The 56,786-nt window shown below is 63.1% G+C and carries 52 protein-coding genes and 1 pseudogene (2 of these 53 only partly in view); 28 read left to right on the top strand and 25 right to left on the bottom strand.

The window, feature by feature from the left end; translation table 11 throughout:
• Nucleotides 1-669, bottom strand: partial view of a class I SAM-dependent methyltransferase gene (locus AB7290_RS28060; RefSeq protein ID WP_085404168.1) — the 5' portion only. 168 nt of this gene lie to the left of the window's left edge; the window shows 669 of its 837 coding nt (coding positions 1-669); the start codon lies at nt 667-669; its stop codon lies off the left edge, out of view.
• 373 nt (nt 670-1,042) lie between these two features.
• On the opposite strand from AB7290_RS28060, the gene AB7290_RS28055 reads away from it, so the two are divergent.
• From AB7290_RS28055 to AB7290_RS28035, 5 genes are all read left to right on the top strand, one after another.
• Complete coding sequence (locus AB7290_RS28055; protein WP_085404167.1) at nt 1,043-2,482, top strand: FAD-dependent oxidoreductase; 1,440 nt, start codon at nt 1,043-1,045, stop codon at nt 2,480-2,482.
• A gap of 297 nt (nt 2,483-2,779) precedes the next feature.
• The gene (locus AB7290_RS28050; RefSeq protein ID WP_085404214.1) at nt 2,780-3,706 is read left to right on the top strand and encodes a TauD/TfdA dioxygenase family protein; all 927 of its coding nucleotides are present in this window, start codon (nt 2,780-2,782) and stop codon (nt 3,704-3,706) included.
• 22 nt (nt 3,707-3,728) lie between these two features.
• Complete coding sequence (locus AB7290_RS28045; RefSeq protein ID WP_193560908.1) at nt 3,729-4,787, top strand: ABC transporter substrate-binding protein; 1,059 nt, start codon at nt 3,729-3,731, stop codon at nt 4,785-4,787.
• Nucleotides 4,784-5,641 (top strand): ABC transporter ATP-binding protein, encoded by an 858-nt coding sequence (locus AB7290_RS28040; RefSeq protein ID WP_085404166.1) that lies wholly within the window; start codon nt 4,784-4,786, stop codon nt 5,639-5,641. Before AB7290_RS28045 ends, AB7290_RS28040 begins: the two co-directional genes overlap by 4 nt.
• Nucleotides 5,634-6,500, top strand: a complete 867-nt coding sequence (locus tag AB7290_RS28035; RefSeq protein WP_085404165.1) for an ABC transporter permease — start codon at nt 5,634-5,636, stop codon at nt 6,498-6,500. The genes AB7290_RS28040 and AB7290_RS28035 overlap by 8 nt, the downstream gene beginning before the upstream one ends.
• Here AB7290_RS28035 and epsC read toward each other — a convergent pair.
• From epsC to AB7290_RS28005, 6 genes are read right to left on the bottom strand one after another with little or no spacing between them, the layout of a single operon-like run.
• Entirely contained in the window at nt 6,497-7,414 is a 918-nt protein-coding gene (epsC, locus tag AB7290_RS28030; RefSeq protein WP_085404164.1) for a serine O-acetyltransferase EpsC, read from the bottom strand. The genes AB7290_RS28035 and epsC overlap by 4 nt on opposite strands.
• On the bottom strand, nt 7,404-7,976 hold the full coding sequence (locus AB7290_RS28025) for a flavin reductase family protein (RefSeq protein WP_085404163.1): 573 nt from the start codon (nt 7,974-7,976) through the stop codon (nt 7,404-7,406). Before AB7290_RS28025 ends, epsC begins: the two co-directional genes overlap by 11 nt.
• Nucleotides 7,977-8,020: 44 nt before the next feature.
• Nucleotides 8,021-9,253: an acyl-CoA dehydrogenase family protein gene (locus AB7290_RS28020; RefSeq protein ID WP_085404162.1), complete on the bottom strand. Its 1,233-nt coding sequence runs from the start codon at nt 9,251-9,253 to the stop codon at nt 8,021-8,023.
• 24 nt (nt 9,254-9,277) lie between these two features.
• On the bottom strand, nt 9,278-10,282 hold the full coding sequence (locus AB7290_RS28015; protein WP_085404161.1) for an NrtA/SsuA/CpmA family ABC transporter substrate-binding protein: 1,005 nt from the start codon (nt 10,280-10,282) through the stop codon (nt 9,278-9,280).
• A gap of 18 nt (nt 10,283-10,300) precedes the next feature.
• The gene (locus tag AB7290_RS28010; protein ID WP_085404160.1) at nt 10,301-11,029 is read right to left on the bottom strand and encodes an ABC transporter ATP-binding protein; all 729 of its coding nucleotides are present in this window, start codon (nt 11,027-11,029) and stop codon (nt 10,301-10,303) included.
• The gene (locus tag AB7290_RS28005) at nt 11,026-11,823 is read right to left on the bottom strand and encodes an ABC transporter permease subunit (RefSeq protein WP_085404212.1); all 798 of its coding nucleotides are present in this window, start codon (nt 11,821-11,823) and stop codon (nt 11,026-11,028) included. Before AB7290_RS28005 ends, AB7290_RS28010 begins: the two co-directional genes overlap by 4 nt.
• A gap of 297 nt (nt 11,824-12,120) precedes the next feature.
• Here AB7290_RS28005 and AB7290_RS28000 point away from each other — a divergent pair, with 297 nt between their 5' ends.
• Nucleotides 12,121-13,212 (top strand): LLM class flavin-dependent oxidoreductase, encoded by a 1,092-nt coding sequence (locus AB7290_RS28000; protein ID WP_085404159.1) that lies wholly within the window; start codon nt 12,121-12,123, stop codon nt 13,210-13,212.
• 13 nt (nt 13,213-13,225) lie between these two features.
• Here AB7290_RS28000 and AB7290_RS27995 read toward each other — a convergent pair whose 3' ends face one another.
• Nucleotides 13,226-14,566 (bottom strand): LLM class flavin-dependent oxidoreductase, encoded by a 1,341-nt coding sequence (locus AB7290_RS27995; protein WP_085404158.1) that lies wholly within the window; start codon nt 14,564-14,566, stop codon nt 13,226-13,228.
• A 322-nt stretch (nt 14,567-14,888) separates the two neighbouring features.
• On the opposite strand from AB7290_RS27995, the gene AB7290_RS27990 reads away from it, so the two are divergent.
• The 4 genes from AB7290_RS27990 to nikE are packed head-to-tail and all read left to right on the top strand — an operon-like array spanning nt 14,889 to nt 20,034.
• Nucleotides 14,889-16,499, top strand: a complete 1,611-nt coding sequence (locus AB7290_RS27990; protein ID WP_193560907.1) for an ABC transporter substrate-binding protein — start codon at nt 14,889-14,891, stop codon at nt 16,497-16,499.
• 3 nt (nt 16,500-16,502) lie between these two features.
• The gene (locus AB7290_RS27985) at nt 16,503-17,420 is read left to right on the top strand and encodes an ABC transporter permease (protein ID WP_094184390.1); all 918 of its coding nucleotides are present in this window, start codon (nt 16,503-16,505) and stop codon (nt 17,418-17,420) included.
• Nucleotides 17,417-18,328, top strand: coding sequence for an ABC transporter permease (locus tag AB7290_RS27980; RefSeq protein ID WP_094184389.1), 912 nt, complete (start codon nt 17,417-17,419; stop codon nt 18,326-18,328). The genes AB7290_RS27985 and AB7290_RS27980 overlap by 4 nt, the downstream gene beginning before the upstream one ends.
• Nucleotides 18,325-20,034, top strand: a complete 1,710-nt coding sequence (gene nikE / locus AB7290_RS27975) for a nickel ABC transporter ATP-binding protein NikE (protein ID WP_085404157.1) — start codon at nt 18,325-18,327, stop codon at nt 20,032-20,034. The genes AB7290_RS27980 and nikE overlap by 4 nt, the downstream gene beginning before the upstream one ends.
• Nucleotides 20,035-20,042: 8 nt before the next feature.
• Here the strand turns inward: nikE and AB7290_RS27970 are convergent, their stop codons facing one another.
• Both AB7290_RS27970 and AB7290_RS27965 read right to left on the bottom strand, forming a co-directional pair.
• Nucleotides 20,043-21,008 carry an aliphatic sulfonate ABC transporter substrate-binding protein gene (locus AB7290_RS27970; protein WP_193560906.1) on the bottom strand — a complete coding sequence of 322 codons (966 nt, stop codon included), beginning with the start codon at nt 21,006-21,008 and terminating at the stop codon, nt 20,043-20,045.
• Between the two features lie 159 nt (nt 21,009-21,167).
• A complete protein-coding gene (locus tag AB7290_RS27965; RefSeq protein ID WP_201266246.1) occupies nt 21,168-22,841 on the bottom strand; it encodes an MFS transporter in 1,674 nt (557 codons plus the stop codon).
• Nucleotides 22,842-22,971: 130 nt separating this feature from the next.
• Here AB7290_RS27965 and AB7290_RS27960 point away from each other — a divergent pair, with 130 nt between their 5' ends.
• Nucleotides 22,972-23,826 carry a LysR family transcriptional regulator gene (locus AB7290_RS27960; protein ID WP_085404155.1) on the top strand — a complete coding sequence of 285 codons (855 nt, stop codon included), beginning with the start codon at nt 22,972-22,974 and terminating at the stop codon, nt 23,824-23,826.
• 12 nt (nt 23,827-23,838) lie between these two features.
• On the opposite strand, the gene AB7290_RS27955 is transcribed toward AB7290_RS27960, so the two are convergent.
• On the bottom strand, nt 23,839-25,245 hold the full coding sequence (locus AB7290_RS27955) for an LLM class flavin-dependent oxidoreductase (protein WP_085404154.1): 1,407 nt from the start codon (nt 25,243-25,245) through the stop codon (nt 23,839-23,841).
• 250 nt (nt 25,246-25,495) lie between these two features.
• Here AB7290_RS27955 and AB7290_RS27950 point away from each other — a divergent pair, with 250 nt between their 5' ends.
• The 7 genes and pseudogenes from AB7290_RS27950 to AB7290_RS27920 all read left to right on the top strand — a co-directional run.
• Nucleotides 25,496-26,815 (top strand): O-acetylhomoserine aminocarboxypropyltransferase/cysteine synthase family protein, encoded by a 1,320-nt coding sequence (locus tag AB7290_RS27950; RefSeq protein WP_085404153.1) that lies wholly within the window; start codon nt 25,496-25,498, stop codon nt 26,813-26,815.
• Nucleotides 26,816-26,850: 35 nt separating this feature from the next.
• Entirely contained in the window at nt 26,851-27,648 is a 798-nt protein-coding gene (locus AB7290_RS27945) for a MetQ/NlpA family ABC transporter substrate-binding protein (RefSeq protein ID WP_085404210.1), read from the top strand.
• A 29-nt stretch (nt 27,649-27,677) separates the two neighbouring features.
• Nucleotides 27,678-27,923, top strand: coding sequence for a hypothetical protein (locus AB7290_RS27940; protein WP_085404152.1), 246 nt, complete (start codon nt 27,678-27,680; stop codon nt 27,921-27,923).
• Between the two features lie 41 nt (nt 27,924-27,964).
• Nucleotides 27,965-28,747 carry a MetQ/NlpA family ABC transporter substrate-binding protein gene (locus AB7290_RS27935; protein WP_085404151.1) on the top strand — a complete coding sequence of 261 codons (783 nt, stop codon included), beginning with the start codon at nt 27,965-27,967 and terminating at the stop codon, nt 28,745-28,747.
• A 24-nt stretch (nt 28,748-28,771) separates the two neighbouring features.
• The gene (locus AB7290_RS27930; RefSeq protein WP_135215576.1) at nt 28,772-30,400 is read left to right on the top strand and encodes an FAD-dependent oxidoreductase; all 1,629 of its coding nucleotides are present in this window, start codon (nt 28,772-28,774) and stop codon (nt 30,398-30,400) included.
• A complete protein-coding gene (locus AB7290_RS27925) occupies nt 30,397-30,717 on the top strand; it encodes a 4Fe-4S dicluster domain-containing protein (protein WP_071915201.1) in 321 nt (106 codons plus the stop codon). The genes AB7290_RS27930 and AB7290_RS27925 overlap by 4 nt, the downstream gene beginning before the upstream one ends.
• A gap of 28 nt (nt 30,718-30,745) precedes the next feature.
• Nucleotides 30,746-30,895: pseudogene (locus AB7290_RS27920) on the top strand (DUF3088 family protein); the annotation flags it as partial.
• Nucleotides 30,896-31,147: 252 nt separating this feature from the next.
• Here AB7290_RS27920 and AB7290_RS27915 read toward each other — a convergent pair.
• The 8 genes from AB7290_RS27915 to AB7290_RS27880 form a co-directional block, all read right to left on the bottom strand.
• Nucleotides 31,148-31,588, bottom strand: coding sequence for a hypothetical protein (locus tag AB7290_RS27915; protein ID WP_081369286.1), 441 nt, complete (start codon nt 31,586-31,588; stop codon nt 31,148-31,150).
• A gap of 155 nt (nt 31,589-31,743) precedes the next feature.
• A complete protein-coding gene (locus tag AB7290_RS27910; protein WP_085404149.1) occupies nt 31,744-31,944 on the bottom strand; it encodes a hypothetical protein in 201 nt (66 codons plus the stop codon).
• A gap of 129 nt (nt 31,945-32,073) precedes the next feature.
• On the bottom strand, nt 32,074-32,838 hold the full coding sequence (locus AB7290_RS27905; protein ID WP_161495917.1) for an outer membrane protein: 765 nt from the start codon (nt 32,836-32,838) through the stop codon (nt 32,074-32,076).
• A 292-nt stretch (nt 32,839-33,130) separates the two neighbouring features.
• Entirely contained in the window at nt 33,131-33,253 is a 123-nt protein-coding gene (locus tag AB7290_RS27900; protein WP_256376419.1) for a hypothetical protein, read from the bottom strand.
• Between the two features lie 135 nt (nt 33,254-33,388).
• Nucleotides 33,389-33,616 carry a hypothetical protein gene (locus AB7290_RS27895; RefSeq protein WP_144030837.1) on the bottom strand — a complete coding sequence of 76 codons (228 nt, stop codon included), beginning with the start codon at nt 33,614-33,616 and terminating at the stop codon, nt 33,389-33,391.
• Nucleotides 33,616-34,341: a response regulator gene (locus tag AB7290_RS27890; RefSeq protein ID WP_085404147.1), complete on the bottom strand. Its 726-nt coding sequence runs from the start codon at nt 34,339-34,341 to the stop codon at nt 33,616-33,618. Before AB7290_RS27890 ends, AB7290_RS27895 begins: the two co-directional genes overlap by 1 nt.
• Nucleotides 34,334-35,935 (bottom strand): sensor histidine kinase, encoded by a 1,602-nt coding sequence (locus tag AB7290_RS27885; RefSeq protein ID WP_439037279.1) that lies wholly within the window; start codon nt 35,933-35,935, stop codon nt 34,334-34,336. The genes AB7290_RS27890 and AB7290_RS27885 overlap by 8 nt, the downstream gene beginning before the upstream one ends.
• Before the next feature lie 437 nt (nt 35,936-36,372).
• Complete coding sequence (locus tag AB7290_RS27880; protein ID WP_085404145.1) at nt 36,373-36,948, bottom strand: hypothetical protein; 576 nt, start codon at nt 36,946-36,948, stop codon at nt 36,373-36,375.
• Between the two features lie 442 nt (nt 36,949-37,390).
• Between AB7290_RS27880 and AB7290_RS27875 the strand changes: the two genes are divergently transcribed.
• The 8 genes from AB7290_RS27875 to corA all read left to right on the top strand — a co-directional run bounded on the left by AB7290_RS27875 (nt 37,391) and on the right by corA (nt 49,167).
• The gene (locus AB7290_RS27875; protein WP_085404209.1) at nt 37,391-39,013 is read left to right on the top strand and encodes an outer membrane beta-barrel protein; all 1,623 of its coding nucleotides are present in this window, start codon (nt 37,391-37,393) and stop codon (nt 39,011-39,013) included.
• 65 nt (nt 39,014-39,078) lie between these two features.
• Nucleotides 39,079-39,804 (top strand): outer membrane protein, encoded by a 726-nt coding sequence (locus AB7290_RS27870; protein ID WP_071915194.1) that lies wholly within the window; start codon nt 39,079-39,081, stop codon nt 39,802-39,804.
• A 518-nt stretch (nt 39,805-40,322) separates the two neighbouring features.
• On the top strand, nt 40,323-41,552 hold the full coding sequence (locus AB7290_RS27865) for an efflux RND transporter periplasmic adaptor subunit (RefSeq protein WP_085404144.1): 1,230 nt from the start codon (nt 40,323-40,325) through the stop codon (nt 41,550-41,552).
• Between the two features lie 20 nt (nt 41,553-41,572).
• Complete coding sequence (locus AB7290_RS27860) at nt 41,573-44,731, top strand: efflux RND transporter permease subunit (RefSeq protein ID WP_085404143.1); 3,159 nt, start codon at nt 41,573-41,575, stop codon at nt 44,729-44,731.
• 83 nt (nt 44,732-44,814) lie between these two features.
• Nucleotides 44,815-46,149 carry a TolC family outer membrane protein gene (locus AB7290_RS27855; protein WP_094184388.1) on the top strand — a complete coding sequence of 445 codons (1,335 nt, stop codon included), beginning with the start codon at nt 44,815-44,817 and terminating at the stop codon, nt 46,147-46,149.
• A gap of 26 nt (nt 46,150-46,175) precedes the next feature.
• Nucleotides 46,176-46,433, top strand: a complete 258-nt coding sequence (locus AB7290_RS27850) for a hypothetical protein (protein ID WP_085404141.1) — start codon at nt 46,176-46,178, stop codon at nt 46,431-46,433.
• 805 nt (nt 46,434-47,238) lie between these two features.
• Entirely contained in the window at nt 47,239-48,099 is an 861-nt protein-coding gene (locus AB7290_RS27845) for a DUF4118 domain-containing protein (RefSeq protein ID WP_245344232.1), read from the top strand.
• Nucleotides 48,100-48,201: 102 nt separating this feature from the next.
• Complete coding sequence (corA, locus tag AB7290_RS27840) at nt 48,202-49,167, top strand: magnesium/cobalt transporter CorA (RefSeq protein WP_085404139.1); 966 nt, start codon at nt 48,202-48,204, stop codon at nt 49,165-49,167.
• Between the two features lie 691 nt (nt 49,168-49,858).
• Here corA and AB7290_RS27835 read toward each other — a convergent pair.
• The 6 genes from AB7290_RS27835 to AB7290_RS27810 are packed head-to-tail and all read right to left on the bottom strand — an operon-like array spanning nt 49,859 to nt 55,420.
• Nucleotides 49,859-51,163: an LLM class flavin-dependent oxidoreductase gene (locus AB7290_RS27835; RefSeq protein ID WP_085404138.1), complete on the bottom strand. Its 1,305-nt coding sequence runs from the start codon at nt 51,161-51,163 to the stop codon at nt 49,859-49,861.
• Nucleotides 51,164-51,167: 4 nt separating this feature from the next.
• A complete protein-coding gene (locus AB7290_RS27830) occupies nt 51,168-51,926 on the bottom strand; it encodes an ABC transporter permease (RefSeq protein WP_063984127.1) in 759 nt (252 codons plus the stop codon).
• A complete protein-coding gene (locus tag AB7290_RS27825) occupies nt 51,923-52,738 on the bottom strand; it encodes an ABC transporter permease (protein ID WP_063984126.1) in 816 nt (271 codons plus the stop codon). The genes AB7290_RS27830 and AB7290_RS27825 overlap by 4 nt, the downstream gene beginning before the upstream one ends.
• Nucleotides 52,735-53,751 carry an ABC transporter substrate-binding protein gene (locus tag AB7290_RS27820; RefSeq protein WP_063986486.1) on the bottom strand — a complete coding sequence of 339 codons (1,017 nt, stop codon included), beginning with the start codon at nt 53,749-53,751 and terminating at the stop codon, nt 52,735-52,737. Before AB7290_RS27820 ends, AB7290_RS27825 begins: the two co-directional genes overlap by 4 nt.
• A gap of 23 nt (nt 53,752-53,774) precedes the next feature.
• Complete coding sequence (locus AB7290_RS27815) at nt 53,775-54,560, bottom strand: class II aldolase/adducin family protein (protein ID WP_084795200.1); 786 nt, start codon at nt 54,558-54,560, stop codon at nt 53,775-53,777.
• Nucleotides 54,557-55,420 (bottom strand): ABC transporter ATP-binding protein, encoded by an 864-nt coding sequence (locus tag AB7290_RS27810; RefSeq protein WP_085404137.1) that lies wholly within the window; start codon nt 55,418-55,420, stop codon nt 54,557-54,559. The genes AB7290_RS27815 and AB7290_RS27810 overlap by 4 nt, the downstream gene beginning before the upstream one ends.
• 228 nt (nt 55,421-55,648) lie before the next feature.
• Between AB7290_RS27810 and AB7290_RS27805 the strand changes: the two genes are divergently transcribed.
• Both AB7290_RS27805 and AB7290_RS27800 read left to right on the top strand, forming a co-directional pair.
• Nucleotides 55,649-56,362, top strand: coding sequence for a GntR family transcriptional regulator (locus tag AB7290_RS27805; RefSeq protein ID WP_063984125.1), 714 nt, complete (start codon nt 55,649-55,651; stop codon nt 56,360-56,362).
• 68 nt (nt 56,363-56,430) lie between these two features.
• On the top strand, nt 56,431-56,786 hold the 5' end (the start) of the coding sequence (locus AB7290_RS27800) for an SDR family oxidoreductase (RefSeq protein ID WP_085404136.1). The gene runs 424 nt beyond the window's last position; only the first 356 of its 780 coding nucleotides appear in the window; its start codon is at nt 56,431-56,433; the stop codon falls past the right edge of the window.

Below are 56,786 nucleotides of genomic sequence, written 5' to 3'. Positions count from 1 at the left end.
GAATGCGCTGGCTTCGGACCATCCGAGCACCGAGTCCACGTCGTCGTGGAGATCGATGAGCGAGCGCAGATCGCTTCGGTAATCGACGAAGCCCGCCTCGGCAAACAGAGCCTTTAGCTCGTCCTCAGTCGATCCGAGCACGCGATGCGACTCGCTGCTTCTCTCGCCGAAGCCGGCCTGTTCGATCGCCTGGCGGAGCAGGGTTCGCGACTCGTGAGGTTTGGTCGGATCCTGAACGTTCAGCCCGATCCGGCCGCCCGGCCTGAGGACGCGTTCGATCTCGCGCAGCGCCTGCCGCTTGTCCGCGATCCAGTGGAAGACGCTGTTGAGGTAGACGGCGTCGAATTCCGCGGGTCCAAAGCGCGAAAGGTCCTCGGCACGGCCGACATCGAAGGTCAGCGTCCCCGAGGCGCGCAGACGCGCGATGGCGACCCGGTTCTCCAGGGGATCGATGCCGATCACGCGCCCGGTCGGGCCGACAAGTCCCGCGACGAATTCGCTCAGGCGGCCGGTGCCGGCACCGATATCGAGCACGCGATCCCCTGACTTCAAAGCCAGCGGTCCAATGAGAAATTTGCCATGGTGAAACTGGAGGATGCCGGCTTGCTCGTAGGTCCGTGCAAGCTCGAGCGTGTCCTGTTCGAGGCTGATGACGCCGTGGGTCGACATCGTGCTGTCCAAAATCTCCAACAGCCGTCGAGATGGCTTGATCGGGACGAACTCTATGTTGCCAGGCTAAGAAAAGTCGATGAAATGGATTTGCGTTGTTCGGTGCGACGCGAGCATGAATCTAGCGGCGGGAACGAATTATGTAGATGATGTCACGAACCGATCGCTTCAACTGAAAGCCGACGTGCGAGCGAATGTCCCGTCGCCCTTCCTGGCTTGCTCCGCGCTGTCGGCGCAAATCTTTCAACACGCTGTGCCCTCGCGGTGGGTTCGTTGTTCGGGCCGCCAAACAAAACCGATTCCATTTCATTGACTGAGTGTCGTTGGCTTCTACGATTTGGTCGCATCTGATGCAGACAAATCCGGGTGCAACATGTTTCAGTCTGATGTCGACGAGGCGGCTCGCGAGACCTTGCGTCTGATTGGTCCAGATCCGCAGAACTGGGTTCCGGATCGTCATGGGGGCGACCACAACGTCGCCATCATCGGGGGCGGGCAATCCGGAAGCGCTTTCGCCTTTGCATTGCGCCGTGCCGGCATCGGCAGGGTCACGGTGATCGATGCATCACATGACGCGGCGTCGTCCGGTCCATGGCTGAGCAGCGCGCGCATGCACAAGCTGCGCACGCCGAAGGGGCTGCCCGGACCGGAGCTTGGTCTGCCGGGGCTGAGTTTTCAGGCTTGGTATGAAGCCCGCCATGGCGCGGTCGCATATGAAGCGATCGATCGTATTGCTCGCGTGGATTGGGCCGCCTACCTCGACTGGTATCGCAACACGCTCGGCATCGAGGTGCGCTATCGTACCAAGCTTGTTCGTATCGAACCGGCGCAGGACCACCTGCGGCTTCATCTCGATATAGCGGGCGAAGCGAAGACGGAAACGGCCCGCAAGATCATCCTTGCCAGCGGTTTCCCAAGCAACGGCGGTCCGTCCGTCCCCGACGTGCTCTCCCGCAATCTGTCAAAGGAGCTTTACGCGCATACGTTGGAGGCGATCGATTTCGCCAAGCTGCGAAACAAGTCGGTTGCGGTGCTGGGCAGTGCGGCCTCTGCGTTCGATGCCGCGGCAGTTGCGCTCGAAGCAGGGGCGAGGGAGGTGCATCTCTTTGCGCGACGCGGCAGGGTGGCCTCGGAGCCTGTGATCAGGACGCGTGGATATCCGGGCGCATACGACAATTACGGGGTGCTCCCGGACGCGGTGCGCTGGCATCAGGCCATTCGCTTCCGTCGCGCGGGATCGACGCCGCCGCCCGATGCAATCGCGCGTGCGGTCAAGTTTCCCAACTTCCACCTTCATCTGGCAGCGTCGTGGACGTCAGCCAAGCCGTTCGGACGGCGGCTGCTCGCGACCACGACGGAGGGCGACATCGCATTCGATTTCGTCATCGCCGGTACGGGCTACCAGGTCGATCTAGCGAAGCGGCCTGAGCTCGTCGCCTTTTCCGACGAGATCCTGCTATGGCGCGACCGCTATTCTCCGGCCGCGGACGAGCAGGACGAGGCCCTGGGCGCACACCCTTATCTCGGTGCGGGCCATGAATTCCTGGAGAAGGAGCCCGGCCGCGCGCCTTACTTGCGGAACATCCACGTGTTCAACCCCGCGGCATTCGTCAGCTTCGGCCTGCCGATTGGGGACGTGCCGAGCTTCAAGCGCGATATTCCGGGCGTCGTGGCGCGGATCAGCAGGGATCTGTTCCTTGACGACCTTCCGGCGCACGAGGCGCGGATCAACGGGCCGATCGCCGACGACTTCGAGCCGGCCCTTTACGCGTCGGCCGTCTGGCGGTCGCCGAATATCGTCGCGGCAGAATAGAGCAGAGTGCAAGTAGCAACTGGACACGCCATGATCGTGGATGCGTCTGTTTCTTAACGGCCTCGAACTTTGGAAGCTATTTCCGAAGTCCTTGAGTTAGCATCCTGTGACTGAACAAGGGGCTGCATCGATGCAGCCCCTGGGGAAGATCCCGCCAGACGCGATTGTTGCCAGAGCAGACGGCGGTCTCGCAAGAGGATCGATCGCAACATCACTGCCTTTCACTCCGCCATCGCAGCAGCGATCGGCGAACGGCGGAGCCTTGTCCAAATGGATCGCGGTCTCGGGGAAGATGACATGACAGACGGAATCACCATCGACAACGTCATTCCGCGTTCGGATATCGTCAAGCGATCGGCCCGTATCGGCGCCGAAATCAGGAACATCAAGCTTTCGGGCGATCTTCCGGATCGCACGATTGCGGCGATCAACCAGGTGCTGCTCGAGCACAAAGTCATCTTCTTCCGTGACCAGAATCATCTCGACGATGCCGAGCAGGAGCGTTTTGCCCATCGGCTCGGCAAGCTGGTGCCACATCCCACGGTCGGCGCCACCACGGGAACGGCCTCGATCCTCGAACTTGACTCCGCGCGCGGAGGCGGGCGCGCCGACCAGTGGCACACCGACGTCACATTCGTCGACGCTTATCCGAAGATCTCAGTCTTGCGCGGCGTCGTGATCCCCGAGTTCGGCGGCGACACGATCTGGTCGAACACGGCGGCGTCCTATCTGGATCTGCCGGCTCCGCTGCGCAAGCTCGCGGACGAGCTGTGGGCGGTGCACAGCAATGCCTACGACTACGCAGTCAAGACCCGTGCGAGCGAGGCTGACCGGAAGCAATTCGAGGAGGTCTTCACGGCGACCGTCTACGAGACCGAGCATCCCGTCGTTCGCGTCCATCCCGAAACCGGGGAACGGACGCTGGTGCTCGGCAATTTCGTCCAGCGCTTTGTCGGCCTTTCGAATTACGACAGCCAGAAACTGTTCGACCTGTTCCAGTCGCACATCACCGCACCCGAGAACACCGTGCGCTGGAGCTGGCGGCAAGGTGACGTGGTGATCTGGGACAATCGCGCGACCCAGCACTACGCGGTCAACGATTATGGCGACCAGCACCGCGTGGTCCGGCGTGCCACCATCGATGGCGAGGTGCCGGTCAGCATCGACGGCCGCAGCAGCGTGACCCGCGTCAAGGCGGCGAAGCCCCAGGCGAAGGCCGCCTGAACCGAGCAATGGAGTGAACACAATGAAGATCGCTATCTCTGCGTTGCGTCGTCTGGTTGCCGGCCTGCGGGCAAGAGGGCGGCAACTAGGTCTGGCCGGCCTCGGCCTGACGGCTCTCGCCAGCAGTGCCATGGCCGAGGCGCAGCTCGAAAAGACCGAGATTCGTTACCAGGGCTGGGCCGGGCAGGTGACGTTCATCGAACTGGCCGACGATCTCGGCTATCTCGCGCCGCTCAAGCTCAAATGGGTCGGCAACACCATCAGCGGTCCGCAGGACATCCAGACCGTCGTCACCGGCGACATCGATATCGGCGGCGCGTTCTATGGCGCGATCATCAAGCTGATCGCAGCCAGGGCGCCGATCAAGGCTGTTGTCGGCTATTACGGCTCGGACGACAACACCTACAACGGCTACTACGTGAAGGAGGACAGTCCGATCAAGTCCGCGCGCGACCTGATCGGCAAGAAGGTCGCGGTGAACACGCTGGGGGCGCATCTCGAATTCGTGCTGCGCGAGTATCTGGCCCGCAATGGCCTGACGCCGGCGGAGGCGAAGCAAGTGGCGCTGGTTGCGATCCCGCCGGTCACCGGTGAGCAGGCTCTGCGGCAGGGGCAGGTCGAGGTCAGCACGCTGAACGGCGTGCTGCGCGACAAGGCGCTGGAGCGCGGCGGCATCCGCAGGCTGTTCGCGGACTCTGACATCTTCGGAAACTTCACTGGCGGCTCCTATGTCTTGCGAGACAAGTTCATCAAGGACAATCCCAACGCGTCCCGCAAGCTGATCGAGGGCGTGTCCCGTGCCATCGCCTGGGCGCAGACAACGCCGCCCGAGGAGGTCCGCGCCCGCTTCGAACGCATCATTGCCGATCGCAAGCGCAACGAGGACGCAACACCCATCAAATACTGGAAGAGCACGGGTGTCGCGACCAGGGGCGGGGTGATCGGCGATGCTGAGCTCCAGGTGTGGATCGACTGGCTGGTCAAGGACGGTCTGTTGAAGCAGGACCAGCTCAAGCCATCGGACATCTATACCAACGAGTTCAACCATTTCCGCCCCGGCAAGACCGCGGAGGCCAAATGACCATGGCCAAGATCCGCTTCGAGCACGTCCGCAAGGAGTTCCTGGTCCGCGGCAAGGATGGCGGGCCGGCGCAGAGCTTCACCGCGCTCGATGATATCACGCTGGATGTTCGTGCCGGCGAATTCCTGGCGCTGGTCGGGCCGAGCGGCTGCGGCAAGTCGACCTTGCTGGATCTGCTCGGCGGACTGACGGCGCCGAGCAGCGGACGCATCCTGCTCGATGGCAAGGTCATCGAGGGCCCGGCGCGCGACCGCGGCATTGTGTTCCAGCAGTACGCGCTGTTCCCCTGGCGTACAGCCGCGCAGAACGTCGAGTTCGGGCTCGATATTGCGGGTCTCAAAGCCAGGGAGCGGCGCGAGCGGGCTCTGCATTATCTCGATTTAGTCGGACTGTCCGGCTTTGCCGATCGCTATCCGCACGAACTCTCCGGCGGTATGAAGCAGCGCGTCGCGATCGCGCGAAGCCTTGCCTACGATCCGGAGGTGCTGCTGATGGACGAGCCCTTTGCCGCGCTCGACGCACAGACGCGTGAGACGCTGCAAGGCGAGCTGCTGCGGATCTGGCGCAGGACCGGGAAAACCATCCTGTTCATCACGCACGGCATCGACGAGGCCGTCGTGCTCGGCCAGCGCGTGGCCGTGATGACCTCGCGCCCCGGCCGGATCAAGCAGATTGTCGATATTCCCGCCGAGCTGCACAGCGAGACCGAGGACGTCCGCTCGCTGCCCCAGTTCGGGCAGGTCAGGCACGAGGTGTGGTCCTTGCTGCGCGACGAAGTGTTGAAGGCGCGGGGCTCCCAGGTGCCCGCGCCGGACGGCGAGCGTGCAGGAAAGAAGGAGTTGGCCCATGTCTAATCTGGAGATCCTGACGCTGCTGGAACTCGCCGAGGGGAGTCCGAAGGATCGGGCCAGACCACGCGCCGGCGCGGTTGCCGCCGCGACGGGCAGCCTGGTGCGATGGTTCGGCATCATCGGGCAACGATCCCTGCTGCTGCTGGTGTTCCTGGCTGTCTGGGAGACGACGCCGCGCCTCGGGTTGATCGACGTGACGTTCCTGCCGCCGTTCTCCGAGGTGATCGCCGCGGGCTGGCAGCTCGCGCAGAGCGGTGAACTCTATGACGACGTCGGTGCAAGCCTGCTGCGAGCCCTGAGCGGCTTCCTGATCGCCATTGTCCTGTTCGTGCCGTTGGGTGTGCTGACGGGATGGTACGCCCGGCTGGGCGACTTCCTGAACCAGATCATCGAGATCGCCCGTAACACGGCGCCGCTGGCTCTGCTGCCGGTGTTTATCCTGCTCCTCGGGATCGGAGAGCTCTCGAAGGTCACCATGGTGGTTTATAGCTGCGCCTGGCCGCTGCTGCTCAATACGATCGCGGCCGTACGCCAGGTCGATCCGCTGCTGGTCAAGTCAGCGCGGACGATGGGCGCGACACCGAGCCAGTTGTTCCGGAAGGTGATCCTGCCGGCATCATTGCCGACAATCTTCGTCGGCATCCGTCTAGCGAGCGCATCCGCGATGCTGGTCCTGGTGGCGTCAGAAATGGTCGGCGCGAAATCGGGGCTCGGCTATCTCATCATCAACAGCCAATACAGCTTCCTGATCCCCCAGATGTATTTTGGCATCCTGGGCATTACCGTGATCGGCCTCGTCTTCAACGCGATCCTCGAGACGCTGGAGCGCCGCCTGATGCGCTGGAAGGCGCCGGCCGCCTAACCCTGCTTGTTGCGGGCGGTGGCCTGCGTCACGATGCTGTTCGGCGGCACGTCCTGGGTGACCCAGACGTTGCCGCCGATCGTCGCGCCCCGGCCGATCGTGATCCGACCGAAGATGGTTGCGCCGGCATAAATCACGACGTCGTCCTCGACGATCGGATGCCGTGCATCGCCCTTGATCAAATGGCCATCGTCGTCGGTTGGAAAATGGCGCGCGCCGAGCGTCACGGCCTGATAGATCCGGACATTGTCGCCGATGATTGCGGTCTCCCCGATGACCACACCGGTCCCGTGATCAATGAAGAAGCCGGATCCGATGCTGGCGCCGGGGTGAATGTCGATCCCGGTTCTCGTATGAGCGATCTCCGCGACAAGTCGGGCGATCAAGCGCGCATTGAGCCCATCAAGGATATGTGCCAGCCGGTGATGGATGATCGCCGTCATGCCCGGATATCCGATCAGGATCTCCGGAAAGTTCCTGGCTGCGGGATCGCCGACGAAGGCGGCTCTCAGATCGGAGATCAGGAGTCCACGCACCACCGGCAGGCGCTCGCCGAACTGCCGCGTCAGCTCGACCGCGTCCTCACGCCGGTAGCCCGGGATCAGCTCGTCGCCGACGAATCGTGCGCCGCGGTGGATCTGGTCGCAAAGGCCGTCGAGGGCGATGCTCAGGCGATTGCCGACGAAATAGTCGATATTCTCGCCGTCGAGGTCGAACTGACCGTAATGCCTCGGAAACAGCGCCTCGGTGAGGCCATCCAGAATGGCCTGAAGCGCCTCGCGCGAGGGAGCGCGTCGCGCCTCTCCGTCGCGCCTTATGCTGTGTGTTTCTTCGCGCGAGAGGCGAAGCTCGGCGACAATCCTGTCAAGCTGCCAGCGCCCGCCGCTGGGCGATTCCGGCGGGTTATCTGACATGGGCCAACGGAATGCTGATCTCGGCGAGGAGGTCGAGGTCGAAGTCATGGGTGATCCTGATGTACTGGCCGTTCCAGTACACCAGGCCCGACAGTTCGCGGGACAGCTCGAAGCTCAACAGGCTGCCGATGATGATGCCATGCGAGTGCCGTTCGATGATTTCCTCGACCTTGCATTCGATGGTTGCGAGAGTGTCGCCAAGCAGCGGCACGCCGGCCGCCCCCGCGGACCATCTGATCCCGTCGAAGCGCTCGTGGCCCTTCAAGCTTCCGTCGCTGAAGCGCCCGGCGAGGGCCTGCTGATCCGATCCCAGAATGTTGACGCCGAATACGCCGTAGCGCGCGATTCGAGCAAAGGACGAGGCCTGCCGGTTGACGCTGACTAGTAGCCGGGGCGGACTGGCGCTGAGCGATGTCAGGGACGTCACCGTCATGCCGGTGATGTCCTCGTCGCGGCCGGCCGTGATGATGGTGACGCCGCCGGCCAGGCGCCGCATCACGGCTCGAAACTGATGCTCGACCTCGTCATCGCCGCTGACCAGATGAATGTCGGACTTTCCCATCTGTCGCTCCTCGCATCGGACGCCGTGGATCGGCCTGTTCGCTCTCAGAAAAAGCCCTTCGCGGGCAACGGCGTGCCGTTGATCTCGTGTTCACCGATCGAACGCGCCTTGTAGGTGGTCGGATTGTGCGAAGAGAGCGTGCGCGCATTGCGCCAGTGACGGTCGAAGTTGGTGACCTTCTTGGTCGCCGATGCGCCGCCGACATCGAACAGCAGGCTGCCACCTCGGATGGCGAAATCATCGGTGATGATCTTGGCCTTTGCCGAGAGCAGCGCGGCGGTGTGCGCCGCCTCTGTAGCGTTCGCCGCGCCGGCGTCGAACGCATCGGTTGCAATGTCGAGCGCCTCGGCGGCCGCCAGCACCACCGTCTCGGCCGCAAAAGCGCCGCTGGCGATCTGGCCGACCGTCTGTTGCAGGAGCGGATCGTCGGTCGGGATCTCGGTGGGCGCGTAGTAAAACGTACGCTTGCGCGAGCGGACCAGGGCTGTCGCATCGCGCAGCGTCGCGCGTGCAATGCCGGCAACGACCGCCGTCAGGAAGAGCTGTGCAAACGTGTTGGAATAGGGCACGCCATAACCGCCGTCCGGCGTATCGAACACCACTTCCTCGCGCCTGACCTTGACGTTACGGAAGTGCGTCGTGCCGGTTGCGGTAAGTCGCTGCCCGAGCCCGTCCCAGTCGTCGACCAGCTCGATTCCCTCGCGCTTGATCGGCACGATCGTGGCGCCCGTCGCTCCGGACGGATCGGCCGCGCGCACCAGCACATAATCCGAGTACAACGTGCCTGTGCTGTAGTATTTGGTGCCGTTCAGCAGATAATCGCCGTTCCCGTCGGGCGTGAACGTCGTCCCGGGCGTGACATTGCCGACGCGCGGGCTTTCAAGCTCGGTCGTCGCAAGTCCGATGATGGCGCCCTCGGCGACCGCCTTCTGCCATTGCCGGCTCTGCTCGTCCTTGGGGGAACGCACCAGGCGCTCGACCACGCTGAAATGGTTGCGCAGGATATGCGCGACATTGGCGTCGGCCTCGCCGAGGCGAATGACGAAGGCGAAGAGATCGCGGATCGTGCTGCCGGCGCCACCGGCGTCCAACGGCAGCCGCAACGCGCCAAGGCGTGCCCGCCGGATGAGATCGATAACCTCGAAGGGCAGGACGCGGTCGCGCTCGCGGTCGCTGGCCCCCTCGGCGATCTGGTTGAGCAGAGCCTCCAGCTCCGGCGAGCCAGCCTTGATCGGCTCGGATGTGCCGAGAGAGGGGGCGGATACAGTCTTGTTCATTGTCTTGGCCTGTTGGTAGCGTTTTCAGAGCTGGGCGAGATGATCGGTCACCTTGACCGGCTCCGGCAGAACCTTGCGGGCCACGAGCCAGTCGGCGGCCTTTTGCAGCTCGCTGATGAAGCGCTCGTCGTTGACCGCGAAGTAGCGGTATTTGCGGTTCATCGCGATGAACTGGTCGCGGACCTGATCGCTGTATTTCCCGGCCTTCTGCGCGATGTACTCGGCATCCTTGCAGTTCTCCGAGATCCACTTGCCCTCGGCGCGGAACGCGTCATTCACGGCGCGGACGAGCGCGGGATTGTCGGTCGCGAACTTGCGGGTGGTCAGATAGGACGTGTAGTCGATCTGGAATTCGAGATCGCGGCCTTCCAGAAAGATGTCGTGCGCCTTGTATTCGAGCCGGGCGATGTCGACGCCAGGGCTCCACATCGACCAGGCGTCGACCTTGCCGGAGGCGAGCGCCGGCGCCGCATCAGGAGGATTGAGATAGACGAACTTCACCGCGGAGCGGTCGACCTTGTGTTTCTCGAGCGCCGCGACCAGCAGGAACTCGCCGAGGCCTGAGCGATTGACCGCGACCGACTTGCCGACGAGGTCTTCGACCTTGTCGATGCCGGAGCCGTCTTTGGCGATGATCGCCGTGGTGCGGGGCTCGTAGACCACGAACTGGGTGAACACCAGCGGCGAGCCGGCGATGATAGCGGCGAGCGCAGGCGTGGTGCTGCCGCCAAAGCTGAAATCCGCGCTGCCGCCCGTCACCGCCTGCAAGGTCGGCGCATGATTCGGGAAGGGGCCGAGCCACTCGACCTTGATGCCATCCTTGGCCAGCACCTTCTCGAACTCGCCGCGCTCCTTGGCGATCAGATTGAGGCCGCTCAGGCCCCAGGTCAGGCGGACCGTGTCGGTGGTACGGCCAGGCGCGGCCTGGGCGAATTCGCTGATATTCATGCCGGCGAGCGCGCCAATGCCAAAGGCTGCGGAGCCGAGGAAGCTGCGCCGGGATGGTTTGGCGATCGATGAGTCGGACATTTTTGCCTTCCGGATGACCTAGCTGGGAGAATGGGAGACCACGCCAAGCTCGCTAAGGAGTTCGGCGCGCGAGATGGATGCCGAGCTTCCACGCCCGGCGCGATGCTCGTAGGCGATTGCGCCGTTGCGCATCACGAGGATGCGATCGGCCAGCGCGATGGCTTCGTCGACATCGTGGGTGACGAGCAGGACGCCGGGCTGATGATTGGCCACCAGCTCGCGGACCAGCTCGTGCATGCGGATACGGGTGAGCGCATCGAGCGCGGCAAACGGCTCGTCGAGCAGCAGAAGCTCGGGCTGCTGCACCAGCGCGCGGGCGAGGGCAACGCGCTGGGCTTGTCCGCCTGAAAGATTGCGCGGCCAGTCGTCGAGCCTGTCGCCGAGGCCGACCTCGGTGAGCGCTTCGGCGGCGCGTTCGCGAGGATCCGGAACCTGCAAGCCGAGCGCCACATTGCGCCAGAGATTGTCCCAGGGCAGCAGCCGATGCTCCTGAAACACCACGGCCGGCCGGCGGGGCGCCACGATACGGCCCCCCTGGATGGGGTCGAGCCCGGCCAGCGCCCGCAACAATGTTGTCTTGCCGCACCCGCTCTCGCCGAGCAGGGCGACGAATTCGCCACGATCGATGCGTAGGTTCAGCTTCTCGATCACGACGCGGCTGCCGTAGCTGCGGACGAGGTTGCTGACAACGACGGCCGGTCCGGATTCGAACGGCGCGGAGGGCTGCGGAGCGACGTGCACGTTCATCTCGCTGCTCCGTAATTCGGATGCCAGGCGAGGAGACGCTGTTCGAGAAAGCGCGCCATGGCGTCGGCCGCGACGCCGATCAGCGCGTAGATCACGATCGTCAGGACGATCACATCGGTGCGCAGGAATTCGCGCGCATCCATCGCGAGAAAGCCGATCCCCGACTGCGCGCCGATGGTTTCAGCCACGACCAGCGCGAGCCACGCCGTGGCGAGAGCGTAACGAACACCGGTCAGGATCGACGGCAGCGCGCCGGGAAGGATGATCCGGCGGATCAGTTGAAGCGACCTCAGGCCCTGGACGCGCCCCAACTCGAGCAGCTTGGGATCGACCTGGCGGATACCGAGCACCGTATTGATGTAGATCGGGAACGTGACGCCAAGTGCGACAAGGAAGATCTTTTCCGCTTCGCCGACGCCCAGCCAGACGATGACGAGGGGGAGCGCGGCGAGGAAAGGGATGGCCCTGATCATCTGCACGCTGCGGTCGATCGCGGCTTCCGCTACCCGCGAGAAGCCGACAAGGATGCCAAGCGTGGCGCCGACCGCAGACCCGATCGCAAAGCCCGCCGCGGCACGCAGCAGGCTGACGCCGAGATCGTTCAACAGGGTCCCGGTGGTTACGAGCTTGTACGCCGTTCGGATCACCTTGCTTGGTGCAGGCAGCACCTGCGGCGAAAGCCATCCCGCCTGTGCAAGTGCCTCCCAAACGACAACGAGCAGCAGGGGTGCAACCCAGGACAGGAGCTGGAGGCCGCGAGCGCCAAGCTTGCTTGCCGCCGCAGGCGATTTCATGCTGCCTTGCGATGACGGCGCGTTGTCAGCGACGATTGTCGTGCGGTCGATTTGGCTCAGTTCGATATTGCTCAAGACGTGAAACCTTGTTCAGCGCAAAATGTCCCATGAAATCGTGCCGACAGAAATAGAGCGCTATTTCAATTGTCGTTCGCTCCGGAGTGATCTGCTGTCGCCACGGTGCCGCTGCGCGACAAAGAAAATCTTTTGAGGCGGATGTGCTTGATCTTGCGTCAGGCCTTGGCGAGAACAGGCGACGATCGAGAACTTGACGAGAGAAAGTCACAGGAGAGCACGATGGCGACTGCACCTCTTCGCTTCGGCATCTGGGCCCTGGTGCACGGGCCGCGCGCGGCGCATCAGGATCCGGAAGAGCCCTATGATGCATCCTGGGAGCGCAATCGCGATCTCATTCTCGCAGCCGAAGAGCTCGGCTACGATTCCACGCTGATCGCGCAGCACACGATCAATCCGCATCAGGAGGACCTCGATCAGCTCGAGGCCTGGAGCGCCGCGGCAGCGATCGCGGCGCTGACTAAGCGCATCGAGATCATCGCCGCGATCAAGCCCTATCTCTATCACCCCGTGGTGCTAGCGAAGCTGGCGCTGGGGATCGAGAACATCAGCCGTGGCCGGTTCGCGCTCAATCTCGTCAATGCCTGGAACCGCCCGGAACTGGAGAAGGCGGGGATCGGCTTCCCGGAACACGATGCACGCTACGCCTACGGCCGCGAGTGGATATCGGTCGTCTCGCGCCTCATGGAAGGCGAGCGCCTCAATTATGCGGGCGAGCATTTCAACGTCACCGACTATGCGCTGCGTCCGACCAGCTTGTACCGCAAGCGGCCGGCCATTTATGTCGGCGGCGAGTCGGAGCCGGCGCGCGATCTGGTCGCCGGCCATGGCGACGTCTGGTTCATCAATGGCCAACCGCTGGAGGATGTCGCCGGCCTGATCGCCGATGTCGCGGCACGTCCGCGCGGTGACACGCCGCCGCTGCGTTTTGGTCTGTCGGCCTTCGTCGTCGCCCGCGAAACCAGGGAGCAGGCGCAAGCCGCCCATGAGCGGTTGCTGAGCCTCGCCGCGAAGGACGCGCCGATGAAGGCGATCCTGAAGCAGAACACCGACCCCAAGGTCGTGATGATGCAGACCATGCAGAAGACCCCGCGCGTTGGCAGCAATGGCGGTACTGCCGCGGGGCTGGTCGGGAGCTATGACGAGGTGGCGGAGCGCATCGAGGCGTTCCATGCGGCCGGCATCGAGCTCTTCATGCTGCAATTCCAGCCGTTCGAGGCCGAGATGCGGCGATTTGCACTCGAGGTAATTCCGCGCGTGCGGGCCAGGCGATCGGCCAAGCCCGCCGACGGGCGGGCTCGATCTCTGGGATAGATAGTCGGGACAGCTAGGCTGATGCGACCTCCGGCGACCGCTTCGCATATCGGCTCACTGGTCGCTGCAGGCCAAAATGATCGCGCAGCGTCGAGCCGGCGTACTCGGTGCGGAACAGCCCGCGACTCTGTAGGATGGGCACGACGGTATCGACGAAGGTCTCCAGACCGGACGGCAGTACGTCTGGCATGAGGTTGAAACCGTCGGCGGCACCCGCCTTGAACCAAGCCTCGATGTCGTCGGCGATCTGCTCCGGCGTGCCGACGATGATGCGATGTCCGACGCCGCCTCCGAGCGCGCGGATCAGCTGTCGGACTGTGAGATTGCCACGCCGTGCGATATTCACGGTGCCTTGGAACATGGTGTGGTTGGCATTGACCGGAAGCGGCAGGGGATCCGGCAGGGGCTTGTCGAGCTCGAGGAGGGTAGGGTCGATCTGAAGCGTGCCGGCCAACCGCGCCAGGCTGTATTCGATCGGCACCAGTTCCCAGAGCTCGTCCTGTCGCCGCTTGGCTTCGGCCTCGGTGCTGCCGATGACGGTGGCGAGCCCGGGCAGAATGACGATGGAATCGCCGGAACGACGATAGGACGCGGCGCGTGCGCGCAGATCGCGCGCATACGCGACGCCTTCCTCGATGCTTTGCGCCAGCGTGAATACGGCTTCTGCATAAGCTGCCGCGAAATCGCGCCCGTCATTCGAGCCACCCGCCTGCACCGTGACCGGTCGCCCCTGCGGCGAGCGTGGGACGTTCAGAGGTCCGGCCACCGAGTAATGCGGGCCGCGGTGCGCGATCGGGTGCACTTTCGACGTATCAACAAATCGCGCGCTCGCCTTGTCGCCCACAAAGGCGTCGTCCTCCCAGCTGTCGAACAATGCGTGGACGACTTCCGTGAACTCCTTGGCGCGCTCGTAGCGGGCCTTGTGTTCCGTCACCGACGACAGACCGAAATTGCGGCCTGAAGCGGCATCTGCCGTGGTGACCGCGTTCCATCCCGAGCGGCCGCCGCTGGCGTGATCGAGCGTCACGAAACGGCGTGCGATGTTGTAGGGCTCGTTGTAGGTCGTCGACACCGTTCCAATCAGACCGACGTGCCTGGTCGTTGCGGCAACTGTTGCCAGCACGATGGTTGGCTCCATCGACGTGAACGACCGGCAGTCGATGCGGTCGTTCACGGCTGGCGAGTCCGCCAGAAAGATTGCGTCAAACTTGCCGCGCTCGGCAATCTGAGCCACGCGCACATAATGACCGAGATCGAAGAAGGCGCGTGGATCGCTGTCGGGCAGTCGCCAGGCTGACGGATATACGCCGGAGTGAAGCAGGTTGACGTTCAGGTGCAATTGGCGTGGCGACATGGGGATTCCAAAGGTCAGCTGGTTGTCGGGTCACGATACGCAACGATCGCGCAGCATCGAATTGTCGGATTGGCGTTCGACGTCGTCGATTTCATCCACCGTCGGCGTGAGTGCTCGAATAATTTTTCAAACTTCATGTGCAGCCGCGGTCGCGACCGTTTGCATGTTGCGTTTGCGCGCGACGACGAATTACATCGCGATGCAACAAGAGATAACGCCTCGTGCAGATCGGATGAAGCGTAAACGAACGTCATCCTTCAATTGATGATGTTCGATGCGCCGATTGCAGGGGCAGCAGCAGAAACGATTGCGAGTGACGCGGATGAAGAAGAATAATTTGCTGGTGAGCGGCGTGGCGATTGCCTTGCTTGCGTCGAATGTAGCGTATGCCGAAGACAAGCCGGTTTCCGGAGGCGCGTTGCGGTGGGGCGTGACGACCGAGCCATCATGCTTCGATCCGCATTATTCGTCACAGCAGGCCGCGTTCTTCGTGGCCCGCAATTACATCGACTCGCTGATCGCGAAGAAGGCGGATGGCACGTTCGCACCCTGGCTTGCGACCGAGTGGTCGATTTCGACCGACGGCAAGGAATACACATACAGACTGAGGGAAGACGTCGTCTTCCACGACGGGGAGAAGTTCGACGCTGCAGCGGTCAAGGCCAACTACGATTTCGTCAAGAAGCCCGAGAACGCGGTCACCGCGGTCTCGCTGCTCCAGGCCTACGATCGTGCCGAAGTGGTCTCGCCCTATGTGGTCAAACTGGTGTTGTCGACGCCGGATTCGAGTTTCCTGGAGTCGACCTCGAATGTGAAGCTCGGCCTGATCTCGCCGAAATCGCTGGCGAAGGGTGATCTCTGCGGAGGTGGACGCGGGTTGGCCGGCACGGGACCGTTCGTGTTCGAGAGCTACACGCGCGGCCAGTCCGCGGTGTTCGCGCGCAACGCGGCCTATAACTGGGCGCCTGGCAATGCCGCGCATAACGGACCTGCTCATCTGGACCGCGTCACTTTCCGCTTCCTCCCCGAATATGCCGTTCGCACGGGCGCATTGACCTCGGGGCAGGTGGATCTGATCGAGGGCGTGCAGCCGACCGATGCGCCGCTGTTCGCGGAGCAGCCGGGCTTCAAGCTGCTGACCGGCCCGTCCGGCGCCAGCACGTCCTTCACCTTCAACATCAACTACACGCGCCCGCCGGCGGACGATGTTCGCGTGCGCCGCGCGCTGCGCGACGGTTTCGATCTGGAGCCGATCGTGAAGCAGGTCTATCTCGGCACCGTGCCGCGCGCCTGGTCGATCATCGGCCCGGCCAATCCCGCCTATAACAAGGCACTGGTCGGTTCCTGGGGCAACGACATTGCTGGCGCCAACAAGCTGCTCGACGAAGCCGGCTGGACTGGCCGCGATTCCGAAGGCTTCCGCACCAAGGACGGCAAGCGCCTCTCGATCGAGGTCGGCTATCCGCAGCCCTATGTGCGCGACAATCGCGACATCCTTATCCAGGGCGTCCAGGCGGCGTTGCGCAAGAATGTCGGCCTCGATCTCAACCTGCGCCTGATCACGGCGGGCGAATACGCCAAGAACAACGCCAACGGCACCTGGGTGATCTATCCCAATACGGACAATCCGTCCGATCCTGCCCGCGAGCTCTGGGACATGCTGGGATCGAAGGGCTTCCTCTATTCCAACATTCCCAATCCAGACCAGGAGATCACGAGCCAGATCGACGAGTCGTTGCGGACGACCGATCCTGTCCGCAAGCGGCAGCTCACCGACGCGATTCAGAAGCGGGGTGTGGACCAGGCCTTCATCGTGCCGTTGTTCGCGCCGAGCTGGTTCCTGGCGGCGAAGAGCAACGTCAACGGTCTGGGCTTCGAGGCCGGCCTCGACTCGCCGTCCAGCGCCTACGATTTCTGGATCGCGAAGAAGTAGGCCATGTGGTCCCGCATCGTCTCCAGGCTGTTCACCAGCCTGGTGGTGGCCTGGGCGAGCGTGACAGCAACGTTTCTCGCGTTGCATGCGCTGCCCGGCCGCATTCAGGACATCCTCGCCGGTGACGTCGAATATCCCGGCCTCCGTGAGGCGATCGCAGCCGAATGGGGCCTCGATCGCTCGTTGCCCGAGCAATACGTCGAGTTCTTGTCGCGCATCCTCCGCGGCGATTTCGGCACGTCCTATGTGCTGCGCCAGCCGGTGATCGAGGTCGTCGGATCGCAGCTTCTGCCGACCGTCGAGCTTGCGCTCACGGCCGGCGTGCTTGCGATCTTGATTGCCGGCTTCATCGCGCTGCTGACTGCGGGGCGAGGGCGGTTCTCGCGCGAGCTGGCCTCGTTCGTCGAACTGGTGTTCGCCTCGACGCCCGTCTTCTGGCTCGGCATCCTCCTGCTGATGGCATTCTCGTTCAATCTGCGCTGGTTTCCAGTATCGGGCGCGGAGGGGTGGAATTCCCTCGTGCTGCCGGCGATCACCCTGGCATTGCCGACCGCCGGCCTGCTGACGCAGGTTCTGCGTGAAGCCATGGAGAAGACGCTCGACCAGCCCTTCGTGACGACCGTGCGGTCGCGCGGCGTCGGCGAACTCGTCATTCGCTGGCGTCACGTGTTGCGGCACGCTCTTTTGCCGGCGGTGACGCTAGGCGGTTGGCTGATCGGCGGTCTGCTCGGCGGTGCGGTCATCACCGAGAAGGTGTTCGGCCGGCCAGGCCTCGGCACGGTAACGTTGGGCGCGGTGCTGACCCACGACGTACCGGTCGTGCTCACCGTCGTGCTGCTCGCAGCCTTCATCCACGTTGCCGCGTCCACGCTGCTCGACATCCTCTATGTGCTGATCGACCCGAGATTGAGGGCCCAATGACCGCGCCGTCGCATCGCTCCTTCGACACGGCCGTACCGCTCGAGGCCCCGCAAGACCTCGTTGGCTTCGAGGCGTCACATCTGGCTGCAATCGCTGTTCGGCGCCGTCTGCCGTTCGGGCTCGTCCTGTCCTTCGTCTTCGTCGCGCTCCTGATCGCGGCGTCGATCGCGCCTTCGCTGTTCACGCACTTCGATCCGCTCGTCGGCGATTTCAGCGAGGGCCTGAAGCCGCCGGGCTGGGCGCATCTGTTCGGGACCGATCGGCTCGGCCGCGACGTCTTCGCGCGGACCGTCTTCGGCACGCGCTACTCGCTCCTGATCGGGTTCGGCGGTGTTGCGGTCGGACTCGGAGCAGGCATTGTCCTCGGCATCATCGCGGGCCAGCGCAATCGCATTCTGGATGAGGCCGTGTCGCGCCTGTTCGATATGCTGTCGTCATTTCCCGGCGTGCTGCTCGCCATGCTGATCGTGACCTTCCTCGGCCAAGGCATGCTCAACATCGCCATCGCGGTCGGCATCGCCGGCATCCCGAAATTTGGTCGCGTGGTGCGGGCGCAGACTCAGCTGATACGTGATGCCGATTACGTGACGCAGGCCGCGATCTACGGGTTGAGCCGCTGGCAAGTGTTCATCCGGCACGTCCTGCCCAACGTCCTTGTTGCCATCCCGATCATCGCCACCGTCTATATCGGCTCGACGATCCTGATCGTATCCGGCCTGAGCTTCCTCGGGCTCGGACCGCAGCCGCCGACGCCGGAATGGGGCGTGATGCTGGCGGAGAGCCGGGATGTGCTGCGCGTCGCCTGGTGGCCTGGAGTCTTCCCGGGCCTCGCCATCACCGCGACGGTGATCGCCTTCAGCGTGATCGGCAATCACCTACAGCAGAGATTTGAAGGGCGGCTTGCATGAGCAGCGTAGGTTCGCAGATAGATCGGGCAGCGCCGGTCGTCGAGGTGCAGGGACTGAGCATCGGCTTTGCCGGCGCCAATGGTGGCAAGCCGATCGTTGTTGATTTCGATCTGACGATCAGGCCCGGCGAATGCGTTGCCCTGGTCGGTGAATCCGGCTCGGGCAAGAGCATCACCGCGCGAAGCCTGCTCAATCTCGCCGGCGACGGTGCGAGGACCGCCGCGCACCGGTTCGAGATCAAGGGACGTGACGCTCGCAGCTTCGGCGAAGCCGACTGGCGCAAGCTGCGCGGGACCGTGACCGGGCTCGTCATGCAGGATGCCCTGGTCTCGCTCGATCCCTTGCGCACGATCGGCCAGGAGGTTGCCGAGGTCATTTCGAGCCATCGCATTCTGACCGATGCAGGCGCTATCCGGGATCGGACGCTGCAGACGCTCGGCAAGGTCGGCATTCCCAACCCCGCTGATCGTGCTCTGCAATATGCGCATCAATTGTCCGGTGGCCTGCGCCAGCGCGCGCTGATCGCGTCGGCGATCGCGGCTGATCCCGATCTCATTATCGCGGACGAGCCGACGACCTCGCTCGACGTCACCGTCCAGGCGCAGGTGCTCCAGGTCTTGGCGGAGCGAATCCGGGAGGGGGCGGGTCTCCTGCTCATCAGTCACGATCTCGCGGTGGTCGCCGGCATCGCCGACCGTGTCATCGTGATGCGCGACGGCCGGGTGGTCGACAGTGGGTCGACTCGCGATGTCCTTACCCATCCGCGCCATCCCTATACGCGGCAGTTGATCGCGGCGATTCCGTCGGGGCGGTCGCGCGGGTCCAGGCTCGCGTCGGCGAGGTTCGAGCCCGGTGCGAGCGACGCGACGGCGGTCTCCATCGTGCGGGAGCCCTTGCCGCAGCGACAGGCGGCAGGCGAGGTCGTGCTCGAAGTCAAGGAGATCTCGAAGAGTTTCATTGCGCCGAAAGCCGCCGGGCGGGCGAAGTCGGTGGTCCTGCAGGACATCAGCTTCGATGTCAGGGCCGCCGAGGTCGTCGGCATCGTCGGCGAATCCGGCTCGGGAAAATCCACCTGTGCCAAGATCGTGCTCGGGCTGCTTCACCCGGATGACGGTGAGGTAACATTGCTCGGAGAGCCCTGGTCCTCGGTCGCGGAAGCCGGGCGCCGCCGGCTTCGTCGCAAGCTGCAATACATCCCGCAGGACGCACTTAGCAGCTTCGATCCGCGCTACCGCGTCAGGGACATCATTGCGGAAAATCTTCCGGGCGCCGATGGCCGCATCGCGCGCCTGGACCGGATCGTGTCGCTGCTCGAACTGGTCGGCCTGAGTGTCGATCATCTCGATCGGGTGCCGCGATCATTGTCCGGCGGCCAGCGTCAGCGGGTGTCGATCGCGCGGGCGCTAGCGGCTGAACCCGCCATCATCGTCTGCGACGAGCCGGTCTCGGCGCTCGACATCTGCATCCAGGCCCAAGTGCTTGACCTCCTGGCCGAGCTGCAGTCGCGGCTCGGAACGGCGCTGCTGTTCATCTCGCATGATCTCGGCGTCATCGAGCATCTGTGCGACCGCGTGCTCGTCTTCCAGAACGGCCGCATCGTCGAGCAGGGTGGCGCCGAGGCCGTGCTCAGGCAACCGCAGCACGCCTACACAAAGAGCCTGCTGGCATCCGTGCCGGACATCCAGCGTGGCTTGAGCGCGGCCTAAGCCGGAAGTCAGGACCCCTTCGGCGCCCAGATCTTGATCGCCGTGGTATCGATCTTCACGGGGATCAGGCCCTCGGCGTGGAACGCGTCCGCAATGCGCTGCTGCTCGGACAGGCCCGGGCCGGTCACCGCGCCCACCTGATAGGAGCGGTGGCTGTTGGCCTCTTCGACGGTCGCCGCGTCAATCCCCCAGAGGCCCGCCAGCAACGTGGCCGCGTCTTTCGGCTGCGCCTTCACCCATTTGCCGGTCACCGAGAGCTTGGCGAAGATCACGTCGAGGACTTCGGCATGCTTGTCCGCATAAGCGGCCGAGGCGAGATAGTAGCGCTTGTAGCTCGCGAGACCGTTGCTACCGTCCGTCAGGATGCTGCCCTTCGTCTGGTGCAAGGCGCTGGTCAGGAACGGATCCCAGGCCACCCAGGCATCGACGTTGTTGCTAACGAACGCAGCGCGGCCGTCGGCGGGTGTCAGATAAGCGGGCGTGATGTCCTTGAAGTTGAGCCCGGATTTCGCCAGCGCCGCAAGCAGCAGATAGTGGCTGCCGGCACCCTTGGTGACGGCGATCTTCTTGCCCTTGAGCTCAGCAATGGTCTTGATAGTTGAAGACTGTGGAACGACGATCGCCTGCGCCGCCGGCGAGGCTGCTTCCTCCGCGACATAGGCGAGCTTGGCGCCCGCGGCTTGCGCGAAGATCGGCACGGTGTCGGCGACGTCGGCGCCGAAGTCGATGCTGCCGATGTTGATGGCTTCCAGCAGCGGCAGGCCGCTGGTGAATTCGTGCCAGGAGATGGTGACGCCGAGCGGAGCCAGCGCCTTCTCCAGCCCCCCGTTGGTCTTCAGGATCGCCGTTAGTGTCGAGGACTTTTGATAGCCGATGCGGATCTCATCGGATCTCGCGGGCTGAACGGACGCCACGGCCAAGAAGCCGAGCGCAACCGCGGCAAGGGCTCGCAGGCGGAACGTGAGATGATGCATTTCGGGTATCCTGTTCAACGAAACTGCCTTGCCGTCTCGACCTCTGTTTGGGGAGACTGGACGGCTCACTTTGCCGGCAAACGGGTCCGCGTGGCAATTTCGCAGTCGGGCGCAGAAGGGAACGAACATTCTCTCGTGCGTTCGGAATTGAGAATGGAGTTATCGGCGCGGAAAGGATGTTGTCGTAGCGCACTGCCTGGACGCATCCGAGCAGGGCGATGAGCGGGGAACACAGCTTGGCTCATCGCTGTTCTGCGCGGAGCGCTTCCGTGCGGCATAGCTCTCGCCGGAAATCGCGAAGCTTACCAGCGCCATGATCCAGACGGACAGTCCGCCATAGAGCATCATCAGCCTGAAGCCGTGGATCAGCGCATCTTGCACGGCAGTTTCCGCTGCCGGCAGGAGGCTCAGCTCGGGGAAGTCGGACATGCCTGCGGTGCCGCCGGCGATCCGCTCCGCAAGGTGTTGCAGATGGCTGGCATCGAGCGCACCGGGAAGCGCGCTGCTCAGCCGGGAGGAAATGCCGGCGATCAGGATGAAGCCCATCAAGGCGATGTTGATGGCGAGCGCGATCATGCGGGCGCTCATGTCGATGCCCGATGCCATGCCGGCTCGCGTGCTCGACACCGCTCCCGTCGTGACGTTGGTCACCGGTGTGTTGGTGAGGGCAAGGCCAGCGCCCGCAAGCAGACATCCTGGTGCCAGTGTCAACCAGGTAACATGCTCAACGCCGCTACCGGCCCACATCAGCATGAAGCCAAGTCCGATGACGAACAGGCCGACCGGAATGGCGATGCCGCCGCCGAACCTCAGCAATATCCGTTCGCCGAGCGGCGGAATCACAAGCGTCGGAAGCGTGTAGGTGAGAAGCGCAAGGCCAGCTGCGACGTTGTCGTAACCAAGGGCGCTGCGATAGAAGATCGGTAGGTAGATCATGAAGGGCCAGAAGCTGAAATTCATGCCGGCCGATCCGAGCAGCGCGCCCGAAAAGGCGCGTATCCGGAACACGGAGAAGTCGAACATCGGGCGGGCGCTATGCAACTCCGCCAACACGAAGGCGATGAAGCTCAGAACGGCCGTCGCGGCGACCGTAAGGCCGGTTGGGCCAGTGAAGCCGAAGTCGGGGCCTTCCGTGATATAGAAGGCGACGCAGAACACCGACGTCGAGAGCGTCGCAATGCCTGCGATGTCGAGGTGCTTTGCCTCGGGATCGCGCGACTCCCGCACGCCGGTCACGGCGAGCGCGATCGTGACGATTGCGATGAATGCGTGGATCAGGAACACCCACTGCCAGCCGGAGACCGCGACGATCGTCGCGCCGATGATCGGTCCGAAACCAAGACCGATGCCGAAGATGATCCCCCAGGCGGCGAAGGCGCGGGCGCGCTCGGGGCCTTCCCGGAATTGATGGGAGAGAACCGCGACCTGACAGATCAGCATCGCACCACCGCTCATGCCCTGGAGGAAGCGGCTGACGATGAGGAGGAGCGCGTCTTCCGCCAGACCGCAGATCAGGGAGGCGAGGCCGAACACGGCGATGCTGACCACGAATACAAGCTTTCTGCCATAGCGATCTGCCAGCGTGCCGGTTGCCATCAGCACCGTCGTGACCGCGATCGTGTAGGCATTCATGATCCATTGCAGCTGCTGGAAGCTGGCGTGCAGCACCGTCTCGAGCGTCGGCAGGATCGTCGGTACGCTGGATATCTCCAGGCCGAACATGAGGGACGCGAGGCAGGCTGCGGCAAGGGCGATCGTGTTTCGTCGTGATGATAAGACCGTCAAGGCCGTGACCTCCAAACATGGTGTCGATTGCCAGCACGCATGCGCCATCGCTCGCTCCGGGAGGGATTGGTGTCCCGTGCGCTTAGGCCCGCTTCAGGCTGAGCGAACATAGGGGGCCCTTGACCACAACAAAATCCGATCGATATAGATTTCAGAGACAACAAAGCCGGATGATGGAATGCTCTCGCTCGATGTCGATGCCGTCAGAGCCTTTGTGATGGTGGCCGACCTTCACAGCTTCACGCGTGCCGCCAAGGCTTTGGGGACGACGCAGGGCGCGATCAGCGTCAAGCTGAAGCGGCTCGAGGATCGCATCGGGCATCGGTTGCTCGAGCGGACACCGCGATCGGTCCGGCTGTCTGCGCAAGGGACGGCCTTTCTGCAGGGCGCGCGGGAGCTGATCGTTGCTCACGAACGCGCGATCGCGGGGCTCAATGCGTCTCCGCGTCACTTCGGACTTGGTATCGCTGCGCATGTCGCCGGGCCGGAAGTCCCAGCCCTGCTGTCACGTCTCCACGCGCACGATCCAAATTTGACCATCGAGGTCCAGCTCGACAATTCGCGCAACCTCCTCGACCTGTTCGACCAGGGACGGCTCGATGCGGCCATCGTCCAGCGCGAGGACGATCGTCGTGATGGCGAGACGCTGGCGCGTGAGCGCTTCGGCTGGTTTGCGGCGCAGGGGTTCGAGCACAGGCCGGGAGAGCCCTTACGTCTGGCTGCGCTGGCTCCGACCTGCGGCGTGCGCAACGTAGCCACGCAGGCGCTGGATGCGGTCGGCATCAAATGGATCGAGGTGTTCCTGGGAGGCGGCTCTTCGGCGGTTCACGCCGCCGTCGTGGCGGGGCTCGCCATCGCGCCGCTGTCGTATCGGATCGCGCCGAGTGGCACGATCGACATCGGCGAGAAGCTTGGGCTTCCCAAGCTGCCGCCGTCCGAGATCGTGCTTCATTCGTCCTTGACCGATCGGCGGTCACGGGCCGCCTTGGGGGCGCTGGCAGCCGCGTTCCGCGAGCATCGCACGCAGGCGTGAGCTCCGTCCTTGCTATTCGGCGGCGTCGGATTGGAGCGCAGTCGTCGAAGGCGCGCGCCGGAAGCTCGCGCCGGGATGTGTCGTGTGCAACCGCGGGCCGCGTCCCGGGAACAGCTTTTCGCGTAGCGCGCCGTCGCGATATGCGGTCTTGTAGACGCCGCGCGATTGCAGCTCCGGCACCACGAGGTCGACGAAGGCGTTCAGCGACTCCGGCGCGACCAGGCGGAACAGGTTGAACCCGTCGACGTCGGTCTCGTCAGCCCAAGCGATCAGCTCGTCGGCGACGTCCTGCGGCGAGCCGACCACGAAGGGCGAGCGGGCGCCGGCGCGGCTCAATCTGGCGAGGTCGCCGACATTGACCGGCCGGTCGCTCCGGACCGTGAAATTCTCGACCATCGACTGGATGGCGTTGCTCTCGACATATTCGATCGGCTGGTCGGGCCGGTAGGTCGAGAAGTCGATGCCGGTCCAGCCCGACAACAAGGCGAGCTGGCCGGTTTGATCGACATGCCGTGCGTAGTCCTCGAGCAGATCATTCGCCTCGGACCGCGTCGGCGCCACGATCACGGTCGCGCCGGCAAACAGGCGGATGTCGTAGGGATCGCGGCCATAGGTCTTGGCCGCTTCTCGAATCTCGCGGACAGCGCGTGCGAGGATTGGCTTGGTCTGACCGTTGAGAAAGATCGCTTCCGAGTGCCGGGCGGCGAAGGCGCGGCCGCGCTTCGAGGTGCCGGCCTGATACAGCAACGGCGTTCGCTGCGGCGAGGGCTCGGCGAGATGGATGCCGTCAACCTTGAAGTAGCGACCATCATGCAGAACCCGGTGGAGCTTAGCGGGATCCGTGAAGACGCGGCTGCCGCGGTCGCGGCGAACCGCATCGTCCTCCCAGCTTCCCTCCCATAGCTTGTAAGCCGCGGTCAGAAAGTCCTCGGCCGCGTCATAGCGCTCGTCATGGGCGCGGCCAGCCGGAAGGCCCATCCCACGCGCGCCGCTGTCGAGATAACCCGTGACGATGTTCCAACCGATCCTGCCCTTGGTGAGATGGTCGAGCGTCGAAAACGTACGTGCGAGTTGATAGGGATGCTCGAAGGTCAGGTTCGATGTGATGCCGAAGCCGAGATGGCTGGTGACGAGCGCCATGGCGGATACGAGCAGCGTCGGATCCGCGTTCGGAAGCTGCACCGCATGCAGGGCGGCGGTATCGGCCGTGCCGCCATAGACGTCGTAAACGCCGAACACATCTGCCAGGAAGATGCCATCGAGCAGTCCGCGTTCCGCGGTCCTGGCGTAGTCGACCCAATAATCGAGCGTGTTGTAGTCGATGGACGCATCGCGCGGATGAGACCACAGGCCCGCCCAATTGTGGCTGGGCGCAGTCATGTTGAAAGCGTTAAAGCGCAGCTCGCGCGGTCTCGTCATGGTCGGGCCCAATCGCCAATTGCAAAGAACATCTCTTCGCGTGAGCATTTTTAACATTTTGCGCGAGCGAGTTTGTTTCCAATTCAGCGAAAGACCGGGAACAAACGCGTTGCGAAGCTGCAATGACGCAGCACGCGCATCGCTATTTTTCAGACACGCTCGACAGCAGCAGAATCCGACCGCATCATTTTCGTCGACAAGCACGGCTTGCCGCGCATGGCGCGCTCTCGAGATCGAAAGGGAATTGCAGATGACCTTGGAGACCCGGAACTTCGAGACGCTGGCGTTGCATGGCGGATCCTACCGCTCCGACCCCGCCACCGGCGCGGTCGCGGTTCCGATCTATCAGACCACGTCGTTCCAGTTCGAGAACGCCGATCACGCCTCGCGCCTGTTCGCACTCGAGCAGCTCGGACCGATCTACACCCGTATCGGCAATCCTACCCAGCAGGCCTTTGAGGATCGGCTTGCTGCACTCGAGGGCGGGGCGGCCGCCCTCGCAGTTGCCTCTGGACAGACGGCTTCCGCCTTCGCGATCTTCAACATTGCCCAGGCCGGCGACAATATCGTGTCCTCGACCGATCTCTACGGCGGCACCTGGACACTGCTATCGCAGACCCTGAAGCAGTTCGGCATCGAAGTGCGCTTTGTCGATCCCGCCGATCCCGAAAACTTCCGTCGCGCGACCGACGCCAAGACGCGCGTCTATTTCGGCGAGACGCTTCCGAATCCCAAGCTGCACGTATTCCCGATCAAGGAGGTCGCGGACATTGGCCGCTCGCTTGGCGTGCCGCTGATCCTCGACAACACGGCGTCGCCGCTGATCGCACGCCCGTTTGAGCATGGCGCTGCGGTGGTGGTCTATTCGACCACGAAGTATATCGGAGGCCACGGCACCGCGATCGGTGGCGCCATCGTCGACGGCGGCAACTTCGACTGGGCCGCGCATGCCGATCGCTTTCCGCTTCTGAACACGCCCGACGAGGCCTACCACGGCGCGATCTGGACTGAGGCCGCGAAGCCGCTTGGCCCGATCGCCTACATCTTGCGAGCCCGCGTCAAGCTGCTGCGCGACCTCGGCGCATCGATCGCGCCGCAGAATGCCTTCCAGTTCATCCAGGGCCTCGAAACCCTGCCGCTGCGCATCCGCCAGCACAACGAGAATGCGGTGAAGGTCGCGAACTTCCTCGCCAAGCACGCCTCGGTCTCGAACGTGATCTTCCCCGGTCTGCAAAACGGAGAGAACCGGCGCAGGGCGGACGCCTATCTGAAGGGCGGCTATGGCGGGCTGGTCGGCTTCGAGCTGAAAGGGGGCGTCGAGGCCGGCCGTCGCTTCGTCGACGCGCTCAAGCTGTTCTATCACGTCGCCAATATCGGCGATGCCAGGTCGTTAGCCATTCATCCTGCATCGACGACGCATCAGCAACTGACCGCAGCCGAGCAGCTCGCCGCCGGGGTCACGCCCGGCTACGTACGCCTGTCGGTGGGGATCGAGCATCCCGACGACATCTTGGCGGATCTCGGTCAGGCGCTCGCACAGGCCGACGTTGGGGCGCGCAAGGCTGCGTAAGGCACATCATCTGAATCGTAATGGGACTTGAGATCATGAAAATTCTTCGTCGCACCGCCCAGGCCGCAGGTCTCTGGCTTGCTCTCACGGCGGCCGCCTTCGCCGGCGAGCCGCTGAAGATCGCGACCAGCGCCGGCCCGGTTGGGCAATTGGCGTCCTTTGCCGCCAAGCTGGCCAAGGAGAAAGGGCAGGACGTCAAGATCGTCGAGCTGTCGGACTGGGTGGCATTGAACGAGGTCGTGAACAGCGGCGATGTCGACGCCAATCTGTTCCAGCATGCAACCTATCTCGCGCTTCAGAATAGGCAACGCGGCTTCAACCTTGTGCAGGTCGACAAGGTCGGCGTCATTGCGCCGGTCGGCCTGTTCTCGAAGAAGATCAAGAAGCTCGACGACATCAAGTCCGGCGACAGCGTCGCCATTCCGAACGAGCCGCTCAACGGCGCACGCGGGCTGATCCTGCTCGAGCGGGCCGAGCTGATCAAGCTGGCGCCCGGTAAGGGCTTCTCGGTCAGCAAGTTCGACATCATCGAGAATCCAAAGAACCTCAAGATCGTCGAGCTCGACCCCGCCCAAACCTATCGGTCGCTCGACGACGTAACATTGGCGCTCGTCAACATCACCTACCTCATTCCGGCCGGCGGGGATCCCAAATCTGCGCTCATCATCGACCGCACCGTTGATGACGGGCTCGTGCTGCGCTTCACGGCCCGGCCCGACAAGAAGGACGATCCGCGCCTGAAGGCATTTATCCAGGTGTTCAACTCGCCGGAAGTGAAGCAGTTCATCGAAGAGAAGATCCCGGCCTTCATCCCGGCGGGGTTCAGCAGCTAGGAGGGCGCCGTCCGTTGGGAAACTGCACCATGATCTATGTCGTCGACGTCAATCAGATGAGCTTTGCCTTCGTGGCGGGAAGCGAGAGGCACGCATCGGAGATTGCAGGCTCGCCGGGGTTTGTGCAGGCTCTGGATCGTTTCTTCCTTCAAGGCTCCAACGGTTCGAGCCATCGTCCGCGTGCTGCGACGGTTCAGGAGCTTGCTCTCTTCAACGACATGTCGTCTGAGTTCGCGGATGCCACGGCGGACGTCCTGGTTGCCCGCGTCGGCTAGACGTCGGAACAGATTATCGCTCGATAAGGAGATCGTAGACCATGAGACGTCGCTTGTTGCTCGTGATGGCCGCCTTTGCACTATTCACCGCGCCGGCCTCCGCGGATCAGAAGATCAAGGTCGGGATATCGGGCGGCGATGCCGAAATCATCTGGGCGAAGGTGAAGGAGATCGCGGCCAAGGACGGCCTCGATGTGCAGGTCGTCGTCTTCAACGATTATCTGTTGCCCAATGCCGTGCTGGATGTCGGCGATCTCGATGCGAATGCCTTCCAGCACAAGCCGTTCCTCGACAACCAGATCAAGACCAGGGGATACAAGATCGTCGCCGTCGGAGAGACGATCGTCGCACCGATCGGGCTCTATTCCCGCAAGGCGAAGTCGGTTGCCGAGATCAAGGAGGGGGCGTCGATCGGCATCCCCAACGATCCGTCGAACGGTGGCCGGGCCCTGCGGCTACTTCAGGCCGAAAAGCTGATCGAGCTCAAGGACGGCGTGGGGATCCTGCCGACCGCGCTCGATGTGGCCGCAAATCCAAAGAAGCTCAGGATCCGTGAAATCGACGCCGCCCAACTGCCGCGCAGCCTGGACGACGTCGATGCTGCGGTCATCAACACCAATTACGCCGTCCCCGCCGGCCTCATTCCCGGCAAGGACTCCATCGCAATCGAATCCTCGGTCAACAATCCCTACAACAACTTCATCGCCGTTCGCGAGAAGGACAAGGATGCGCCCTGGGTCGCGAAGCTGGTGCGTGCCTATCAGAACGATACGGTCCGCCAGACCATCAAGGACAAACTGCCGGGTCAGATACCCGCGTTCTGAACAGATTCAATCCGGAGACGAGCGATGACAAACCCACCTGGCCGTGCCGAGAAGCTATCGAGTTCGGCAGGATCCGTCGTGTTCGATGCGGATGTGCTGGTGCTCGGTGGCGGTCCCGCGGGCACATGGGCCGCAATAAGCGCCGCCGAGCGTGGTGCGCGCGTCGTGCTGACGGATAAGGGGTTTTGCGGCACCTCAGGCGCGACCGCGGCGGCCGGCACCGGTGTCTGGTACGTCGACCCCGCTCCGGAACGCCGCGAGGCCGCGATGGCCAGCCGTGAGAAACTCGGTGGCCACCTCCAGGACCGTCGCTGGATGGCGCGCGTGCTGGACCGGACCTACGCCCAGAGCAACCAGCTCGCCGACTGGGGCTATCCTTATCCTTCGGACGACGACGGCAAGCCGCAGCGGAATTCGCTCCAGGGTCCGGAATACATGCGGCTGATGCGCAAGCGAACGAAGCAAGCCGGCGTCACCATTCTGGATCACTCGCCAGCGCTCGAGCTTTTGGTGGACGAGAACGGCGTGGTGGCCGGCACCGCAGGCCTGCGACGGCAGAAAGGCGACCGTTGGGTGGTCAATGCGAAGGCTGTGGTGATCGCCACCGGCGGATGCGCGTTCCTTAGCAAGACGTTGGGCTCGAACGTTCTGACCGGCGATGGCTATCTCCTGGCGGCCGAGGCCGGCGCGGAATTCACCAGCATGGAGTTCTCCAACGCCTATGCTATCTCGCCGGCATTCGGCTCCGTGACCAAGACCCTGTTCTACAGCTGGGCAAACTTCACCGACGAGGAAGGCAGTGTGATCCCGGGGGCGTCATCCAAGGGCGGCCGGTCGATTATTGCTCGGGCGTTGCGCAAGGGCCCGGTGTACGCCCGGCTCGACGAGGCCGACGCCGAGACCCAGCGGCATATGAGGGTATCTCAGCCGAACTTCTTCCTGCCGTTCGACCGGACCGGCCTCGATCCGTTCACGCAGCGTTTTCCGATCACGCTTCGCCTCGAGGGGACCGTCCGCGGCACGGGGGGCCTGCGGATCGTTGACGACAGCTGCGCGACTACCGTTCCAGGTCTCTACGCTGCGGGCGACGCGGCAACCCGCGAGCTGATCTGCGGTGGTTTCACCGGGGGCGGTAGCCACAATGCGGCCTGGGCAATGTCGTCGGGGTATTGGGCCGGTCAGGGCGCCGCCGAATTCGCGCATCAACTGGGCAGCACAAGCGGGCGTCAGGCATTTCGGCGCGGCAGCGTTGCGCTTCGCTCCGGCAGCGGGCGACCGCTTCAGGCTGACAAGCTCGCCCGGAACGTTCAGAACGAGGTGTTTCCGTACGAGCTGAACTATTTCCGCGAAGCCGGGCGCCTCAGCGAGGCGTTATGGCGTCTGGACGGCTTCTGGTCTGAGGCATCGAATGCCGGCGCGTCAGACGAGCAGGATCTGCTTCGCGCACGTGAGGCCACGGCCATGCTCGCAACGGCGCGCTGGATGTATCGGAGCGCGCTGGCGCGTCAGGAGAGCCGGGGTATGCATCGCCGCGACGACTATCCCGAGCAGGACGACCGCTATCGCCACTACGTGACGACCGGAGGGCTCGACGACGTCTGGACCTCGGCGCGCCCGCTGCGTTCCTCTCAGTACGCGGAGGCCGCGGAATGATCGAGGTCATCGATGTCGAGCGCTGCACGGCGTGCGACATCTGCGTCAACGTGTGCCCCACCAATGTCTTCGACAAGACCGACGACATCCCTAGGATCGCGCGCCAGAGCGATTGCCAAACCTGCTTCCTGTGCGAGCTCTACTGCCCCGAGGATGCGCTGTTCGTCTCGCCATTCGCCGACGCGCCGCAACAGGTCGACGTCGCCGCGTTGAAGGAAGCCGCAGTGCTCGGCAGCTATCGGCGTGCAGTAGGCTGGACCAATGAGAGCCGGCACTTGCGCGATGCGGATCGGAGCTACCGGCTGTTCGGCCATTGAAGCTTACATCGACTTCGGGAGATAGGACATGACTGGAGATCGCCTGTTCCTGTTGAAGCCCGGATTTGAGGATCCGGAGCAGCCGGGCCGCTTCTTCGTCTGCTCGCACTGCAATGCGATTGAGGGGTTGCTGGCGTCGTTTCCAGGGCTGGCAATACAGATTGAGGTGCGGCGCCTGGGGACGCTTTGAAAAGGGGGCGTGAAGTCCGATCGCGGCGCCGATCAGGGAGGAGGACGTTGTCACCAGGCCCAACAAGGCGGCCATGGCGAGGTAGTAGGGCGACGTCATGAAGCTCCCAAAACATCGCGATCGTTCGCCGCAACGTGCCTGCAGCGGCATGATGACGTGCGGGACGTAGGAAAGCGAGAGCGCCTGCGGCGCCGCCGCATAGGAAACTCATATAGACGGAATCAGCCGCAGCTCCGCGTTTCAGGCCGCCCGTTTCATCTGGGCAGAATCCTGCCGGTAGGCGGACATCACGAAGCCCTGACGGCATCTGACCCCGGCCTCGATTCGGAAGCCGAGCTGTTCGAGCTTCTTGCGGACCTTGAGCGCGAAGCCCGCCTCGTTCGACTTGATCAGCACCGCGATTGCAGCGGTCGTGCCGAGAGATGGTGCGATCTGGGACAGCGCCATCTCGAACTCACTGAACATGTCTTGCACGGTGATGAGGCCGACGGAAAAGGCCGGCTTGCGCAAGAAGATGGAGGGCAGTCCAATTCGGGTGAAGCCGCGCTGGCGCAGCGCCTGATAGAGTTCGGCGCTACCACGGCCCGCGACGATCGCGCGATTGAGATTCGACAGATGGGTGAGCGAGATCATGGTCTCGACCACCTGGTCGCGATCGGTGAAGGGAGCGGGGTGGAGCACGAAGATACTCCTTACAGTAGGTGCGCGGGCGCACTGGAACGAGAGTTTGCCCTGAATGGCGCGACCAATATCGTTCGCGGCCAGTATGATTTCGAGGGGACAGGCAGGCTTATCTCATAGGAACGGCATAGGATCGGGACGAGGTTGAGGTGCGTTCAACGTTCGTTGCGCATGTAGGCGCTTCGTGCCGTCACCGATCTCATGTCGGGCTCCGCCCTGCTGCCTGCACCAGGATGGTTGATCGTTGCCTCCGACAGGCGATGGATGCCGGCGTCGATCTGGCGATCCAAGGCATGAAGAATGACGTGCGCGACGGCGGCCGTCACCAGGATGAGAAGCCAAGAGCGCAAATCCATGAGACTTCCCCATCCCTGGTGGCGTTGCACAGATCGGACAATGGAGGGCTGGCCTGAACCGGAGCCTCGCTCAAAAAAGGAGCCCCGGACGTATCGGGGCTCAAGGGGTTGGAGGTTTGCCGAGAGACTTCAGTATTTGGCGACGACAGGGGCATCCCAATGGAATTTGTAGTTTAGGCCGACCAGCGCGGTCGAGGCACGCTGCTGGACGTTGATGACTTCACCCGCGCCGCCGCCGGCCAGTGTGAACGCCCGCGCGCTGTCGTCGAGGAACCACATGTAGTTATACTCGGCGAAGACCGACCAGTTCGGCGCGAACATCCATTCGGCGCCGATACCGATGGTCATGCCGGGCTGCATGAAGCTTGCGGACTCGATCAGCGCGCCGCCAGGCGCAAAGACCTGGTTGCGTTCCCGAATGAAGGCCGCACCGCCCTTGAGATAGCCGAGGAATTGCGGCGTCCAGAGATAGCCGATGCGGCCGGTCGCGGTGTAGATCTCTTTCAGGTTGTTCGCTTCGGAGAAGGCGGGGAAGTCGGTCAAGGCGTGGCTGCCCTTGATATTGCCGAAATCGAAGCTGCCGCCGACGCCGAACACCAGATTGCCGGTCTGGAAATCGCAACCGACCTGGCCGCCGCCGATCACGCCGCTGTCCTTCTCGCGGCCGTAGTCGTTCGGTGCAGCCACGCCGCCGACGTCGAGCGCGCGGGCCGTATTCAGCCGTGTCCAGCCGCCACCGACATTGGCGCCGAGGTAGCAGCCGGTCCAGTTGTAGAGCGGAGCGGCAGCCATTGGCCGCGCCTTCAACGGCAGATCGGCAGCGACTGCGGCGCTCGCCGCGCCGAGCCCGATCAGCACACTTGCGACAACAAGAGATTTCAATCGTCCGTACATTCGAGCCCCCTGCATGGCCATGAGGCCAATTCACCTTCGGAGATGATGTTAGGGACAGCGCACGGATTCCGCGATGCCGAAAGGGCTGCTTGAGCGCGCGGAGGTCGCTTTTTGCGCGCGCGTTGTACGCTCGCGACATCGCAAAATGCCGAAAAGAATTAAGGAAAAATAGCTTCCGGACTCGCGGAGTGGTTTCGGTAAATTGAGACGCCGGACATGGCCGCGCGATACGTCGAAGGTCGCCTGAGATTGTATCACTGTGTTTGTGCCGGTGGTCCGGTGCGCAATCCCGTCAATCCCTGTCGCGCGTTCGCCAGGCGAAGATGATGAAGATTGCGACAACGGCCGCGCCCGCAAGCATCCAGTACTGGGCGTCAATGCCAAAAACGCTAAATGTTTGAATGAGGAAGTCCACGGCACTCGCCCTTTTGTTGGGCAAGCTACGCGGTTCGGGGATGGAAATATATTATTTTTATACGATGGGTGTTCTGCGCGTCGTGCGCAGGCATGCCAGCACTCGCGGACGGCGCAAGGTATGGGTCAGCCCTGGTCAGAGCGCGGATCGCGAGGCGCGCTCGATGACCAGTCCGTTGAGGAAATCTTCGAGCGCGATGCGTCCGGCCTCGTGTGCGGCCCGGTGCGAGCGAAACCCGGCTTCACGAAGCCTGATGCCCATCGGCTTGCGCTTGCGCCGGATTTCCCAGGACCAATCCTTACATGCATCGCCGGACCAGGACACGACGACGTAAAAGGATCGTCTTGGAGAAGGGCGAAGCATCAACTCACCCGTGCCGCCACCGGCGCGGCGTCCAGACGGTTCTGAAGGCGATAGCCGACACCCGACTCGGTCACCAGGAGACGTGGCTGGTTGGGGTCGGCCTCGATCTTCTGGCGAAGCTTGCGCACGAGGATCCGAAGGTACTGGATGTTGTCGCGCTGATTGCCGTTCCAGATATCCTTCAGGAGCTGATCGTGGGTGACGACGAGGCCGACATGCATGGCGAGAACGTGCAGCAGCCGATATTCCTTGCGCGTCAGGCGAACCAGGTTGTTGTTCAGCGAGACCGTACGGGTCACGAGATCGACAGACAGCGGGCCTGCGACCACGACCGGATTTTCCGTCGCCGACTTGAAGTACCGCCGCAAGGCGGCCTCGCTTCGCGCCAGCAGTTCGGCCATGCCGAACGGCTTGACGACGTAATCGTCGGCGCCGGCCTGGAGCAGACGTACCTTCTCGTCCTCGCCGGCAGCGACGGAAAGGATGATGATCGGCACGTTGGACCACGCGCGGATCCGCTCCAGCACCTCCGCGCCGTGAAGATCGGGTAGCGCCAGATCGAGAACGATGAGGTCAGGTGAACTGAAGGTCGCGAGCTTCAACGCCTCGGTGGCGTTTTCGGCCTCGAGCACGGCGAAGCTGTTGAGCTCGAAGCCGGCGCGGAGGAAGCGCCTGATCTTCGGTTCGTCGTCGATCAGGAGAACGACGTTTGCGGGCTTACTCATCTGTCAGCGTGATCGGTTCGGAGGTGGATGGCTCGAGCGCGGGCAGGGAGATCGATACTGTTGTTCCCTGTCCTTGGCCGCGGCTATGAACCGTGATCATGCCCTCATTGGCCTGGATGAAGGTCGAGGCGATCCAGAAGCCGAGGCCCGACCCCGGCACCGACGCCTGATGTCGCGCGCTTCGAAAGGATCGCTGCCCAAGCTTTTGCTGTTCATCGGCGGTGATACCAACGCCCTGATCGGACACGACGACGTGCACGCGATGGGGCTCGCAACGCACGTCCACGGTGATCGTCGAACCGGACGGCGAGTATTTCGCGGCGTTCTCCAGGATCTGCCCGCAAGCCTCCTCCACCAGGCCCGAGTCGACGTGGAGCAGCGGAAGATCATCTGCGAAAGTTGCCTCTATCCGATGCGCCGAAAGCCGTCGCGCGCGGCGCGTGATGGCGCCGTGGACGATATCCCTCGGGTCCGCCCATTCGCGGCGCGGACTCAGTCCGCCCGCGGCGACGCGAGTCGCGCTGAGCAGGTTGCTGATATAGCCGTCGAGATGGCTCGCCTCGTCAGAGATCGCCTCGACCAGCGCTTGTATGCGCGCGTCCCCACATATGGCTGGAATGGTCTCCAGCACGCTCGCCGAACCCTGGATCGCCGCGAGCGGCGTGCAAAGCTCGTGCGACAGTGTTCCATGGAAGGCGTCGCGTAACATTTGCGCCTGCAGGCGCAATCGCGCGCTCTCCATCACCTTGCCGATGTCGAGGCGCTGCAGCGTCAGCGCGGTCTCGTCGAGGATTGATTGGATCCGTCGAGTCCGCCGTTCAATCGCTGGCTGGGAACCCAGACCGATATTGACCGCGATCACGCCGTGAATAGCGGAATCTGACGAGATCGCCCTGAGCAGCCAGATCTCGCCGCGCTGCTCGTCGACGATGGTCCGCAACCCTGGACCCGCTCCGGAATTCATCGCTGCCGCAGTTGCCTGCACTGAAAGTGGCGCGAAGCGGGACTCAGGCGGTTCGAAATGCCCGTCCGCGGTCGTCACGAACAGAGTTGCCGCGTGACCGAAGGCGACCTCGAAATGTTGACGGATGGCGGAAATCAAGTCCGCGACCGTAAAACAGGAGGCGAGACGACGCGAGAAGTCATAGAGCGCATGCATCTCCTTCTCGCGCTGTCGCAACGTGTCCGTTTCCTTGCGCAGCCGCGAGGCCAGATTGCTGCTGACCAGCGCAACGATCAGGAACAGCAGGAGATCGACCGCCTCCTGCGGGTTGTCGACGCGAAAGCTGTAAAGAGGTTCGAAGAAGAAGAAATCCGCGGCTGCCGTGCCCGTGATCGATGCCGTCATTGCCGGCCAGACGCCCCATCGAGTCGCAGCATACATGACTGGAACGAGGTAGGCGATCGGGACCAGGCTTGACGCCAAGGTCGTGCTGAGTGCGAACAGCGCGGTGGTGACCAGTCCGATGCTCAGAACCGACAGCAACACCGGGATCACGTTGCGCCACACGACGACACGCAGCGACGCGACCTCATCCAGGGCCGGTATCCCCGAGGATGGCAATTTGGAATCGGTCTGCCGCACGCTCGTCATCGAAAACATGCGGCCCAGAGGTGGATGAAGAATCAAAGTACGTACATGCCCTTGCCGACGGCGACATCGAAAGATCCGGCTCCGGCCGCGTCGGCCGCAACGGATCAATGGTCAAACAAGACCCGATCGGACAATGTTCGGAAATTCGATGGTTATCGGCATGCGTCGACCAACGGCGCGCACCAGAACCCGTTCAATGTCGTGATGCAGACTCTTCGATGTCGTCAACTACCCGGCGAAGGAACGATGTTCCAGATCGACGTAGAAAATCTATGATGTTGGGAGTGGTTCAACATAAAAAAGAAATAGCCGCAGCCTCCGTAGTTCTACGGAAAAGGTTCGCTCCAGACTCCGCGTCAGGCGAAGTCGGGTTCTGATTCCCTCAACGATCGTACCGGGCCTCAGGGCAACGCCGCGATTCGTGGCGGTGAGGCGTCTTATGCCTGCCGGACCAAGCTCGCATATTGCAGGGCGCGCTTCTCGCCGAGAAGCTCCGGCCTAGATGCCCGGTAAAGGCCGGCTTCGTCGGCCGAGCGGGTCTGAGGCAGCGCAAGGGCCGCGACCGCCGCGGCGCTGATCTGCTTGGGCGGATAGAGATAGAAGTCCATCAGCGGCATATGCGGCCCGTGCGCACTCTGTTTCAGGACGTCACGCGCGGTCTCGCCGGCGACCGGATAGATCGCGCTCCATCCGGCGAAGCTGCTCGCCAGAATCTCCAGGGAGAGAATCGTGGTCGCGATCTGCACGAAGCCGTCATTGGCCTTCTTCGAGCTGCGGGTCGTCGAGGCTCGGCGCAGGATTCGGCGAAGCTCAGTGTGCCGTTCGATCAGCGGGCCCAAGCGAAAGTGCCAAAGCATATTGGGCAACGAGGCGAAGCCGTGAACCTCGTGATACGATTCGATCAAGCTGCAACATTGCCGCGTCAGGTCCTTCGGCAGGAAGCCGAGGTCGAACGCGACACCGTCCGCCGTTGTGTTGTCGCTGGCGCGCGCTGCACAAGTCACGGCTTCCATGATCAAACCTCGCGAAGCAAATTTGCCTACGTGGCGAGCTTAGCGAGTCCAGGCATATATCTTCGATCGACAATCTGGCGCACATACGTAGCAAAATAATAGCTGTGGCAAGCAAACGGCGCTTGGTTGCGAGTAAGTCGAGCACAGCGCGTCGCGCACTATGACGAAAATGACACAGCGCGAAGTGAACGTTTGCGCTGCATCATCGTTCTAACGGCAAAAGACCACTTTTTCGCTGACGATTTGAGCAAACGCGGTGAGCATCTGATGCTTACGAATGCAAATGACGCCCGCGAGGCGTCTCGCGCTATTTTATTTTAACGAACGCGCGCCGGAAACCGCATCGCTTTTTTTTGCCTGCCTCACGAAAGATTGCACCTGAAGCTTAACCAAACCGAAAGAGCGCCTGGAAGGCGTCGGTCCAACAGCTTGGGGCAATATGATGAGAAACTATCTTTTGGCGGGCGTATCGCTGGTCGCGATGGGGATTGGCGGCGCTGCCAATGCAGCGGACACGCTTCCGCCCGTGGGGAAGACGTTCTGCGATCCCTACAAGAACTATGCGTGCATGGATTCCTATCTGGGTCAGGACTTCATGACCCGCTTCATCAACTACTATCGGCTCGAATGGGGCCATGAGGCCGCGCCGTCCGATCCGAAGGCGGCGGCGTCGCGCCGCGACGGATGGCCTGCGACACCGCAGAGCATTCCGCCGATGCCGTTCACCGAATGGCCCTATGGCGGTGCGACTGCAATCGGCGTCACGCGTCCGAACTCGGTCGACAGCCCGCTGATGAACGCGATGAGCAACACGGCGGTCGGGCAGTGGATGAACGACGCGCACATTCAGGTCTATGGCTGGGTCAACGCCGGCGGCAACCTCAGCAACAACACCGTCCGCGGCGGCAATTCGCCGGCAGCATACGACTACAATCCGAACACGGTTCAGCTCGATCAGGCCGTGGTCTATATCGAGCGACTGCCCGACACAGTCCAGAAGGACCACATCGACTGGGGCTTCCGCATCGCGCCGATCTATGGCGAGAACTATCGCTACACCACGGCTTACGGCTTGTGGAGCAATCAGCTCCTCCAGCAGAACAGGAACTACGGCTATGACATGCCGATGGCCTATGGCGAGGTCTTCATTCCCTATCTGGCCGACGGCCTTCTGCTGAGGTTCGGCCGCTACATCTCGATCCCGGACATCGAGGCGCAGCTCGCGCCGAACAACTACATGTATACGCATTCGATGACGTACACGTTCGACAACTATACGAACACCGGAATTAACGCCTCGCTCGCGCTGAACAAGAACTGGATGATCCAGGGAGGATTCTCAGTCGGCACCGAAGCGATGCCCTGGCATGTCGGCGCCAAGATCGCCAACGCGAATCCAAATCCGCTGTTCCCGGACAGCACCATGCTGAAAGATCCCGGCGCGCAGCCCACCTTCAGCGCGGCCGTCCGCTACGTCACCGATAGCGGCAATGACGGCGTCTACGTGATCGCCAACGGCATCAACAACGGCACCTGGGGCTACAACAATCTCCAGTGGTACGGGTTGACCTATTATCACAAGTTCAACGATCAGTGGCACATCTCGTTCGAGACCTACAACGAGCACCAGAACAACGTGCTCAACCTCGACAATCCGGCCTCGGTCGCGCTCGTGGCCAGCGGTACACCGTTCTCGCTCGACGTCATGCCCTGGAACGCACCATTCGGCGCGCATTGCGGCAACGCAACCCAGCTCTCGTGCACGGCGTCGGTCCAGACCTTCCTGACCTACGTGAACTACAGCCCGACGAAGATGGACAACATCTCCTATCGTCTCGAGTGGTTCGACGACAAGCAGGGACAGCGTACCGGCGTGAAGACGCGCTACGTCGAGACCGGGATCGGCTGGCAGCACTGGTTCTCGCCGCAGATCGAGATCCGGCCCGAAGTGTCGGTGTATCACGCGCTGGACGCGCCGGCGTTCAACGGTAACGCCAACTTCGGCATTCCCCCGAACAAGAAGACGGCCGTCATCGGTTCGGCGGACATCATCATCCACTTCTGATTCTGCGGACGGGTGGCGCCGCGAGCGCCACCCACTTCGGAAGAGACATTCGACAGGGGCTAACAATGAAAAAGATTCTTCTCACAACGGTTGCATTGGGCGCATTGACGGCGATGTCGCCGGCGTTTGGCGCCGATCTCCCGATCTACGGCAAGGCTCCGCCAGTCGCCGCGCCGGCCTATGACTGGTCCGGCTTCTATGTCGGCGTCTTCGGCGGCTGGGGGCTCGGCAATCACAACGTGAACAACGCCACCGGACCGGTGGGCTTCGCCAACTTCACGGCGAACTACGAATCGACGGGTGGCTTCGGCGGCGGCGAGATCGGCGCCAACTGGCAGAGCGGCAACATCGTCGTCGGTATCGAAGCAGACGGCTTTGGCGCTGACATCAAGGGCAACGACAATTTCGCGCTCGGCTGGAATGACGCGACAAAGCTGGGCTGGGGTGCCACGCTCCGGGGGCGCGGCGGCATCGCGGTCGACCGCCTGTTGCTGTTCTTCACGGGCGGTTGGGCTTATGGCGAGCTGACGCACACCAACACCAATCCCGGCGTCGGCGTGGACACGTTCAAGGCCACACGGAGCGGCCTGACCGCCGGCGGTGGCATCGCTTATGCGTTCACCAACAATCTGATCGGAAAGTTCGAGTATCGCTATTTCGACTACGGCACGTTCCATCGCGATGCGCCGACCAACGGTGTGCTGCCGTACACGGTGGCGAACACCTATTCGACCGTGATGGTCGGGCTCGACTTCAAGTTCGGCGGCAACGCGGTGGTCGCGAAGTATTGACGCCAGGAGGCAGGGGGACTGCATGATCGGCTCGAGACGAAGACTGAAAGTTGCGGCGATGATCGCTCTCGTTGGGCTTGGCGCTTGCCTTGCCGGATGCGTGAGCGATCTCGGTGCCACTGCAACAGATGCGCCGGGTACTCACCAGATGCGCTACTATGGCGGGCCCAAATATCCGATGTGGCCGAGCCAATGAGATCGATCGGCACGGCGTGCCCTGTGAGCGGACGCGCCGTGCGGATCGTGATCTCTGTTGCCGCGAGCGTGATGCTGAGAGGACGTGCTGTCAGTTCTGTGCAAGCGAACCATGCTACGCGCTGCCGACGCCTTGACAGCCTGGGAGCATCACGGCGGATCGCCGACGGCATGTCCGGCAATCACGGTCCGATGCGGTACGACCGCGGGTCGAGATCTCCAATGTGGCGCGGCCGCGTTCAGAATTGAGCCCCGTTTGGGCAAGTAAGCCAAGGCCTCGCAGGAGGCACGGGAGTGCATGAGTCAATGCGCACGTTTGCATCATGAACGCCGGTTCGAGCCTTAGCCGGAAAAGAGTCGTTACGCTTGCGGCTGCGGCGATCGCGCTTGCCATTGGGGCCGTCGGCGCGACGCGGTTGCTCGCGTCACATGGCAAATCCATGGAGATGTCGAGCCAGGCCAAGGTAAAGCCGCCGCGCTACGTTCCGACCGCATCCGAGCTGGCCACGCTCTCGATTGCGCCGGTGACGGAGCGGGTGTTTCGTGCGGAGCACGTCACGGAGGGCAAGATCGCCGTTAACGAAGACAGGTCCACGCCGATCTTCTCGCCCTATGCGGGCCGTGTCGTGAAACTTCTGGTGAAGCCCAGCGATGTCGTCGAGCGCGGGCAGCCGCTGTTCGTGGTCGAAGCCACCGACACCGTGCAGGGCCTGAACGATTTCGTGACGGCGCTCGGTAGCCTCAATACTGCGCGCTCCAAGCTCAACCTCGCGCAGATCGTCGAGAAGCGCGCCAACGATCTCTATGCCGGCAAAGCGGTGCCTCTCAAGGACTGGCAGCAGGCGCAGGCCGATCTCATCACAGCGCAGAATGACATGCGCTCGGCGGAGACCGCACTCGAGGCGGCGCACAATCGGCTGCGCATCCTGGGGCGGTCCGAGGATCAGATCATCAAATTCCAGGAGACGCGCCAGATCAGCGCCGAGACGCCGATCACCTCGCCAATCGGCGGGACGGTCGTGCAGCGCAAGATCGGTCCCGGCCAGTTCATCAGCAGCAGTGCCAGCGATCCGGTGTTCGTGATCGGGGACCTCTCGACGGTCTGGCTCACGGCCTTCGTGCGCGAGAGCGAGGCTGCGGACATCGCCATCGGACAGGATATCGCCTTTACGGTGCTGGCGCTTCCCGGTCGCGAGTTCAAGGCGCGTGTGGATTACGTCGCCGCCGCGATCGATCCGTCAACGCGGCGTCTCATGGTCCGCGCCACCATCGACAACAGGGACGGATCGCTCAAGCCGGAAATGTTCGCCAACGTTACGGTCTATGCCGGCGAAAACCGTCCCTCAGTCGGCGTGCCGAAGCAGGCTCTAATCTTCGAGGGCGATCGTGTCCGGGTTTGGGTTTCGCGCGACGACGGTTCCGTCGAGCTGCGCGAAATCCAGATCGGGTTGACCAATGGCGACCTCGTTGAGGTGCGCGGCAACCTGAAGGCCGGCGAAAAGATCGTCACGCGCGGAAGCCTGTTCATCGACCGTGCCGCTTCCGGCAGCTAACTCAAGGCAAGCCGGTTCACATGGAACGTCTCGTCGCCTTCGCAGTCAGTCGCCGCTTCCTCATGGTCGGCCTGTTCGCCGCCATGCTGGCCGGCGGCCTGATCGCGTTTCAGCAGCTCAACATCGAAGCGTATCCCGATCCGACGCCGCCGATGGTCGACATCGTGACGCAAAGTCCGGGGCTGTCGGCCGAGGAGATCGAGCGCTACATCACGATCCCGCTGGAGACTCAGGTTGCCGGCATCAAGAACATGAAGGTGATCCGGACCATCTCGTTGTACGGCTTGTCCGACGTCAAGCTGCAGTTCTCATTCGACTACACCTACGAGCAGGCCCTCCAGCAGGTTCTGAACCGCCTCTCGCAATTACCGCCGTTGCCGAACAATGCGCAGCCGCAGATCTCGCCGCTGAGTCCGATCGGAGAAATCTATCGCTACCGGCTGGTGGGGCCGCCCAACTACTCCGTGCTCGATCTGAAGACGTTGCAGGATTGGGTCCTGCAACGGCGTTTCCGCACCGTCCCGGGCGTGATCGATGTAACTGGCTGGGGTGGCAAGACCAAAACCTACGAGGTTGAGGCTGATTTCAACAAGCTCGTGGCGAACGGCTTGACGCTCCCGCAACTTCAACAGGCCATCAACAACGCCAACGTCAACGTTGGCGGCAACACCGTCAATATCGGCCCGCAATCCGCCGTTGTTCGCGGCGTCGGCCTGATCCGTTCGATCCACGCGCTCGAAAATACGATGGTGGCCTCCAATGGCGGCACGCCGGTGCTGGTCCGCGACGTCGCGACTGTCACCGTCGGCGAGCAACCGCGGCTCGGGATCGCCGGCCAGGATCAGGACGACGACATCGTTCAGGGCATCGTCCTGATGCGCCGCGGAGAGCAGAGCTCGCCGACCATTTCGCGCGTCGAAGAGCTCGTCGCCAGCATCAACAATTCGTCGATCCTGCCCCCTGGCGTGCGCATCGAGCGCATCTATGACCGCAAGGACCTGATCCAGACCACGACCCACACCGTGCTGGAGAACATGGTGGTCGGAATCGGCCTGATCGTGCTGTTGCAGTGGATCTTCCTTGGGGACCTGCGCAGCGCGATGATCGTCGGCGCAACGATTCCGTTTGCATTGTTTTTCGCGGTCACCATCCTCGTGCTGCGAGGCGAATCCGCCAATCTGCTATCGGTCGGGGCGATCGATTTCGGGCTGATCGTGGATGCGACCGTGATCATGGTGGAGGCGATCTTCCGGCGCCTGTCGCATACCGAGCGGCTGACGCCGGGCGAGCGGGCGACGATCTCGTCGCGCACCGTCATGGACATGAAGCATCATGCCATCCTGACGGCTGGCTCCGACGTGTCGCGCTCGATCTTCTTCGCCGCAGCCATCATAATCGCGGCCTTTTTGCCGCTGTTCACCTTGAGCGGCGTCGAAGGCAATATTTTTGGTCCGATGGCACGGACTTATGCTTATGCCCTTGCAGGCGGCCTGCTTGCAACCTTCACGGTCACGCCGGCGCTGAGCGCCATTATCCTTCCGGCCCATGTCGAGGAGACCGAGACGTTTCTGATGCGTTGGGTGCATCGGCTCTATATGCCAGTGCTGGCGCGATCGCTCGCACATCGCCGCGTCGTGCTGGCGGGCGGCGCCGTCCTGGTCCTGATCACGGTCGTCGCCGTGCGATTGCTCGGGCTCGAGTTTCTGCCCAAGCTGGAGGAGGGCAATCTCTGGATCCGCGCAACCTTGCCGCCGACCATCTCGCTCCAGGAGGGTAACTCCTACGTCAACCAGATGCGCAAGGTGATCGCTGCCCGGCCAGAGGTCGAGTCGGTGGTATCGCAACATGGCCGGCCAGACGACGGTACCGACGCCGCCGGCTTCTTCAACGCAGAATTCTTTGCGCCGCTCAAGCCCGCCAAGGAATGGCCTGAGGGCGAGGACAAGGACGCGCTGACCGCCATGCTGCTGGGGCAGCTTCAGGAAAAGTTTCCGGGCGTCGAGTTCAACTTCTCGCAATATCTCCAGGACAATGTCTCGGAGGCCGTGTCGGGCGTGAAGGGCGAAAACTCGATCAAGCTGTATGGCAGTGACCTCCAGGCGTTGACGGACACCGCAAACAAGATCAAGGCGCAGCTCGCCACCGTTCAGGGGATCACTGACCTTGCGGTCTTCACCTCGCTCGGCCAACCGACCATCCAGATCGATGTCGACCGTGCCCGCGCCGCGCGGTACGGGCTGTCGCCGGGCGATATCAATGCGACGATCAAGACCGCGATCGGTGGCGACAGCGCCGGGGACCTCTACGAGCCGGGCTCCGACCGGCATTTCCCGATCATCGTCCGCCTTGCACCACAGTTCCGAAAGAGCGCCGAGGCAATCCAGAATTTGCGAATTGGGGCGCAGGGGCCGAACGGCGTCACGCAGGTGCCGCTGAGCGAAGTCGCGACAGTCAAGGTCCTGTCCGGCGCCGCCTATATCTATCGTGAGCAGCAGGAACGCTATCTGCCGATCAAATTCTCGGTGCGCGAGCGCGATCTCGGCAGCGCCATCCAGGAGGCGCAGGAGAAGGTCGCGGCCAACGTGCAATTGCCGGCGGGCTCGCATCTCGAATGGGTCGGCGAATTCGGCAATTTACAGGATGCGATCCGGCGGCTGTCGATCGTGGTGCCGATCAGCCTCGCGCTGATCGCCATGCTGATCTGGTTCAATTTCGGCTCGATCATCGACACCGTCCTGACCATGAGTGTGATCCCGATGGCCGTGCTCGGCGGCATCCTGGGCCTGCTCGTGACCGGCATTCCCTTCAGCGTCTCGGCGGCAATCGGCTTCATTGCACTGTTCGGCATCTCGGTGATGGACGGAATCATCATCCTGTCCCAGTACAACGCGCTGATCGACGAGGGTATGGAACGCGGTGCCGCGATCCTCCGCACCGGCGAGCTTCAGCTTCGTCCGGTGCTGATGACCTGCGTGGTCGCGGGCATTGGGCTCTTGCCCGCGGCGCTCTCCAGCGGCATCGGCTCGCAGGTGCAGAAGCCGCTTGCGGTCGTGGTTGTCGCCGGAATGATGCTGGCGCCGATCGTCATTCTGGTCACGCTGCCAGCACTGATCTCGATGTTCTCGCGGCGGACCCGGCCGGGCCTGGCGGCGCAGCCTCAGTTGGCGCCGGCAGAATGAGGTGGGGCGTGCGTAACAAGATCGTCAGGGGGGCTGTGCGAGCGTCCGGCCGGACACTGGTACTTTTCCTTGCCGGGGCGGCGATGACGGTTTGCGTGCCATCGCGCGCGGAAACGCTGTCCGAGGCGTTGGTCCGGGCCTATCAGTCGAGCCCGCAGCTCAACGCCGATCGTGCCCGGCAGCGCGGCACGGACGAGAACGTGCCGCAGGCGCTCGCCGGCTACCGGCCGCAGGTGGTCGCGAGCCTCAGCGCGGGTTTGCAGGCGGTCAGGAATACGCTGCCCGACAATACGATCCAGGGCGCGACGCTGCGTCCGTGGACGATTGGCGTGACCGTCAGCCAGGTTCTGTTCAACGGCTTCAAGACCGCCAACAGCGTGCGCGTCGCCGAGTATCAGGTTCTGTCGGGGCGCGAGGCGCTGCGTAACACCGGGCAGGGCGTGCTGCTCGACGCCGTCACGGCCTATATGAACGTATTGGCCAATCAGGCCCTGGTTGAGGCGCAGCGCACCAACGTCGCAGTGCTGCGTGAGATCCAGGCGACGACGAAGAAGCGTCTCGATGCGGGCGATGTGACGCCGACCGATACGGCCCAGGCCGAGGCGCGCCTCAGTCGGGGCCTTGCCGATCTCAATGCCGCTGAGGTGACGCTTGCCATCAGCAAAGCGACCTACGTCCAGGTGATCGGCGGGCCGCCCGGTCAGTTGACGCCGGCCACGCCGGTCGATCGGTTATCGCCAGTGACGATGCCGGCATCGATCGAGACCGCCAATCACGAGCATCCGGCGGTGCTCGGTGCGGGCTACGATGTCGACGTCGCGCAGACCACGATCGAGGTCGCAGAAGGCAGTCTGCTCCCGACGGTTGCCGTACAGGCGAACGCCAGCCGCTCCAAGGATTCGGATTCCACGCTGAGCACGTTTGCGACCAATCAGGCCTCGATCCTCGGCCAGATCAACGTACCAATCTATGACGGCGGTACCGCGGCCTCCCAGACGCGCCAGGCCAAGGAACTCGCCTCGCAAAGCCGTCTGGTGCTTGAGCAGGTCAGGAGCCAGTCGCGGACGGCGGTTGTCGGCGCGTGGGTGTCCAATGAGGGCACCAAGGTCGCACTGACAGCGGCCGAGTCGGAGGCGAAGGCGGCAGACGTCGCATTGCAGGGCGTCCGCCGCGAGGCGGCCGGTGGCCAGCGCACCACGATCGACGTGCTCAACGCCCAGCAGGACCTCACCGCGGCCCGTTCGCGTCAGATCCAGGCGCAGCGCGACCGGGTGATCGCTTCCTACACGCTGCTCAGCGCCGTCGGCCGGCTGGATGTCCGCACGCTCAATCTCGATACGCCGGATTATCTGCCGGAGGCCCACTATCACCAGGTGCGCGACGCTTGGCACGGCGTACGCACACCATCCGGACAATAGGCGTTCGCGCCGCAGGAGGAATGAGCATGATCGGCGGAAGGCGCGCACTCCCGGCTCTCGTTGTTGCCGTCGCGGCCGTGCTGGCCTCCACTTTCGTAGCCAACGCACAGGGTTTTGGCCGAGGCCGCGGCAACTCAGGTCCGCCCGTCGAAAGCCGGCCAAAGGTCGACGAGAAGGCTTACAAGGCCGCGCTGGACAGGATTCCGGTGCCTGACGAGAAGTACGATCCCTGGGGTGGCGCCCGCGCCACTGATGCGGCAAAGGCGTCCAAGAAGAAGAACTAGCGCACCGCCGGCCGACGACCGTTCGCCAGCATTGCGACGACCGTCATGGCCGCCAAATGTCTGCCGTTGCTCGCGACGGCGACTGATGAACTTCGGTTCTCGGGCAGTCGTGCCCACTATGCGGCGCCTATATGAGCGGACGCCGGGCTATCTCGATTTCCTATCCGATCACCCACATCATGCTTCCATGCGATATCCGTTCGTGGAGGCCAGGGTGCCTAGGCGGCGATCACATCGCAGCCGGTTTGCCCTCGAGGATCGAACCAATTCATTCCGGATTGACCGCGATCTCACTCCCAAGAGTGCGAACCAAGAGTGCGAACGCGGGTATCGGCGGCGTCTGGCTTCGGGGGCAATATGGCAAGGGAATCGTTCGCTAGGCTGATGCTCCTCACTTATCGCGCCCTTGAGGTGCTGATGACGTTCCTGTTCCCGGCCTGGTACGGACCGTCCGCCAGATACCGGCCGGAAAATCATTACATGCGCGGCCCAGGGCCGAAATGGCGTGCGAAATATCTGGCCGAGTCTGTCTCTCCCCCCACGCGGTCGATCACCTCTTCGCGTCCTCGACAGGAATGATCGCGCGCTCATGGCTGACCCGCGGCGCTGCCTCAGCCAGCCGGAAGATCAAATACCTGACAGTCCGGGCGACGGCGCGCTTCGCGCGACGTTGAATTTGCCTTTGATGCGGCTCACATGTGGATGGAGTTGTTGTATGCTCGGTTAGCTATCAGCGCCGCAAGCACACGCTGACGGGCTTGCTTTTCGGCCGACGTGTGTCGCCTGCCAGGCGGGAGTTCAAGTGGTGACGGATGTTGAATCGAAGCTGCCGCAGGACATCGCGCCGGCGCCTGATGCCGAGCCCCTTCTGGGTCCGGTAGCATCGGAACTGGCGCGCTACGTTGCTTCAATCGCCATGACCGCCGCCGCGACGGTCGTCGCTGTCGGTATTGACAGCAGCGTCACTATCCCCAACCTGTCGCTTATTTTCGTGCTTCCAGTGATCATCGCAGGGGTGAGTCTCGGCCTCGGTCCGTCACTCTGTTCGGCGATATCAGGTGCTCTGGCATTCAATTTCTTCCTGACCGAGCCACGCTACTCATTGGCGGTCGATGACCCCGCGAACATCTGGGCGATTGGACTGCTGTTCGTGGTCGGGGTCATCGTGAGTGCAGTTGCCTTCACCTCCCGGCAGAGGGCGACCGAAGCGAGGCTGTCAAGAAGGCGCGCGACCTTGCTGCAAGGCTATTGCCGTGATGTCGTCGCGGCCGACAATACGAAGGCGATCGTCTCGGTTACGTCCCGGGCACTGGCAACGCTCTTCCAGGTTCCCGTCATCGTGATGCTCGTTACGGAGGGCAGGGTGGTTTCCCTCGAGCGAGTCGGAGACGTGGAGCCGCAGGAGGCCGAGTTGGAGGCGGCACGATCGTCCCTGGCGACTGGAACTGTCATACGCAGTGGCATCTATCCCAATCTGGCCTCCCGCTTTGATTTCTGGCCCGTGGAGACCGACGAAGGCCGGAATGCCGTGGTTGGACTCGCATTCGACCCTGATGAACGCCCTTCCTCACCGGATGCGCAGATCGACGTCGTCGTGCGCATCCTAGCCTTGGTGCTTGACCGTCAACATGCGCGGGTCAAACGCGATGCCCGACCGTCAGATTGAATCCGAACCATCCCGCGCTCCAAGCCTGCAACAAAATGAAGGCAGGCGATTTAAGGTAACGGGGTGGTGCACACCGCTCGACAGGTTTGGAGGAAGCTCGTTGTGAGCGTCGTAGCAGCCCATTTGTATCGTCATGGCAAGAAGGCAAAAGCCGTTTCATTGGACGAGCCTATCGATTGCAAGGGCAAATCCGAGTTTGTCTGGATCGGGTTATTCGAGCCTCCGGAACGAGAGCTTGAACAGCTCGAGAAGAACTATGGGCTTCATCCTCTTGCGATTGAAGATGCGCTGAAAGCGAACCAATTGCCGAAGGTCGACGTTTATGGCGACCAGCTGTTCGTGATGACGCGCACCGCCCATCTCGAGCACGACCGCATCGCCTATGGTGAAACCGCAATTTTCGTCGGGAAGAATTTCATCATCACGGTTCGCCATGGCTCGGCGCGCGCGCATAGCAATCTCCGCGCCCAGCTCGAAGCAGCCCCCAGCCTGCTGGGCTATGGCCCCGACTACGTTCTCCATGCCATCCTCGACTTTATCGTCGACGGCTATCTTCCGGTGGTCGAGACGATCGAGGAACGCGTTCTCACCATGGAGCAAAGCGCTCTCGACAGCTTTCTTAGCCGCGCGGACGTCAAGCGGCTCTTCGGGCTTCGCCAAGAACTGATCCGCTTCCAGCGAATTATCGGCCCGATGACGGAGGTCTGCGGCCGGCTCGTTCACCTCGAGACGCCGTGTCTTGACGCCAACGCTCGGCCTTATTTTCAAGACGTCCTGGACCATGTGCGGCGCGTCGAAGCGATGGTGAACTCCCTGCGAGATGTTCTGACTTCGGTTTTTGAGGTGAGCAATCTGTTGGAGCAGCAGCGTCAGGGCGTGATCACGCGGCAGTTGGCCGCCTGGGCCGCCATACTGGCCGTACCGACCGCGATTGCCGGAATTTACGGCATGAACTTTGAAAACATGCCCGAGCTGAAGACGCAATACGGCTACTTTGTCGTCGTTGGCATTATCGTCGTATTGTGCGGTGTGCTTTACCTGCGTTTCAAGCGCGCTCGATGGCTCTGACGCTAGTGGCTCGTCGCATTTGCCGAGTTGGGCCATTTCATAGATCGCACCGCGGCAAAGCTCAGTTGTGGAAATTCGGAGAGCTCGCGACTCGTAGACATCTGCCACCAACACAAGATCGCCGTGAGCGCTGCGTACCACCTCTTCCCACTTGTGATCTCCCGCAAAACGTGCCGGCCAAATGTCGACCCGGTTTGCGCGAATTCGCCTTCAATGTGACCCGCGTAAAGGGCGAGCGCTGCGCGAGTGACGTGTACATGGGGTTTTCGTGTGCGTGGTGAGAATCCGAAGGCCAGATTTTCGCTTCCAATTCGGACATGGATGAGCCTAGAAGGAGCAATCTGCGAAAGCCTCGTCGTGCCAAATTTCTCAGTCGATCCAGTCACATACGGGGTCGATCCTAGATAAAATAGTTCAATAAAATGAATGACTTGCGTTGGAAATTTTCCGTGGCACCCATGATGGATTGGAACGAGACCCCAAGTTTTTCAATTGGTTAGAAGCCGATGTGTGCACGACGTGTGCACCGATAGATCAAGAAAAATCCTTTGAAGGCCAGTGTGGGTCGATATCTTGTATTGATATGACTCCGCAGAAGTTGCGCGTCTGGCCCAAAAGGAAAGCGCAAGTAGGTCGCGGGAATGGATCCTACGCAACCTTGGTGCGGCAGGTCTGCGATCTGCATCGAACTCTAGGGCTCGAAGAACGCATTCCCGGGCCTCTGCAGGCCGAGGTGATCGCGCAATGTTGTACCTTCATACTCAGCGCGGAACAGACCGCGTTCCTGCAGAAGAGGAACCACGAGCTGGACGAAATCCTCGAACCCTTCGTGGAAATAGGGCGGCATGACATTGAAGCCGTCGGCGGCGTGTTCCTCGAACCAGAGCTGGAGCGTGTCGGCGATGCGCTCGGCGGAGCCGCACAGCACCCAATGGCCGCGGGCGGCGGCGGTGAGATTGTAGAGGTCGCGCAGCGTCATGTTCTCGCGGCGGCCCTTGGCGAGCATGACGCTGGCGAAGCTGTGATAGCTGTCGGACGGCGAGATGTCCGGGATCGGTCCGTCGAGATCGTAGGCCGACATGTCCCGGCCGAAACGGTCGGACAGGATGGCGAGTGCGTTGCTGCCGCTGACAAAGCTCTGGAGCACGTTGAGCTTCTCGAACGCCTCCTTGTCGGTGCGCCCGACGACGGGCATCACGCCCGGCAGCACCGTGACATCCTCCGGCCTGCGGTCGAACGCCGGCAGCCGCGTCTTCAGCGAGGCATAGCCGGCCTTGGCTTCCTCGATGTCCTGCACCACCGAGAACACGATATCGGCGGTCCGCGCGGCAAGCGCCTGGCCGGCCTCGGAGCCGCCGGCTTGCAGCACGACGGGGCGGCCTTGCGGGCTGCGGCCGATGTTGAGCGGGCCCTTCACCTTGAAGAACGCGCCGTCATGGTCGATCGCGCGCAGCTTCGCCGGATCAATGTAGACGCCGCTGGTGCGGTCGGCGACAATGGCGTCATCCGCCCAGCCGTCCCACAGGCCTTTGACCACGTCCAGGAACTCGCCGGCCATCTCGTAGCGGCGAGCGTGGTCGGGATGGGTGGTGCCGAAATTCGCCGCCGTTGCCGGATTGGCGGTCGTCACCGCGTTCCACGCCGCGCGGCCTTTCGAGATGTGATCGAGGGATGCAAAAACGCGCGCGACCGAGAATGGATCGCTGTAGGTGGTGGAGACGGTCGCGCCGAGGCCGATGTGGCTGGTCGAGGTCGCGAGTGCGGCCAGCATGGTCAGCGGCTCAAGCCGCAGCGTGTAGGAGGGATGGGCGGCCGCATCGGCATAGAGATTGTCGCCCATGAAGATCAGGTCGAACTTGCCATGCTCGGCAGTGCGGCCGATCTGCTGGATCGAGGCAAAGTCCTGGAAGCTGTCGACCGCGCCGGGATAGCGCCAGCCCGCGACATGACTGCCGGTGCCCAGGATGAACAGGCCGAGATGCATCTGTCGTTTCATGGCGTCATGTCCAGAACAGGATCTTGCGTTCGAGGAAGCCGATCAGGCCGAAGAAGGCGAGGCTCGCGGCGGACGCCACGAAGATCGCCGCCCAGACCTGGACGAAGTCGATCTGGAGCACGGCCTGGTAGATCACCCAGCCGAGCCCGCCATGCGCGCCGAGCATTTCGGTGACGATCGCAACAATCACGCTGCGCACCGTGGAGACGCGCATGCCGGCCAGCAGCAGCGGCAACGCGGTCGGCAGGCGCAGGCGCCACAGCACGCCGAAGCGACTGGCGCCAAAGCTCTTCATGAGGTCGACGGCGCGACGATCGACCCGGTCGAGCCCGGCCAGCATCGAGAGCAGGATGGTGAAGCTCACCGCCATCGCCACCATCACGATCTTCGAGCTGACGCCGATGCCGAACCAGAGCAGGATCAGCGGCGAATAGCCGACCACCGGTACCGAATTGATCGCCGTTGCGAGCGGCAGGATCGCGGTTCGCAGAGCCGGTGCCAGTGCGATGGCGACGGCGAGGCCGATCCCGATCAGGCAGCCGAGCCCGTAACCGACCAGCGCTTCGAGCAGGGTGTAGCCGGCGGCGTCGATGAGCGTTGCCCGCTTGGACCAGAGGCCCGCGAGGATGTCGCTGACGGCGGGGAGAACATAGGCCGGCAGATGCAGTCCGCGCGCGGCGCCTTCCCAGCATGCGACCAGGAGGACGGCACCCAGAATGCCGCGCTGGACGGCGAGCGAGGGTGAGGCAAGGGCGCGGCTCATTGCTCGGCGTTCCAGAACACGAGCCGGCGCTCGACCGCGGCGACCACCGCATAGAACCCGGTTCCGAGCAGGGCCGCAGCCAGCAGGGCAGCCCAGATCGCAACGACATTTTCGGTGAACATCGCCTGGAGCAGCAGCACGCCGAGCCCCGTGGTGTCGCCGAACCATTCGCCGACGATGGCGCCGACGAGACTCAGCGATGCGGCAAGGCGCAACGCCACGAAGATCTGCGGCAGTGCTGTCGGAAGCTGTAAACGAAGCAGGAGCTGGCGATTGGAGGCGCCGAAGCTGCGCATCAGGTCGACTTGCCTGGGATCGACGGTCTCGAGGCCCAGCAGCGTGTTCACCGTCACCGGAAAGAAGGTCAGGTAGAACGCGATGATCGCCTTGGCGAGCAGTGTGTTGCCGAACCACAGCACCACCAGCGCGCCGAAGGCGATGACCGGAATGGTCTGCGACACCACGAAAATCGGAAAGATCATCTCGCGCAGCGCGCGGACGCGGAAAAACGCGACACCCATGAGCACGCCGAACGCGCCGCCGGAGGCAAAGCCGATCAGCGTCTCCGCGAGCGTACGCAGGAAACCGTCGACATAGGCGCGCGGCGTCGCCGCCATCGCCGTCAGGATCGTGCTGAGGCGCGGCAGGTAATAGGGCCGGATGCCGAACAGCAGCACCGCGCCTTCCCAGATCATTGCCGCGATGGCGAGCCCGACCAGCAGCCGGATCAGCTTGCGCAGCGAATCCGGCATTGCGATCGACCGCGCAGCCGCGCGGCCATCACCAAGCGATGTGGCGGCAGGACTGCTCACGGTAGCCGGTCCGCCGCCGGGATGCTCTGGATGAAGCTTGCATCATAGGCGGCGGCGAGATCGACCGGCTTGGAGATCACGCCATATTTCAGGAAGAAGTCGTGAGCGGTCTTCACCGCATCGGCATCGATCCAGAACATGCCGTTCTTTGCCGCCGTGCCAGCGGTCATCAGGCGCTTCACTTCGGTGAGCATGAATTCCTGCTGCGCGCGATCGAGGGTAGGGGCTGCGGCCATCACGGTATCGACGGCGCCCTTGGGGTCTGCGAAGGCGTCCTTCCAGCCCATCAGCGACGCCCGCAGGAAGGCCTTGACCAGCTCCGGCTTCTCCTTGGCGGTCGCTTCGGCCACGATCAGCGTGTCGCGCGGGAAGGTGATGCCGTAGTCCTCGGCGACGAAGATCTTCAGGCTATCCTTCGGCATGCGCGACTGGATGCTGTAGTACTCGTTGTAATAGGTCGCCGTGATGACGTCGACGTTGCCGTCGACGAACGGCGTGACCGAAACCTGCTGCGGCTGGATCTTCAATTCATCCGGCTTGATGCCTTCCTTGGCCAGCATGCCGTTGAGCACATGGTTGGCGCCGGTGAACCAGGTGGTGACCGTCTTGCCCTTGAAATCCTGAATCGTCTTCACCGGCCCGTCCTTGCGGGTGACGAAGATGAAGGGGGTGATCTGGTGCGATACGCCGATGCAGACGATCGGCAGCCCCTTGTCGCGCGCCGCGAACACGCTGTCGGTGCCGCCGGACAGGCCGAACGAATCGGCGCCGGTCGCGACAAGGTTTTCGGTCAGCAGGTTGGGCCCGCCGGGATTGATGGTGAGGTCGATGCCCTCGGCCTTGTAATAGCCCTTGGCCGCCGCGACGTAAAAGCCGGCGAACTGCGCCTGCGGCAGCCATTTCAACCGCAGGCTCGCCTTCTGCAAGTCGGCTGCGGGCGCAGCCGTGACAAGCGAGCCGGTCGCCAGTGCGATGGCGGAGAGGACGGAGATGGCGTGGCGTCGGCTCAACATGGTCATACTCCAGGCGGTGAAAATCAATTGCGATAGGATGGATCGGTGCGGTCGAGCTGGCGCATCAGCGCCGGCCATTCGCGTTCGCCGGGCACGAGGATGTCGCCCTGCAATTCCCAGAACTGACGCGCGGCCTTCTGGCAGACCTCGTGCGGCGGCATTACCAGCTTGGCGCCGGCAGCAGCCGCCGCCTGCATCTGGAGCTGGATCCGCGCGGCACGCTCGAAATAATAAAGCAGCATGAAAGCCTCGCCCGGCGTCCGGCCGACGGTGAGGATGCCGTGGTTGCGCATCAGCATCACCTTGTGCGGGCCGAGATCGCGCACCAGGCGGACCTGCTCGTCGAGGTCGATGGCGACGCCTTCGTAGTCGTGGAAGGCCTGGCGGTCGTAGAAGCGCATCGCGAACTGGCTGAGCGGCAACAGGCCCTTCTCCTGTCCGGAAACCGCGACGCTCGCGTCGGAATGGGTGTGCAGCACGCAGGCCGCGTCGTGGTTCGAGGTGTGAATCGCCGCATGGATGACGAAGGCTGCGACGTTCACCGCCTGCGGCGTGTCGTCGAGCTTGTTACCCCTGGTGTCAATCTTCACCAAGCTCGACGCCGTGATCTCGTCGAACAGCAGGCCGTAGGGATTGATGAGGAACTGGTCGTCGTGGCCGGGCACGCGCAGGGAGATGTGGTTATAGATCAAATCGTCCATGCCGAGCTTGGCGACCATGCGATAGCAGGCCGCGAGCTTGATCCGGGCATCCCATTCGGCCGGTTCGATACCGCGCGGTGCGGCCTCTCTCGCTGACATCGCGGTCACGGCGTCTTCTCCTGCGCGATGGAGGATTGGAACGATTTCATGCTTTCCTCCTCGATCGCATCGAGCAGCGTGCGCTTGAGGCGCACGAATTCCTGAGAGGTGACGATCTCGGGTCGACGCGGGCGGGGAAGATCGACGACCTGTTCGAGCTTCACCGAGCCAGGACGTGCGGTCATGACCAGCACGCGGTCGCCAAGGAAGATCGCCTCGTCGACGTCGTGGGTGATGAAGAGAATGGTGCGGCGGTATTTCTGCCAGACGTCGAGCAGCCAGCGCTGCATCATCGCCCGCGTCAGCGCGTCGAGCGCGCCGAACGGCTCGTCCAGCAGCATCAGGTCGCGCTCGAACAGGAAGGTGCGCATCAAGGCGACGCGCTGGCGCATGCCGCCCGACAATTGGTTGGGATATTGCTTCTCGAAGCCGGCGAGCCCGAACTCGGGCAACATCCTCAGCGCCTTGGCGCGCGCTTGGTCGCGCGGCATGCCTTCGACCTCGAGCGCGAGGATGGCGTTGTCCACCACGTTGCGCCAGGGGAACAGCAAATCGCGCTGCGGCATAAAGGAGACGCGGCCGAGCAGGTCGGCCGAATGGCAGCTCTTGCCTTCGAAGCGCAGGATGCCGCCGGCGTCCGGTTCCTCGAGGCCAGCGACGATGTTGAAGAGGGTGCTCTTGCCGCAGCCGCTTGGGCCGACGACGGTGACGAACTCGCCGGAGGCGACGCTCGCCTCAAGTCCCGAAAGCGCCGTGACGGAGCCGAAGGTCTTGTTGACCGCACGCAGTTCAAGCAGCGGCTCAGGCTTCGGGTGGGCCTGCGGGGCTTCGGTGGCCGGTCCGGGATTGGGGAGGCGGGCAGCCTGCACCGGGATGTCCTTGTATAATGGAGGCGGCCATTCGCATACGAAAGCGGACCGCGTCGAAATCTCTTAGCAACTCGTGTGCCAGTGCGATTCCTGGGCAAATCCGGCATAAGACTTGCGAGATCGACAGGCGAATATGGCGGAGTTCCGCGCGCTTCCGAGAGAAAATCAGACGTTTCGCTGGAGGATGGGTGCCGTTTTGTATACTTATATTGATATCGGAGAAACATAATGGCGGATATTGGTGCACAGGTCGGAGGCAGACGCGCGAAAAACGGGCAGGAGTCCCTGGCGCCGAGCCCCGGCATGACGCTCGCCGAGAACCTGCGCCAGAAGCTCGAGGGCGCGATCGCGGCGGGTCATCTCGAGCCGGGCAGCCGGCTCGACGAACAGGAGATCGCCCAGCGCTTCGGCGTCTCGCGCACGCCGGTGCGGGAGGCGTTCCGCCTGATGGCCGCTAACAATCTGGTCGAGCTGCGCGGCCGGCAGGGGGCAACGGTCCGCAGCATCAAGGCGCAAGCGCTGATCGAGATGTTCCAGGTCATGGCGGAGCTGGAGGGGCTCTGCGCGCGGCTCGCCGCCCGGCGCGTCTCGCAGGCCTGGGGCACTGAAATTGGCGAGATTCACCAGCGGCTTGTGGCGGCGGGCGAAACCGGCGACATCGACGTCTTCTACGACATCAACCAGGAATTCCACGAAGCGATCTACGAGGCTTCGCGCAACACTTTCCTTGCCGACCAGACCCGCAAGCTGCGTAACCAGGTGGCCGCCTATCGCCGCCGGGTGACGCGGATGCCGAACCGGATCGCCGACACTGTCCGCGAGCACGAGGCGATCATGCAGGCGATCCTGGCCCATGATCCGGAGCGGGCGCACAGCACCATGCGCGACCACGTCAACCTGCTTGGCGACAACCTCCTGGACTTCCTGGCCGCCTTCGAATGACCCTTGATGTCGCTTGGTATGCAAATTGCTAGACCTTGTATATCTAGCTTGCATCCTGGAGACCCGGAGTGGACCTGAAGCTGACGAACAAGACCGCCCTGATCACCGGCGCGTCGAAAGGAATTGGACTTGCGGTGGCCGAGCTCTTCGCCGCGGAGGGGGGTCATTTGCATCTCGCCGCCCGCAACGGCGAAGCGATGCTCCAGGCCAAGCGCGACCTGGAAGCCCGCTTTGGCGTGAAGATCACCATCCACGCGCTCGACCTGTCGAGCACGGCTGCGATGGAGAAGCTCGCGGCCGAAGTCGGCGACATCGACATCCTCATCAACAATGCCGGCGACATCCCGGCCGGTTCGCTGGAGATCCTCGACGACGCCGCCTGGCGCCGCGGCTTCGATCTCAAGGTGTTCGGCTACATCACGCT

Origin of the sequence: Bradyrhizobium sp. 613_E4_N2_2 (assembly GCF_052075995.1) — a bacterium.
In the GTDB taxonomy this organism is placed as follows: Bacteria; Pseudomonadota; Alphaproteobacteria; order Rhizobiales; family Xanthobacteraceae; genus Bradyrhizobium; species Bradyrhizobium barranii.
The sequence above is the reverse complement of the archived record's forward strand: the minus strand, read 5'-3'. Positions and strand labels throughout refer to the sequence as shown.

What these genes read in the sequence shown, in the direction of transcription:
- AB7290_RS28000 (WP_085404159.1), top strand. Translation starts at nt 12,121, where the DNA reads ATGGCGACTGCACCTCTTCGCTTCGGCATCTGGGCCCTGGTGCACGGG.
- AB7290_RS27980 (WP_094184389.1), top strand. Translation starts at nt 17,417, where the DNA reads ATGACCGCGCCGTCGCATCGCTCCTTCGACACGGCCGTACCGCTCGAG.
- AB7290_RS27940 (WP_085404152.1), top strand. Translation starts at nt 27,678, where the DNA reads ATGATCTATGTCGTCGACGTCAATCAGATGAGCTTTGCCTTCGTGGCG.
- AB7290_RS27955 (WP_085404154.1), bottom strand. Translation starts at nt 25,245, where the DNA reads ATGACGAGACCGCGCGAGCTGCGCTTTAACGCTTTCAACATGACTGCG.
- AB7290_RS28035 (WP_085404165.1), top strand. Translation starts at nt 5,634, where the DNA reads ATGTCTAATCTGGAGATCCTGACGCTGCTGGAACTCGCCGAGGGGAGT.
- AB7290_RS27820 (WP_063986486.1), bottom strand. Translation starts at nt 53,751, where the DNA reads ATGTTGAGCCGACGCCACGCCATCTCCGTCCTCTCCGCCATCGCACTG.
- AB7290_RS27855 (WP_094184388.1), top strand. Translation starts at nt 44,815, where the DNA reads ATGACGGTTTGCGTGCCATCGCGCGCGGAAACGCTGTCCGAGGCGTTG.
- AB7290_RS28055 (WP_085404167.1), top strand. Translation starts at nt 1,043, where the DNA reads ATGTTTCAGTCTGATGTCGACGAGGCGGCTCGCGAGACCTTGCGTCTG.
- AB7290_RS27865 (WP_085404144.1), top strand. Translation starts at nt 40,323, where the DNA reads ATGAACGCCGGTTCGAGCCTTAGCCGGAAAAGAGTCGTTACGCTTGCG.
- AB7290_RS28050 (WP_085404214.1), top strand. Translation starts at nt 2,780, where the DNA reads ATGACAGACGGAATCACCATCGACAACGTCATTCCGCGTTCGGATATC.
- AB7290_RS27925 (WP_071915201.1), top strand. Translation starts at nt 30,397, where the DNA reads ATGATCGAGGTCATCGATGTCGAGCGCTGCACGGCGTGCGACATCTGC.
- AB7290_RS27805 (WP_063984125.1), top strand. Translation starts at nt 55,649, where the DNA reads ATGGCGGATATTGGTGCACAGGTCGGAGGCAGACGCGCGAAAAACGGG.
- AB7290_RS27970 (WP_193560906.1), bottom strand. Translation starts at nt 21,008, where the DNA reads ATGCATCATCTCACGTTCCGCCTGCGAGCCCTTGCCGCGGTTGCGCTC.
- AB7290_RS27910 (WP_085404149.1), bottom strand. Translation starts at nt 31,944, where the DNA reads ATGGATTTGCGCTCTTGGCTTCTCATCCTGGTGACGGCCGCCGTCGCG.
- AB7290_RS27870 (WP_071915194.1), top strand. Translation starts at nt 39,079, where the DNA reads ATGAAAAAGATTCTTCTCACAACGGTTGCATTGGGCGCATTGACGGCG.
- AB7290_RS27905 (WP_161495917.1), bottom strand. Translation starts at nt 32,838, where the DNA reads ATGTACGGACGATTGAAATCTCTTGTTGTCGCAAGTGTGCTGATCGGG.
- AB7290_RS28040 (WP_085404166.1), top strand. Translation starts at nt 4,784, where the DNA reads ATGACCATGGCCAAGATCCGCTTCGAGCACGTCCGCAAGGAGTTCCTG.
- AB7290_RS27875 (WP_085404209.1), top strand. Translation starts at nt 37,391, where the DNA reads ATGAGAAACTATCTTTTGGCGGGCGTATCGCTGGTCGCGATGGGGATT.
- AB7290_RS27890 (WP_085404147.1), bottom strand. Translation starts at nt 34,341, where the DNA reads ATGAGTAAGCCCGCAAACGTCGTTCTCCTGATCGACGACGAACCGAAG.
- nikE (WP_085404157.1), top strand. Translation starts at nt 18,325, where the DNA reads ATGAGCAGCGTAGGTTCGCAGATAGATCGGGCAGCGCCGGTCGTCGAG.
- AB7290_RS28020 (WP_085404162.1), bottom strand. Translation starts at nt 9,253, where the DNA reads ATGAACAAGACTGTATCCGCCCCCTCTCTCGGCACATCCGAGCCGATC.
- AB7290_RS28010 (WP_085404160.1), bottom strand. Translation starts at nt 11,029, where the DNA reads ATGAACGTGCACGTCGCTCCGCAGCCCTCCGCGCCGTTCGAATCCGGA.
- epsC (WP_085404164.1), bottom strand. Translation starts at nt 7,414, where the DNA reads ATGTCAGATAACCCGCCGGAATCGCCCAGCGGCGGGCGCTGGCAGCTT.
- AB7290_RS27930 (WP_135215576.1), top strand. Translation starts at nt 28,772, where the DNA reads ATGACAAACCCACCTGGCCGTGCCGAGAAGCTATCGAGTTCGGCAGGA.
- AB7290_RS28015 (WP_085404161.1), bottom strand. Translation starts at nt 10,282, where the DNA reads ATGTCCGACTCATCGATCGCCAAACCATCCCGGCGCAGCTTCCTCGGC.
- AB7290_RS28005 (WP_085404212.1), bottom strand. Translation starts at nt 11,823, where the DNA reads ATGAAATCGCCTGCGGCGGCAAGCAAGCTTGGCGCTCGCGGCCTCCAG.
- AB7290_RS27835 (WP_085404138.1), bottom strand. Translation starts at nt 51,163, where the DNA reads ATGAAACGACAGATGCATCTCGGCCTGTTCATCCTGGGCACCGGCAGT.
- AB7290_RS27935 (WP_085404151.1), top strand. Translation starts at nt 27,965, where the DNA reads ATGAGACGTCGCTTGTTGCTCGTGATGGCCGCCTTTGCACTATTCACC.
- AB7290_RS27895 (WP_144030837.1), bottom strand. Translation starts at nt 33,616, where the DNA reads ATGCTTCGCCCTTCTCCAAGACGATCCTTTTACGTCGTCGTGTCCTGG.
- AB7290_RS28045 (WP_193560908.1), top strand. Translation starts at nt 3,729, where the DNA reads ATGAAGATCGCTATCTCTGCGTTGCGTCGTCTGGTTGCCGGCCTGCGG.
- AB7290_RS27950 (WP_085404153.1), top strand. Translation starts at nt 25,496, where the DNA reads ATGACCTTGGAGACCCGGAACTTCGAGACGCTGGCGTTGCATGGCGGA.
- AB7290_RS27830 (WP_063984127.1), bottom strand. Translation starts at nt 51,926, where the DNA reads ATGAGCCGCGCCCTTGCCTCACCCTCGCTCGCCGTCCAGCGCGGCATT.
- AB7290_RS27885 (WP_439037279.1), bottom strand. Translation starts at nt 35,935, where the DNA reads ATGACGAGCGTGCGGCAGACCGATTCCAAATTGCCATCCTCGGGGATA.
- AB7290_RS27860 (WP_085404143.1), top strand. Translation starts at nt 41,573, where the DNA reads ATGGAACGTCTCGTCGCCTTCGCAGTCAGTCGCCGCTTCCTCATGGTC.
- AB7290_RS27990 (WP_193560907.1), top strand. Translation starts at nt 14,889, where the DNA reads ATGAAGAAGAATAATTTGCTGGTGAGCGGCGTGGCGATTGCCTTGCTT.
- AB7290_RS27965 (WP_201266246.1), bottom strand. Translation starts at nt 22,841, where the DNA reads ATGGCGCATGCGTGCTGGCAATCGACACCATGTTTGGAGGTCACGGCC.
- AB7290_RS27880 (WP_085404145.1), bottom strand. Translation starts at nt 36,948, where the DNA reads ATGGAAGCCGTGACTTGTGCAGCGCGCGCCAGCGACAACACAACGGCG.
- AB7290_RS27850 (WP_085404141.1), top strand. Translation starts at nt 46,176, where the DNA reads ATGATCGGCGGAAGGCGCGCACTCCCGGCTCTCGTTGTTGCCGTCGCG.
- AB7290_RS27945 (WP_085404210.1), top strand. Translation starts at nt 26,851, where the DNA reads ATGAAAATTCTTCGTCGCACCGCCCAGGCCGCAGGTCTCTGGCTTGCT.
- AB7290_RS27960 (WP_085404155.1), top strand. Translation starts at nt 22,972, where the DNA reads ATGCTCTCGCTCGATGTCGATGCCGTCAGAGCCTTTGTGATGGTGGCC.
- AB7290_RS27995 (WP_085404158.1), bottom strand. Translation starts at nt 14,566, where the DNA reads ATGTCGCCACGCCAATTGCACCTGAACGTCAACCTGCTTCACTCCGGC.
- AB7290_RS27985 (WP_094184390.1), top strand. Translation starts at nt 16,503, where the DNA reads ATGTGGTCCCGCATCGTCTCCAGGCTGTTCACCAGCCTGGTGGTGGCC.
- AB7290_RS28025 (WP_085404163.1), bottom strand. Translation starts at nt 7,976, where the DNA reads ATGGGAAAGTCCGACATTCATCTGGTCAGCGGCGATGACGAGGTCGAG.